Raw genomic sequence first — 57,671 nt, forward strand, 5'->3', positions numbered from 1 at the left:
AGCGCGAGCAGGGAAATCCCCGGATAGCGGCTTACGCCTTATCCGGGCTACCGTTTCCATACTCTGCTTACTATAAAAAAGCCGGCGCTCAGCGCCGGCTTTTCATTGACCGCTTGCGCAATCAGGCATTGGTCGCCGGTTTTTGCTCGACGGATTTACTGTTCTCCAGCATACGGCGCACCGGCACAATCAGCACGCACAACACCGCAGCGCAGATCAGCAGCGCCGTCGAGCAGCGGGCGAACAGATCCGGCAGCATATCCAGCTGATCGGCCTTCACGTGGCCGCCAATCAGCCCCGCCGCCAGGTTACCCAGCGCGCTGGCGCAGAACCACAGCCCCATCATCTGGCCGCGCATTCTTTCCGGCGCCAGTAGGGTCATAGTTGCCAGGCCTATCGGGCTCAGACACAGTTCGCCCAGCGTCAGCATCAGAATGCTGCCCACCAGCCACAGTGGCGATACGCCAGCGCCGCCGTTGCTCAGCACGTTCTGCGCCGCCAGCATCATCAGGCCGAAGCCCGCCGCCGCGCACAGAATCCCGATAACAAACTTGGTGATGCTGCTCGGGCGCACGTTTTTGCGCGCCATTGCCGGCCATGCCCAGCTAAATACCGGCGCCAGCAGGATGATAAACAGGGCGTTAATCGACTGGAACCACACCGCCGGGATTTCGAAATCGCCAATCATGCGGTTGGTGTAGTCGTTCGCAAACAGGTTAAAGGAGGTCGGTTTCTGTTCGAAGGCTGACCAGAAGAAGGCGGCGGAAACCAGCAGAATAAAGCAGACCAGCAGACGCGCGCGCTCTTTACGGTTAAGTCCCGCAAAAACGAACAGGTAGATGAAATAGAGCACCACCGACGCGGCAATCACGTACACCAGCATGCTGGCGACCGCCACCGGGTTAATGACTATCACCCCCTGAGCAATCAGCGTAATCACCACCGCCACGCCGACCGCCAGCGCCAGCAGCCAGGCGCCAACGCCGTTTTTCTTCGCGACGGGACTATTCCAGGTAGAGTCGAGACCCACTTCGCTGTCGTAGCGTTTCATTGCCGGGACCGCGAAAAGGCGGAAAATCACCAGCGCCACCAGCATACCGATACCACCGATGCCGAAGCCCCAGTGCCAGCCGTGGGATTTAATCAGCCAGCCGGAAATCAGCGGCGCGATGAACGACCCCATATTGATACCCATATAGAACAGCGAGAAACCGCCATCGCGACGGCTATCGCCTTTCTTATACAGCGTACCGACCATCACCGAGATGCAGGTTTTAAACAGGCCGGAACCAAGCACGATAAACATCAGCCCGATAAAAAACAGGTTGTTGCCCATAAACGCTGACAGCGCAATCGACAGATGGCCCAGCGCGATCAGAATCGAGCCGTACCATACCGCTTTCTGCTGGCCAAGCCAGTTGTCCGCCAACCAGCCGCCCGGCAGCGCCGCCAGGTACATGGCGCCCGCGAAGATGCCGACGATGGCCGACGCGTTCTCACGGGCTAAGCCCATACCGCCGTCATAGACGGTGGCCGCCATGAACAGGATTAATAACGGGCGAATGCCATAAAACGAGAATCGCTCCCACATTTCGGTGAAGAACAGCGATCCCAGAGGGTAAGGGTGACCAAAGAAGGTCCGGCTTTCATTTTTGTTAACAGAGGAATGCATAACTTCTCCCAATAAGGCGATCTTAGCGCTTTGTCATGCCGAAAAGCGTATTGACCATTTTTTCTACCTGCCTATCGTTCACACAGGCGTTAATTTTATTTAACCATTTGATAACCAGACGGTGGTTTTGTCTAGCCCCTGAGCGATATCTTTTAGATGAAAACTCGACCAGGCTCTCTTTTCCCAGATTTTATGTTGGCAATAAAGGGATAATGATTGACAGCGTTCTTTCGTACTACAGGAACCTCTTAATCCTTAATAAACATAATGTTAAGGGGATAGAAGTCAGAAAGTCCCGAGTATACGACATATTTCCGTCATATGGCTGAAATAACGCAATGATTAACCGGCCATTATTCATTTTAACTACATTGCAACACAATATATTTACATATAAACAACAAACCAGTGAATAATGTTGGATAAGATCAAAATACCAGCTATTGATATCATAATGAGAGGCTATTAGTGATCGGCGTCACAGATTAAGTCTAAGCCGGATATAGAATATGCCATACCTTCAGTCAATCATTTGAAAGGTGTATATCATGGAAAACAATAACAGGATGATGCCACACATAAGGCGGACAACGCATATTATGATGTTTGCTCACCGTAACAGCTTCGATTTTCATTTCTTTAATGCCCGGTAGTCTTCCGACTACGGGCGCTTCAGCATACAGGTCTTCCTGCATCTTTTGTTGTTAATACAGGCATTCGCCTGTAGCTAACCGCGCTCGCCCTAATAAATCCTGCTATTTACCAGCCACCGGACTGGTAGGGTTTATTGCATCTCAAAAGGTACTCTACTGATATTTATTATATCAGCGGCAGACTATTACCTTTTGTCCGGCGTAATCAATTTCTCATTCGAGAAATTGAGGGCCTGCTATTATCTGAAAATAAAGAGATAACAATGACTGATTTAAAAATTGCCGTTAGCCGTACATGTCCAAACTGTTTTTCTACCCAGCGTAATATTGTCAATACTAGCGAAACCAACTTTATTGATGTGGCCGCGGTAGTATTAACCCTGGAAGATATCGAATGCGGTAAACTCGATGAGTTAAAGGCCACCGGCTATAACATCCCGGTATTTATCGCTATTAATAAAGAAGAGGTTGTCCCGGCCGAGTATATGGCTTCGGTGCAGGGGGTATTTGAACACGACGAAACCCGCAACGACTTTTACGGCCGCCAGCTGGAAGCCGCTGCGCATAAATATGAAACCGAACTGCGTCCGCCGTTCTTTAGCGCGCTGGTCGATTACGTTAAACAGGGCAACAGCGCCTTTGACTGCCCGGGGCATCAGGGGGGGGAATTCTTCCGCCGTCATCCGGCCGGTAATCAGTTCGTCGAGTATTTCGGCGAGACGCTGTTCCGCTCCGACCTGTGCAACGCCGACGTCGCCATGGGCGACCTGCTGATCCACGAAGGGGCGCCATGCATTGCCCAGCAGCATGCGGCAAAAGTCTTTAACGCCGATAAAACCTACTTCGTGCTCAACGGCACCTCCTCTTCTAACAAAGTGGTGCTCAACGCGCTGCTGACGCCGGGCGACCTGGTGCTGTTCGACCGTAACAACCATAAATCCAACCACCACGGCGCGCTGCTGCAGGCCGGGGCGACACCGGTCTATCTGGAAACCGCGCGTAACCCGTACGGTTTTATCGGCGGTATCGACGCCCACTGCTTCGAAGAGCGCTACCTGCGCGAGCTGGTTGGGGAAGTGGCGCCGAATCGGAAACAGGATGCCCGCCCGTTCCGCCTGGCGGTGATCCAGTTAGGTACCTACGACGGCACCATTTATAACGCTCGTCAGGTGGTCGATAAAATTGGTCATCTGTGCGATTACATCCTGTTTGACTCCGCGTGGGTCGGCTATGAACAGTTCATTCCGATGATGGCTGATTGTTCGCCGCTGTTGCTGGAGCTTAACGAAAACGATCCGGGCATTCTGGTGACCCAGTCGGTGCACAAACAGCAGGCCGGTTTCTCCCAAACCTCGCAAATCCATAAAAAAGACAGCCATATCAAAGGGCAACAGCGCTATGTTCCGCATAAACGTCTGAATAACGCCTTTATGATGCACGCCTCCACCAGCCCGTTCTATCCGCTGTTTGCCGCGCTGGATATCAACGCCAAAATGCATGAAGGCGAGAGCGGCCGCAACATGTGGATGGACTGCGTTATGAACGGCATCAAGGCGCGTAAGCTGATCCTTGAAAGCTGTAAGCACATCCGTCCATTTGTGCCAAAAATGGTCGATGGTAAACCGTGGCAGTCATATGAAACCGCGCAAATCGCCGTTGACCTGCGCTTCTTCGAGTTTGGCCCAGGCGAACGCTGGCACGCCTTTGACGGTTATGCCGAGCATCAGTACTTCGTCGATCCGTGCAAACTTCTGCTGACCACGCCGGGGATCAATACCGCCAGCGGCGAATATGACGCCTTCGGCGTACCGGCCACCATTCTCGCCAACTTCCTGCGTGAAAACGGCGTGGTACCGGAAAAATGCGACCTTAACTCCATTCTGTTCCTGCTGACCCCGGCGGAAGATATGGCCAAACTGCAGCAGCTGGTCGCCCTGCTGGCGCGCTTCGATAAGCTGCTCGACGCCGATGCGCCGCTGCAGGAGGTTCTGCCGTCTATCTACAGCCAGCACAAAGAGCGTTATGCCGGTTATACCCTGCGCCAGCTGTGTCAGGAAATGCATGATCTGTATGCCCGTCACAACGTCAAACAGCTGCAAAAAGAGATGTTCCGTAAAGATCACTTCCCGCGCGTAGTGATGAACCCGCAAGAGGCTAACTACGCCTATCTGCGCGGCCAGGTCGATCTGGTGCCGCTGCCGCAAGCCGAAGGCCGCGTGGCCGCTGAAGGCGCCCTGCCTTACCCGCCGGGAGTGCTGTGTGTAGTTCCGGGCGAAGTCTGGGGCGGCGCGGTGCTGCAGTACTTCACCGCACTGGAAGAAGGGATCAACCTGCTGCCGGGCTTCGCGCCGGAACTGCAGGGGGTTTATATCCAGGAGCACGATGGCCGTAAACAGGTCTGGTGCTATGTCATCGCGGAAAGCGAGAAACAAAGCGCGCTGCTGAAAGGGGAAACTGTATGAGCAAATCCAGTAACAAGATGGGAGTGGTACAGCTCACCATCTTAACCATGGTCAACATGATGGGCTCCGGCATCATCATGCTGCCCACCAAGCTGGCGGAGGTGGGGACTATCTCCATCATCTCCTGGCTGGTGACGGCGGTAGGATCGATGGCGCTGGCGTGGGCCTTCGCCAAATGCGGGATGTTTAGCCGTAAATCAGGCGGGATGGGCGGTTACGCCGAGTACGCGTTCGGCAAGTCTGGCAACTTTATGGCCAACTATACCTACGGCGTCTCGCTGCTGATCGCCAACGTCGCTATCGCTATCTCCGCGGTGGGTTACGGCACCGAGCTGTTCGGCGCCACCCTGTCGCCGGTGCAGATTGGCCTGGCGACTATCGGGGTGCTGTGGATCTGTACCGTAGCCAACTTCGGCGGCGCGCGTATTACCGGCCAGATCAGTAGCATCACCGTATGGGGGGTAATCATTCCGGTTGTCGGCCTGTGCATCATCGGCTGGTTCTGGTTTAGCCCGACGATGTACGTCGAGTCCTGGAACCCGCACCACGTACCGTTCTTCGGCGCCGTTGGTTCGTCAATCGCCATGACGCTGTGGGCCTTCCTCGGTCTGGAATCCGCTTGCGCCAACACCGATGTGGTCGAAAACCCGGAACGTAACGTGCCGATCGCCGTACTCGGCGGTACCCTCGGCGCGGCGGTTATCTATATCGTTTCGACCAACGTCATCGCCGGGATCGTGCCGAACATGGACCTGGCTAACTCCACGGCGCCGTTTGGCCTGGCGTTTGCCCAGATGTTCACGCCTGGCGTAGGGAAAGTGATTATGGGGCTGATGGTGATGTCCTGCTGCGGTTCGCTGCTCGGCTGGCAGTTCACCATCGCGCAGGTCTTTAAATCATCGTCTGACGAAGGTTACTTCCCGAAAATCTTCTCCCGCGTCTCGGCTTCCGGCGCGCCGATTCAGGGGATGCTGACCATCGTTATCCTGCAAACCGGCTTGTCGCTGATGACCATTAGCCCGTCGTTGAGCAACCAGTTCAACGTGCTGGTTAACCTGGCGGTGGTGACTAACATCATCCCGTACATTCTGTCGATGGCCGCGCTGGCGATTATCCAGAAAATGGCCAATGTGGAACCGGGCAAAGCGCGATCCACCAACGTGATTGCCTTTATCGGCGCGGTATACAGCTTCTATGCGCTGTACTCCTCCGGCGAAGAGGCGATGCTCTACGGCGCGATCGTGACCTTTATGGGCTGGACGCTGTACGGCCTGGTATCACCGCGTTTTGAGATGAAAAACAAACACAGCTAATGCTGAAGCCGGCGGCGCGTCTGTCGCCGCCGGCGCTATCCGTGGCCGCTATTTGATATAGGAATCCAGCACCTTCAGCACCACGTCCAAATCCTCTTCACGTTTCACTTCATCGCCTTCATGAACGATATGTTCCGTCAGATGGCCCTTGATCACTTCACGCATTAGCCCGTTTACCGCTCCGCGAATAGCGGCAATTTGCTGCAGCACGGCGGCGCATTCGTGCGGCTCATCCAGCATCTTTTTCAGCGCGCTCACCTGCCCCTCAATCTTGCTGGCTCTGGCCTGCAGCTTCTTTTTATCCCGAATCGTATGCGACACGTTAACCTCACTGGCGAACTCAATGCCTCAATTATAGGTTTGTAATCTACTGGGGGGTAGTATCTTATACTGGGGGGGAGTAGAATCCCGTTCACCAACGACAACCTACTCTCTTCTTATGAACGAATTCTTACCTTTACTTCAGCAGGGCAATGCCTGGTTTTTCATTCCCAGCGCCATTCTGTTAGGCGCGCTACATGGTCTGGAACCGGGCCATTCAAAGACCATGATGGCGGCGTTCATCATCGCCATTAAAGGCACGGTACGTCAGGCGGTGATGCTGGGCCTCGCCGCGACCCTTTCGCATACCGCCATCGTCTGGCTGATCGCCTTTGGCGGCATGTATTTTAGCCAGAAATTTACCGCCGAAGCGGCTGAACCCTGGCTACAGCTGGTTTCCGCGTTCATCATTCTCGGTACCGCAATATGGATGTTCTGGCGCACCTGGCGCGGTGAACGTAACTGGCTGCAGGCCATGCAGGATCGGGATGCGCATCATCATGATGATGAAACCCAGATCGTCGACACCGGCCACGGTCAAATCGCCCTTTCCATCTTCGAAGAAGGAGAACCGCCGCGCTGGCGCATACGCACGCTAAGTGGCAACCGATGGGCCGCTGGCGATGTCTCACTGGCGACACGGCGCAGCGGGAGCAGCTTCGCGCAGATGTTCTCTTTTGTTGATAAAGGCGATTATTTAGAATCCGCGCAGACCATCCCGGAACCGCATGACTTTAACGTACGCCTGACGCTCGGCCACCAGCGCCATACCCACGATTATGATCTGGCGTTTCATGAACATCATCATCATGAACTGGACGGCCTTGAGGAAGGAAGTCAGGCCTATCAGGACGCCCACGAGCGGGCCCATGCGAACGATATTCAACGTCGCTTCGACGGCCGGGAGGTCACCAACTGGCAGATCTTACTGTTCGGCCTGACCGGCGGATTGATCCCCTGCCCGGCGGCGATCACCGTACTGCTTATCTGCATCCAGCTCAAAGCCCTGACCTTAGGTGCGACGCTGGTCCTCTCTTTCAGCATCGGCCTGGCGCTGACGCTGGTAACCGTCGGCGTTGGCGCGGCGGTAAGCGTTCGCCAGGTGGCCAAACGCTGGAGTGGTTTTAACACGCTCGCCCGACGGGCCCCCTACTTTTCCAGCGTGCTAATCGGCGCGGTGGGGATCTATATGGCGATCCACGGCTATCTCGGCGTGAGAGGTTAATTTGAGATGAATTCAGCGCCGCGTGAGGTTGCGCGGCCTGACATTTCTGGGGAAGGATAGCAGCCCTTCAACATGCTACAGTTGGCGCTGGATGTATTTACTTCAGGAATGACTTGATGTCCGAGTTCCAGCGCCCACAGCTGACGTTGCCCAACGGAGCCGATAAACTGCTGCTCCACTCCTGCTGCGCTCCCTGCTCCGGGGAAGTGATGGAGGCGATTCAGGCCTCCGGTATCGACTACACCATTTTCTTCTATAACCCCAACATTCACCCGCAGAAAGAGTATGAAATCCGCAAGGAAGAGAATATTCGTTTTGCGCACAAACACGGTGTGCCGTTTATCGATGCCGATTATGACACCGATAACTGGTTCGCGCGGGCCAGGGGGATGGAATGGGAACCCGAGCGCGGCGTGCGCTGCACGATGTGCTTTGATATGCGCTTCGAACGCACCGCGCTCTATGCCTACGAGCACGGCTTTAGCGTTATCAGCAGTTCGCTGGGAATTTCACGCTGGAAGAACATGCAGCAAATCAACGACTGCGGCGAGCGCGCCGCCGGGCATTATCCAGGCATGGTCTACTGGGATTATAACTGGCGTAAACAGGGCGGATCCTCGCGGATGATCGATATCAGCAAGCGCGAGCGCTTTTACCAGCAGGAGTACTGCGGCTGCGTCTACTCGCTGCGCGATAGCAATCTGCACCGTAAATCCCAGGGCCGACCGCTAATTAAGATCGGCAAGCTCTATTATGGCGATGAAGGTGAATAGCTGAAGAAAAGGGGATGATGTGGATAAATAACGGGCCAGGAGGGCTCCTTTTAATGAGATCATTGTCTCCCTAATTTCGGGCCTGAAAACTCACCTGCGGCCTGAATGTTTCTCCCTTATATTCATAAACAATCGAATTACTGAATGAAAAAACGCGTCCACTATAGCTGATATTTATTACCTCTCCCTCTACGCTGACGTTTGCGCCACTACCAGCAGCAATAAGGAACGGAATCTGTTTCGCCAGCTCGGCCGCAGCATCACCTTCAATCTTACCGGTAAGGTAGTAACGATAAGAATCTGCTACTGTTGCCCCACCACCGCTAAAACCAGTGACATAAAGCCAGGTATGGCTATCCAATTGTTGTGATGTAATGACTTTATCCTCAGAACGCTGTTCACTTCCGGGAGTTGATGTCATGAAACCGATAACCATCATCAGGAGTATGGTCGTGAGCAGACCATGTAACCATTTAATAGCCGTTCTCAATCGCATATTTAATGCCCTCTCTTATCCAGTATTGATCAGTAGGATCATCACCATAAGGTGCATCTTTATACCATATTCCCCATTCAGGTCTGGAAGTTCCTGCGCGCTTTTGTGCCCATCCTGCACCAACCAAGAGGATTCCGGAAAGGATACCAGCTGCATACCCTGCTGCACCAAAGTTAAAATTGCCAAACTCTGCCCAATATGGGTCAAACTGTTTATAATCCCAAGGCCCTTTATTTCTAACTTTTTGATAGAACCAGTAATAAGTTTTAGGAAGTGCCAGTCCTCTTGACTGCCCATAATTCCGTGCATCCTTCATATTATTTCTCACAACTCCAATTCCTGGCCCAGCCACAGGTATTGATGCCATCCAGGGGGTTCCTTATTTCAATTCGCTAAAGAGATACGCACTTCATGTTCTCAATGAAGAAGATATCAAGCGAAGCCGTTATAAATTAATGATATGATTTAATAGATACTATAACAAAGAATAAATAAAACCCTTAGCATCAATGCTTATATTAGTAATATAAATCAAACCACTACATTGTTCATTTACTGAATCAACTAACATCTGTGTTGTGAGTGTTTATAGTAGCGTTATTTTCTCCTTATCATCAAAGGATTGAGTTTTAAAATGGTAACCAACACGTAGGTGATGAACAATCCCTTCCCTCTAAATATTTTCCTAAAAAATCCAAAAACAACTTAATAAACACGTTACATAAAGACTTAAAATATTCAGAATCACCTGAATTTAAATTTTATCAGGTGAGGTGAGTAGGTGCCTGACTAATACTTATTGGCGGAAAACACGACGTAGCAAGTAGAATGTGACTGTTTTATTAACTATTTACAATCAATAGTATTAAAATATCATTCGAGTTTATTGTAATTACTCGAATCACTAACACTTTTAAGCAATACGCCATAATCCGTCCTATTTCCGCTAAGGATTATGGCGTTTGCGCTGATTAAAGAACCATATTCACCGGCGGTACCGCGCTTTTATCGATCTGTTTACTTAAGGCCTCCAGCGCGGACTGATACGGGCATAACGTGCCCACGCTGGTCTGCTGGCAATCAGGCTGACGCCACTCCTGTTGCAGCATCGGGTGCTGACGATCCGGCATCTGCAGGCGTCGCAGGTCGTCCAGGCTTTGCGCCTGGAAATAGACGCGCAGATAACGTTCGCCATTTTTGCTGTTGCGCCAGCGCTCTATCACCAGACTGCTGCCCGGCGGAATATTGCCCCGGCTGTAACCGGGCAATTGCCAACTAAAATTCATCAGCGTGCGCACCATCGCGATATTGGTGTCATGAGCCACCAGCAGCAGCCAGCGTACGTTCGGCGTGGCGTCCGCTTTCACTCCGTCCAGCATCGCGTTGAGCAGCACCGAGCCGCGCTTTTGCGCGGTGTACAGCACGTCATTGCTGAGATCGTAGTTTTCCGTTAACAGCGGCAGAATGGCTGTGATCTGGCTGGCGCGGGTAATCTTCCCCCACGCCAATTGGCTTAAGGGCAGGTTTTCACTCCAGCCCAGACGCAGCGTTTCAACCATATTGGCCATCACGCTCAACCCGCTTATGGTGGTTTTACCGCTTTGGTTTTGCTCCACCTGCCAGGGCTTATCAAAAATGGGGCACGGTTTATCCTGTTGGCAAACCGCGGCTTTTAATAACTGGATCGTCGGCGCCAGCGCCTGCCGACGCTTAGCCAGATCGCCGGCTTTCGCCTTTACTGCCGCCAACTGGCGGACGGGGTCGGTTTGCGTCGCGCTAAACTTGTCGGTCTGGAACAGCGGATCGGCATCGCCGCTGACATAATGAATCGCCACGCCGCAGCCGGGGAATGCCCCATCTACCAGCGCCTGTGCGGTTGCCCGGGTACGCTGTAGCGGGCTGGCGCGAACATAAATATCTTCCGCGCTGGGACATTGCCCCTGCAGCAGGCCAAGCTGGCGATAATGCTGCCCTTCCGCACGCCCTTTATTGGCGACCGCAGCGTAGCCATGTCCGGTCAGCTCCCCATCGTGGGTGGTCCATTCGGTCCATGGACGCTGGGTCGCGGCTTCAATGGCTTCACGATTGCCGGGCGTTGGCGGACGAATGCCGTGGCGGCTTAACTCCACCACTTTTTCCAGTTGCCAGTTCGCCGCGGCGGCGGATTGCATCGCCAGCAGCGGCAGCGCACAGGCGATAAACAGGCGCAAAAGGCCCTGATGTCTTGCAGGCATCATAAAATCTTCCTTATCGATTAATCGGTTATGAGGAGAATGAAGTCTGCCGTTCGACGGCATGGCGTCGGGCGACGATGGCGGCGGTGGTAAAACAGAGTAACGCAGAACCCAATCCGGTGCCTATCCAGAACAACGCCAGCGTGCTGAAATCATAAAGCGTTTTCCCGTTTTCGAGGATCGCGGTTTTATCGATAATGATCCCGGTCAGAAATTCGCCCAACCCTGCCCCGGCATAGCTGGCAATACCAATGGTTCCCAGCGCTGCCCCCGCCGCTTTGCGTGAAGAGATATCGACGGCGATCAATCCTCCGAGGAAACAGGTTAACGCGCCGATGGTCGCGCCGAAGACGATCATCGCCAGGATGTCGGTGTAGTAATTATGCGGCGACCAGAGCATTAAGGCGAAACCCGCGGTGTTCAGCAGGCTGATAAATCCAGCCATGACGCTGCGATTGCGCGGGAAAAAGCGGTCAGAGAGCATGCCGGCGATGATGGTCCCGGCGATACCGGCGATCGCGTTAACGCCGATGATGCCAGAAGCCTCAAGGGTGGAATAGGCTTTATCCTGCTCCAGGAAGAAGATCCCCCACGAGTTCACCGCATAACGGTCGATATACATAAATGCCGATGCCAGCGCCAGCGTCCACAGCGCCGGGTTACGCAATGCCAGCAGTTGGTTTTTGAACACCGATCCCCGCGCTTCAGTCTCTTCCTGCGGTTCATCACGAATCACGTTAATAGAGGGAAAGCCGCTGCTCTGTGGCGAATCGCGCATAAACAGCAGCAACAGCACCACGCCAGCGGCGCCGAGCGCAGCCGTGGAGAGGTAGCCCATTTGCCAGCCAAAACCCGCGATCACTGCGGCGATCACCATGTAAGTCATGGCCTCGCCGATGTTATGCGCCGTCGACCAGATGGCGTAAAACGTTCCCCGCTCTTTAAAGCCGTACCAGCGTGCCAGCGAAACCGCACAAGGACCGACGCCCATCGACTGCGCCCAGCCGTTGATCCCCCAAAAGATAGCCAGCAGCATGGCATTGGTGGTCATGCCCATCAGCAGGTTCATCCCGGCGCTGAGCAATAGCCCAAGGCTCATGTAGCGCACCACGTTGGCATGATCGGCGATAAAACCGTTAACCAGTTTGCCGATGGCGTAGCTAAAGAATAGCGTCGAGCCAATCATTCCCAACTCCGTTGGGGTAATGCCTAATTCCACCAACGCGCTTTTCGCCACGGTGAACGATAAGCGGCAGACGTAGAACGTCACGTAGGCCAGGGTCATAGCAATAAACGTTTGCCAACGTACCCGGCGAAAACGTTTTTCATCAAACGCGGCGCCCGCTTGCGGCGGCGACGCCCGGAAAAAATGAATAATTCCAGACATAATAGTTTCTCCGACGGTCGGAGGCTTGACTGATTGATGTGCTTCGTCCGTGAGGGTCGTTATCGTTACTGTGTAGGGTACATAATCAGAAACAGCCCGAACCTGTAAGGGTTAATGTAATGGTTGAAGAATCATATTTTTGAGTTGGGGATACAGCGTTTGGCTGGCCAGCAGGAGGGGGTTACCATGACGAATCCCCTCTTGCGCCAGAAAGTCGTTGGCGACGCCCCCCGCTTCGCGCATCAACACCAGACCGGGTAAGGCATCCCACGGGTTCATGTGCGGTTCGTAGTAGCCAATCAGGCGCCCGGCGGCCGCCCATGCGCTCATCAACGCGCCGGAGCCATTGCGGATGAACATGCCGCCATCGCTGAGCAGCGCGTCAAGAAAAGGCAGGAATTGCGCCGGCGTCACCCGATGCGACGTTCCGACGCCCATCACCCCTTCTTTGACCGTTGCTGCGGGATGTGGGCGAATTGGCGTCTCATTGAGCCAGGCACCATGGCCCCGTAGCGCGTGGAACAGTTCACGATGGTTGGGATCGTAGACGACGCCAACCACCGGCTCGCCGTCAACGACGATCGCCAGCGACAAGCACCAGGTATGCAGCCCATTCAAAAAACAGCTGGTGCCATCAATGGGATCAACCACCCATAGCACCCTGGCGTCCGGCATCTGCGTACCGCTCTCTTCGCCAAGAAAACCATCCTCCGCAAACGCATCAGTAATGCGCTGCTTAACAAAGGCTTCTACGCGTTTATCGGCCACGCTCACCACGTCCTGAAGGTCATTGCCCTTATGCTCTACCGCCAGCGCCTCGCGCTGCTGATAGTATTCGAAAGCCAGCTCGGCACCCGCTTTCGCCAGCTCGCAGGCCAGGCGATAGCGGGTCTGTAGCGCAGAGGAATCCAGTGATGTCATCATTCACTCCTTTTGCACACGTGTGCAATTTTATTTAAAAAAGCCCCGAAGAGCGCAGTGAGTGTGGATGTATTTTAGCGATAATTCTGTGATCGATTCATCATAAAATGAATTTTTCATTTAGCGCTATTACGAATTATTAATTTCACAGCGACTTCGCGGTGACGTGAAGGTTGATTGAATTTGGCGATCCGGCTAACCAGCATCTCCACCGCGTGATAAGCCAACAGCGTGGTGTCCTGCTGGATAGTGGTAAGTTGATAAGGCTGCCACTCCGCCTGGGGAATATCGTCGAAGCCAATAATTGCCGGCAGGACGGCTGCTGGATTATCCGCTCGTAGCCCATCCATCGCCCCAATCGCCAGCATATCGGTGGCGCAAAACAGCGCCTGCAATCCTGGCCTTTCCGCGGCGAGCCGGCGAGCGGCCGCAAAACCGGACTGATAACCGCCCGTTTCGCAGAAATGCGGCGTAACAGCCAGCCCGCTGGCATGTTGAATAAACCCCTCGTAGCGCTGCCGGGTGCTGAAATTGTCACGATTTTCGCCAATAAAACCGACGTCCCGGCACTGGCCTGCGTGCAACAGCTCAGCGGCCAGTTTCCCGCCGAGCGCGTTATCGCTGCTGACGCGATCGCAGCCGGGAAGTTCAGCGTGACGGTTGATAAGCGTAACGGGGATTTTTCGTGCAAGATACTCCTCAGCCAGCTCCAGCGGCGGCGCGCCGGAAGTGATAATGACGCCTGCGACGTGGTAGCTGAGAAGATGTTTTAGCGAAGGAGCTAACTGCTGCGGATCATCGGCGTTCATCAACAATGGCATAAATCCATGCAGCGCCAGCTGGTGGATCAGCGGCGCCAGCAGCTTACTGCGAAAAGGGTTATCGAACCCTGAAGTGATGATGCCGATAAAGTTGCTGCTGCCGGTGTTCATCGTACGGGCGATGATATTGACCTGGTAGCCCAGAGCTTCCGCGGCGGCCTGCACTTTGGCGCGGGTTTTCGGCGACACCGAGGCCCCAGGCGTGAAAGCACGGGAGACGGCTGAACGGGAAACGCCGGCGAGTTTCGCCACGTCTTCTGCTTTAATCCATTTTTTATCATTCATCGCTTTGATTTTTCAGTGAAATCCATCAGGCATAGAGGTTTCGCTCAACACATTACCCTCGTCACGCTGAAGGCAATGTATCCCGAGACCACTCTGGCTTTCACTATACCCTGAATCGGGTTGGTAATGCCGACCAACCAGCGCAGATAATGACATTTTTTATTATCACGTTAACTGAACAGAAGTATAAACTTTTCGTGATATTGTTTATTTCGTTCGCGCACCAATTATAATTATTATCATGATACTTAATGAAGAAATTAAAAAGCGGTTAAAGAAAAAACGTAACCAACTAAATCACAATGATTTTATTATAAACAATAATTTCCAGAAGCAATATCTTTGCAGCACAAAAAGATATAAAGGCAGCATTCAGATATCAACACCCCCTATATTCTCACGATATTAAACGTGTTGCGTGCGATATATCTCGCGTGACGTGAAATAAAACTTAACGATGGAAACGTCTATGTCAAAACTGGATTTCCGATCCAAAAATACCTGGCGCGCGCTGGCGTCGATCGCGGTCATCGTCGGGGCAACGGCAGCGGCATTCGCCTGGACCTCTGGTTGGCTGGGCTCGCGAACCACCAGCCAGTCATTAGTCCCCGATCCAGACAAGCCGTTTCCTGCCGGGTTTCGCCGGGCGCACGGCAAAGGGATCTGTTTTAGCGGGACGTTCGAACCAGCCGCTCCAGCCGTTTCTTATTCCACCGCGCGGCTCTTTTCACAGTCGGAAACCCCCGTTGTCGGGCGATTCTCCATTGGCGCAGGTAATCCACACGCGGCTGATAACTCAACGAAAACCCTGAGCATGGCGCTGCTACTGAAAACGGACGATAAACAGCAGTGGCGCATGGCAATGAACAACGAGCCCTACTTCGCCACCCGAAACCCGGAGGGCTTTCTTGCCATGAAGAAGGCCACCGCCGTCGACCCGGCCACCGGTAAGCCCGATCCGCAGCGTCTCGCGGCATTTTTACAGGACTACCCGGAAGCCAGTAAATATTTACAGTGGGCGGCGCAAAAGCCAGCGCCAGGCGGCTTTGCCGGGGCGACATTTTATAGTATTAACGCATTCTATCTCGTGAACGCCGACAGCCAGCGCCAGCCCGTACGCTGGATGATGCGGCCACACGATCCATTTGTCTCTATCGCTGATGAACAGCGACAGAAAGCCGACCATAACTTCCTGTTCGAACAATTACAGCAGCGACTTTCTCAGCATCCTATTTACTGGGATTTGGTATTGCAACTCGCCCAAGCTGGCGACGCGGTGGATGACCCTTCGCAGCCATGGCCAAACGATCGCCAGCAGGTCGTCGCCGGTACGCTCAAAGTCACCCAACTCGTCGCCCAAGCCGAAGGCGCCTGCCGTGACGTTAACTTTGATCCTTCCATCGTGCCCGCTGGAGTAGAGGTCTCTAACGATCCCGTCTTAAATGCGCGCTCTGGCGCCTATTCACATTCCTGGAGCCGTCGCGAACGGGAAATTGGCTATGGCAAAGCAACCGAAGCCGTGCAAAAAACGGAGGTTAAATGAACTCTAATCACCACAAGCAAGCGCGCGCGCCGCAGCATTTCAACCCTCTGGCGAGATATCTGCATTGGCTGATGGCAATCATGATCCTGACCATGCTGTTCATCGGCGCCGCTATGATGACTTCATTACACCATCGCATTTGGTTGGTGGATGTACATCGGCCATTGGGGATCGCTATTTTGCTGCTGGCGCTCATTCGCCTGGCCAACCGGCTTTATAGCCGGCAGCCACCTCTTCCTGCGGAGCTCTCACGGTCGCAGGTACTAGCGGCAAAAGCGTCACACTGGGCGCTATACGCGCTGATGCTGGCAATGCCATTGCTTGGCTGGGCGCAACTGTCGGCAGCGGGCGTTCCAATTGTTATGTTTGAAGGGCTTAACCTTCCGGCCATTACCCCGACCAGCCCGGTGCTTTTTGCCTGGTTTCACGATGCCCATCGCCTGCTAGCTAAACTGCTCTTTGCGGTGGTGTTGCTACATCTCTCTGCGGCATTAGTGCACGCATGGATATTCCGCGACGGCGTGTTTGCCAGCATGGCGAAAAGTACCAGCCGGTCCAGTAAACCACCTGTAGAGCGGTGAAACTTAATAATTAGGTACGTTGAAGTAAAAATAAGGGGCTTTTGCCCCTTCTTTTTTGCATCCAAAAAAATCAGCAGCCACTCACTGTAGCGCTCGCCTATAAAAATTAGCCCTCCCGTTATTTATTACACAATCACCACTAACCTTGATGATTAAATAAAAAAGGGGACGGAGTGAATTACCTAATCACTGTTTAAAAAATATACCGAAATTAATATGTATTCGCTCACATCATTTTCAAAAAATGATGTAGATCATATTCCCACCCCTGCCCTGTGAAAAAATGCGTTTAATAACCAAGTAAGCATTTACTTAATACAGAGGGGATATATATGGGAAGCGTCAGCGCGGGTACTGCGCAAAAAATGGGGTTAACGGCACTAACCCTTGTGACCGCATCAAATATGATGGGTTCCGGTGTTTTTATGTTGCCGACCAATCTCGCCGGAGTGGGATATATTTCACTATGGGGATGGTTGTTTACTATTATTGGCGTAATTGCGTTGGCGTTGGTTTTCGCTAAAACCAGCCTCATTACCCCTCGCGCGGGAGGGATCGTGGCCTATGCCAGCGATGCGTTTGGCCCTTTCATCGGTTTTCAGACGACGATTTGCTACTGGATTAGCGCCTGGATTGGCAACGTCGCGCTCCTCGTCGCCGGGGTCGGCTATCTGAGCTACTTCTTCCCGGCGCTGCATAATCCGGTTTACGGTTGTATCACCGCTATCGCTATTCTGTGGGCATTTATTGCCTTAGGCAGCCTGGGGGCTAAAACGGCCGGGCGCGCGCAGTCCTTCACCGCCAGCTGCATGCTGGTCGTCGTACTGGGTGTGGGCATTGTCGGCTGGTTCTGGTTTGACCCGAAAATGTTCTCTGAAGTCTACAACGGGACGGGCAACAGCGACAGCTCAGCGATCGTCTCCGCGGCCTCCATTGCGCTGTGGGGTTTCTTAGGAGTGGAATCCGCCGTGGTTTCCAGCGGACAGGTGGAAAATCCTGAACGCACGGTACCTCGCGCAACCGTATATGGTCTGCTGATTGCCTCCGTATGTTACGTCGGTAGCTGTACCGTTATCATGGGCCTGGTTCCCCACGCCGAACTGGTCAAATCTGCCGCCCCATTCGCCGATGCGGCACGCTATATGTTTGGCGATATGGCCGGCAACATCGCCTCCGCGCTGAGTATTATCGCCTGTTTTGGCTCCATTTCCGGCTGGTTGATTCTACAGTCAGAAGGGCCGCGGGCCGGGGCGAAACAGGGGTTATTTCCGCAGATTTTCGCCGAGACCAATAAAAATGATGTCCCGATGAAAGGTCTGATTATTTCTGGCGTGCTGATGAGTCTGGTGCTGTTACTGACGGCTTCCCCCGATCTCGCCAAACAGTTCCAGGTGGTGATTCTGATGTCGGTATTTGCCTCCCTGCTGCCTTATATGTATGCCATTATCGCGCTACCTATCATCATGGTTTCTAAAAAGCTCAACCGTGGACGTGGTTTTATGTTTTATTGCGTCCTGACCGTCATCGGTATGATTTACAGTATATTCGCCCTGCTCGGTTCGGGTACCGATTCCATTTTCTGGGGCACGATTATGATGATGGTAACCATTCCTCTGTTTTCTTTTGTCGCGGCCGGACGTAATAAAAAAGGCCAGGATATTCTTTACCTTCAAAAATAATATTTTATTCACCAACATAAATATGGAGATTCATATGTCTTTATCTATTGCCGATCAAAATAAACTCGATGCATTTTGGTCATACTGTGTAAAAAATCGCTACTTTAATATTGGCTACCCTGAATCTGCTGATTTTGATTACACCATGCTGGAGCGTTTTCTGCGTTTCTCAATTAATAACTGTGGTGACTGGGGGGAGTACTGTAACTATTTACTCAACTCTTTCGACTTTGAAAAAGAAGTCATGGAGTATTTCTCCGGCATATTCAAAATCCCCTTTGCGGAAAGCTGGGGCTATGTCACCAACGGCGGCACAGAAAGTAATATGTTTGGTTGCTATCTGGGAAGAGAACTGTTCCCGGAAGGCACGCTCTACTATTCAAAAGATACTCACTATTCCGTCGCCAAAATCGTCAAACTGCTGCGTATCAAATCGCAACTGGTGGAATCTCAGCCAGACGGAGAAATGGATTATGACGATTTGATCAATAAAATCAGGACCTCAGGCGAACGCCATCCCATCATTTTCGCCAATATTGGCACAACGGTACGCGGCGCTGTTGATAATATCGCTGAGATACAGAAACGTATCGCTGCGCTGGGGATCCCACGTGAAGATTACTATCTGCACGCGGATGCCGCGCTAAGCGGCATGATCTTGCCTTTCGTGGAGGATCCACAACCGTTTACCTTCGCGGATGGTATCGATTCGATTGGCGTTTCCGGACACAAAATGATCGGCTCTCCGATTCCATGCGGCATTGTGGTAGCCAAGAAAGCCAACGTCGACCGTATCAGCGTAGAGATCGACTACATCTCCGCCCACGATAAAACGATTTCAGGGTCACGCAACGGTCATACCCCTTTGATGATGTGGGCCGCCGTTCGCAGCCATACCGATGCCGAATGGCATCGCCGCATTGGTCACAGCCTCAACATGGCGAAATACGCCGTGGATCGCTTTAAAGCAGCAGGTATTGACGCGCTGTGCCACAAAAACTCCATCACGGTGGTCTTTCCGAAGCCTTCTGAATGGGTATGGAAGAAACACTGCCTGGCAACGTCCGGCAACGTGGCCCATCTGATCACCACCGCTCACCACCTGGACAGTTCCCGGATTGATGCGCTGATCGATGACGTGATTGCCGACCTGGCGCAACGGGCGGCATAAGAGTGAGCAGCGGCAAACTGCCGCTGCCCGCTGGACAATCTGGTGGGTTGCAGCGCCAACCGGAACCCGCCAGACCTGCACAGTATATGGGAATTTCGCATCAGGAGTCATAAACGATGAGTGCAAAGTTAAAAGCCATACGTGGTATGCGCGACGTACTGCCCGCCGAAACGCCAATCTGGCAGTGGCTTGAAAATAAATTCCGTCGTCTGACCTACCGTTATGGTTACCAGGAGATCCGCTTACCCCTGCTGGAACCGGTCGCCTTATTCGAACGTGCTGTTGGCGAAGCCACAGATATCGTTGCCAAAGAAATGTACAACTTTACGGATAAAAGCGGCGAACAGATTACGCTGCGGCCCGAGGGGACCAGCGGCTGTATGCGTGCGGTACTGGAAAATAATCTGTGTTACAACAAAGCCCAGCGCCTGTGGTATCAAGGCCCGATGTTTCGCTATGAACGCCCGCAGAAGGGACGGCTGCGTCAGTTCACGCAGTTCGGTGCTGAAGCCTTCGGCATGGCCGGGCCGGACGTCGATGCTGAAATGATTTTTATGGTCCGTGATTTGTTCCAGGAGTTGGGTCTGACCCCGCATGTCAGGCTGGAAATTAATTCTCTGGGCACGCCGGACGAACGGCGGGCCCATAAAGCCGCCCTTGTTGACTGGTTTAATGCTCATCGTGAGCAACTGGATGAAGATAGCCTCAAACGGCTGGAAACCAACCCATTGCGCATCCTCGACAGCAAAAATCCGACCATGCAGCCCATGCTGGAACAGGCGCCGCGATTGCTGGATTACCTGTTCGAAGACTCCCGTCACCATTTTTCGCTGCTCTGCGAACTGCTCGATAAGGCCGACATCCCCTACACCATCAATCCGCGTCTGGTGCGCGGGCTGGATTACTACACCCGCACCGTGTTTGAGTGGGTGACTGACGAACTGGGCTCGCAGGGTACCGTCTGCGGTGGCGGCCGCTACGACGGCCTGGCGGAGTTATTCAATCCGAAGGCGTTGCCGGCCTGCGGTTTTGCCATCGGTATCGAGCGCCTGTTGTTACTCATTCAGACCGTCAGCCAGAAAGATAATCCGTTGTGGCATTTTCACCCTGACGTGGTCATTACCAGTGAATGTCAGGATGATGGCCTGCGGGCCCAGATGCTGGCGGAGCTACTGCGCCAGCGTATTGAAAAGTTAAGCGTGATGGTGGATTGCAGCGGCAACAAACTTAAACGCCAGCATCAGACCGCCCTGCAAAGTCAGTGTCGCGCGATAATCACGCTGAATACCGACAATGAGATACGGCTATGGGACCTCGCCAGCTCCCGTCAAATGACGCTCGAAGAGAAAGCGCTCATTGACTGGCTGCAACAGCACTGCCAGTAAACACGTCCAGATTGGGTACCGTGCGGCAGGACGGTACTCGTCCCGGCGTTAATCCCGCCTTCAGCATTTCACCCTGACACACAGCGAGATCCTTAAGCAGAGAACCGTGGACATGCCGAGAAAAAACAGATTATTTATTCCGGGGATGCCGCATCTGGCGCAGCTTCGCGGGCATAATGGCGAGGAGTTATTCCGCCACGAGGAGGATTACTCTGCCTTCGAACGGTGTATGCAAGACGCGGCGCAACGTTACGCCGTGTCTATTCATAGTTGGTCACTTGCCGTCCCACGTATCCTGCTGCTGGTCAGCGCTCCGGATAAACAGGCGCTGAGCCGTTTTATTCAGCATATCGGACGCAGCTATGTGCCTTATTACAATCGTCGTTACCAACGGCATGGCGCATTGTGGGACAGCCGCTACTTATGCAGTCCCCTGGAACCAGAAACCTATTTCCTGGCCGTGAAGCGCTTTATTGAATGTGACGAGGACGGGAGCCCGGGGTGCCATAGTCACGGTAATCTGCCTTCAGGTTTGATAGTCCCCCATCCTGTCTGGCTCAAGCTCGGTGAGAATGAGCAACAGAGACAGGCCCACTTCCAGGAATTCTGCCGACAACCGGTAAATCGGGCGCTGGTGACAAGGATTCGCCATGCACTGGCGCAAAATTGCCTGCTCGCCTCGCCAGCGTTGAGCCAGCAACTTGAAGCCCAGATGGAAAGGCCGCTGCGGGCACGACATTGCGGCCGCCCGCGTAAATATGAATCCTCCCCATCAGAACAGTGGACCTGGCTGGAACTTCAGGCTGAACAGTTTCTGCGCCAGCATGGCTATCAACAAATCAGGTTACCCTTACTTGAACATACATCGCTATTCGCCCCAGGCGGCCCGGTGATGGCCGACAAGGGAAAATTACGTGGCGATGGGACAACCGGATGTCTGCGCCTGATGGCCGATAACCCTCATACCGCAGTAATGAGCCGGATTTGGTATTCGGGCGCCATGTTCCGTCAACGCTCCCTGGATGGAGATATCCGGCAAAATCATCAAATTGGCGTCGAAGCCTTCGGCATGCCGGGCGTTGATATCGAACTTGAGCATCTGGTTATGCAGGCGGTTTTCTTCAGGCGTATTGGCCTCGGTGAAATGGCGGAACTGCATATTAATATGCTGGGTGACGAGGCCTCGCTGGCGGCTTTCCGCCGGGCGTTGCGCGATTACTACCAGCCCATCTCGCGTTTGCTGAACCCGGAGCAGCAGCACTGGCTGGAGAAACATCCGGAGTGGTTGATCCATCATGAGGATATCCTTCTTCAGCGTCTTGCTCCTGCGGCGCCCTGCCTGGCGGATTTTATTACCGTTGACTCCCGTCATCGATTCCAGCGACTTCAGCACGCCCTGACCCAAGCCGGTATTGCCTGGCAATACGATCCTGCGCTGTTTCCCGCCAATGACTATTGTCAGTTGGTCTTTGAATGGCGCAGCATTGCCATGGAGCGCGAGTTAATCATCAGCCGTGGCGGCCGATACGATGCCTGCGCCAGCCGTATTGCTGAAAAACCGGTTTCCGCCTGCGGTTTTGCATTCATGATGGAGCCGATTGTCACTCTGCTCGGTTATCGTCCCCAACCCGCCAGAGCGCATCCGCCGACCGACATTGTGATTATTGCAGGCCAGCCTCGCGTGGCTGCTAAGGCAGTGCTGCTCGGGCGTAGCCTGCGTCAGCAATTTCCCTATTTAAGCATCATCAACGACTGCTCTCCCCAACGAATCAGCACCCGCTATAAAAATTCCAGACGCCTGGGGGCGAGATTTATTCTTGAAATCGAAGGCGACGGAGAAACGGTTATCCTCTCTGATTCACGGGACCATCGTATTAAGATTTGCACGCTTGATAACATCACCGATCGGCTCGCGCAGGTCGTTCTGTCTCAGAGATGAACGCAGGCCGATAAGAGGATATGTTTATCTCACTCCATTATTTGATTAAAAGGACGTCGCGCATCCTGCAGCCATGGAATACGTCTATCATTCGGGTATAACAGACAAAAGCGTGTCGCCAGACGATGCGCCTCGGCCAGGTCTCGCTGCTGTAACGCCAGCAAGATCTGCGTGAAGGAGACATTCGGGTCCGGTTGAACACGCACATAGTCAGGCGCCCAGCGGCGAACGGCTGCCAGCCAACGCTCATCACGGGTATGTTGATATCGTTGTAGATACCCCATCTGGACATCAAACCGGTAGCGAGTGGCAAGCAGCCAGCCTCCCACAGGGAGAGATTCGGCCAGACGCCACTGTGTTGATTGTCGCTCCGCCAGCGTCAGCTGCTGTTGCGTATGCAGCGTGAGAAACAACAATGGAGTGATGAAAGCAACCGCGATCAATGCCACAGCGCGCAACAGCGACGCCAGGGTGAGCGGCAGCCGGGCCCCTTTTCGCCGGCAGTCTGCGCAACGAAGCAACAAAATCAGCAGTAGCCAATGTGGCGTTGACTGCCTGACGGGGTATTCCGTCAACATATGGATAACCACGGGTAGCGCCGCCACCAGGCAGGCGCGATGCCAGCGATTGCCGTACAGCCAGAGCCATAAACCACTCGCCATAAAACAAAGCGCCCCCAGCAGTCCAATCAGACCGCCCTCCACCAGCCACAGCGCCAGTTCGTTATGTGGATGCGAGATGCTGCTCAGCCCCAACGGCCCCGCGCGTTCAAGAAACACGGCGGCGAAACTGCCCACGCCCCATCCGGTCCACGGACGTTCGGCAAATAATGCCAGCGATGCTTTCAACACCGTCCAGCGCACCTGGGAGGTCGTCAGGTGATTAATCGTCACCACCGACAAGAAATGGCGAGCAAGCGCGCCCGCATTCATGCCTATCGCCAGCGGCAGCAGGAGTAACAGCAGCGTACGGCGCTGCGCAGGAAAAACCGCCAGCAGCAAGACCTCGCCTACCGCCACAGACAGGTAACCGGTTTGCGACTGAGACTCATGCAGTACAAATCCCATTATCACCAGAGCAATCCCGATGATAATTCGATATCCGCCACGTAGCCGTAAAAAAAGCAATGCTGACAGCAGCACGCCACACGCCGTGAAGCTGGCCATCAGATTAACCTGCTGAAAAATACCGTAGGGGCGTGTACCGCGCCGCCAGGCAAACTCCCAGTAATTCACCCCCGGCCAATGCCAGTATTGATAGGTAAACGCCAGACATTCGAGGACGCACGCGCCCCAGAGCAGAGCCAGCAGTACTGTCAGCGTGTTTGTCGTAAGCGGAATTTGCAACGTCGCCAAATAGACAAGCACGCCTCCCAGCAACGCCCCCGCGACCAGCAGCGCCTCGGACCGCCAAACCTCAGGCGTCAACAGACAAAGCAACGTCAGAATGAGCGCCCCCATCGTAAACCCCGCGGCGGGTATAGTTATCCGCCAGCGTTGACGAGGTACCAGCATCAATGCGCTAGCTGCCAGCACAACGGCATAAATCCAGGCCGTTATATTTAGCGGCAACGACAAACCGCTACCCCCGTTATTCGGCCAGTAGAGATGCATTGCCCCACCCCAGAAAAACAGACTGACAACCAGCAATAATTTCTGCGCCGGCAGCGGCGCAATACGATGCAATGCGTTCATCATGCTATTGGTAGTTCAGCGTCCAGGTCCCGCTGGCGCTGAAGGGGCCGTATTCGAGAGTCTGATTTTTTAACGCCGACGGTTCCGCCGCGACCCATGCCAAAAAGTTCAGCGTCATCGAGCCTTCAGTAATCTCTTTGACTGACGTGCTTTCATCAAGGCGGATTGCCGTACCATCCTCTTCGCTCATTCCGATGCCGATTCCGGAGGCGCCTTGTTCACTGCTATCCAGCGCCAGATGATCCGCCAGCTCCGCATCTTCACTTCCGCTGAAAGTGACCGAGATCCCGCGAAAAACCTCCGGGTTGCAGTCGCGTAACTCAATGCTGAATTTTTTCGGCTTACTGCGCCCCGAGAGATAGAGATCCTGCGTCGCAATTTGCCCGAAATCGACCTCGATTTTGTCGCCTCCTGGCGCAAGGCTGCAGGCCAGCGCCCGAATGGTGCCGTGAAAATACATATCGCCGCCGACCAGCTTAGTGTCGGCCTGCGCCAAGCCGCCAAGCAGTAGCGCGCTGGTGGCGATTAACAGCGTAAATCTCATGGCATCCCCCTACTGAAACTGCGCGACAACGGTGGCAGAGGCTTCAAACTCACCTTCTTTGACGCTTCCCACGCCCGGTTTGGCCACCGGCGCGGCGGTAAGATTCCAGTCGCCCTGATTCTGGTAAAAACCCTTCACGTTGTAGAACTGATTGGGCACGACGGTGCCGCCGCTCGCGTCTTTAATCACAATGCCGAGATCGTCGCGTTTTTGGCCGCCGCTTAGCGTGCCGAGGAGATGATCGTTAAATCCCGCCGTGCCTGACGCCGTGGTAGTTTGTACGCCAAGATTAATGTTCAACGCGCCCTGATCGAAGCTCCCCCCCTCGCAGACCACATGAATGGGGATCGACTTGCTGTAGTTGGTGCCGTTGAGCCGGGCGGCGGAGCCTGGCAGATCGCCAAATTCGATGCTGATTTTGTCTCCGCGATTAAAGATGCATTTGTCCGGCACCGTAATGAGCCCGGATTTAATGACCACACGGGAAATTGGCGTTGTCGGCGTAGGGCCAGCGCTGCCCAGACGTCCAGCAACCTCCACCAGCGACTGAGAAGTGATATTGATGCCGTTAATAATGGGTTTAGTGACAATAAACGTCACTTTCCCTTTAGAGCCACTTTCAATGTTAGTGGCTCGCTCGTAGCCTTTGCGCTTTTTGCAGTTATGGTCGTTGTAGCGATTCGAAAAGTTGGTGAACGGCGCCTGAACGTAGTCGTTATACCGCCCGGCGACCCATACCTTCACTTCCACATCCAGGTAATCATTCAGACGAAAACGGTTCGCTCCCTGATTAGAGGGCGGCATGGTGGTCGTGGTGGTGTAGTAAATCGGCTGGCGCGAGATGTCGGCCTGCTCACAATGAAAATCCACGACATACCAACTGCCTAAATTCCAGGTGAACGGATCCGTTCTGCCGCCCTCGTGGTTTTTGCTGACATCCAGTGAGTTCAGTTCAATATCGTACTGATGCGGCGATCCGCCCTGAGGTTCTCCCTCACCGAGAGTAAATGCCTGCCCGGCCAGCGGACAGCCAGCCAGGACGACCCACAGCAGCGCTTTGTGCAATACGCTCATAGATACTCCAGCTTAAGTCTGACCAGACCGTTAAATTCGCCAGCGGTCACCTCCTGCCCAAAAGATTCCAGCGCGGCAAGAAAGTGAATCGCGTTATCGCCCGGCTTGAGGATCCACATGCGTTGCGGTTGATTCAGGTGGATCAACTGGTTGCGTTCGGTCAGTAGCCGAATGCCCGCGCCGCGCACATCGCCGCGAATCCGCCCAAGATCGCTGTTTTCCGGCGCACTTTCGGCCATCAGTGTCATCGAAACGCCACGCTCCACCGTACTGTGCGACAGCTCAGGGAGCTCGCTGGTCTGCCCAGGAAAGTCCTTTAACGTGTGCCCGGAGCCTTTTAAGCAGCCATTCAGGTGCAGCGTCACCAATACCGGATCGCTGCGATCGCCGCTCTGGCGAAAGCGGCTGGCGGAAATATCGCCGAGATCTATGGTCTGATCGCGTGAAGCCATATCCAGCACGCACGGCGAAACGAATACCCGACCGTGAAAGCGGACGTTGCCATACTCGCCGGAAACGTTGCTCATATCATGGCGGCCGCTTGTGGCCTGAACCGAGCAGGCCATGCCTGCCATCAGCAGAGCGCAAAGCATCTTTTTCATTTACGAGTCCTTTACCGGGGCTGTTGCTCCATCGGCAATGCTTTACACACATTGCCTGTGCAGCTGAATTTCAATTCAGGGTGACCGCCAAAATCGTTCACGTACATCATGCTGAACTGGCTGACGCTGGCGTCCGAGACGTTGAAATCGAGAGAGGATTTTGGCGGGATCATAATCCCCGGGAAATCAGTCAGTCTGCCGCCGCCCTGGGCTTCAGGTTTGCGGCTTAAGCCGATTAAGGTGACGAAGTATGGCGTTGGGTTATCCACGGTCCAGCGCTGACCCTGCTTGTGAAAGATCAGTTGGTTTTGCCACACCGCCCCCGGCGTTTCCGGCACGATAGCTGTCGGCCGATAGAACAATTTGATCCGCGACTGCATCGCCAGCTGCAGCACGTTCGGCTTATCCGGTTTTGGCGGAATTTCACGCACGTTCAGGTAGAACAGACTCTCGCGATCCTGTGGCAACGCGTTAATTCCGCTGGTTTTCGTCACGCGGGCGATTCCCTTCTGCCCACCGTTAATCCGTTGCAGCGGCGGTAAGACCATTAATGGCGAGGTAATTTTTGTTCCGTGGGCGTCCTCTACCCACGACTGAGCCAGAAATGGAATGCTCGGGCTGGTGTTGGTTAAGTTCGCACTTACCGAGCGAGCATCACCGGTGATAATCATGCGTGTACGGTCGAGCGCAATACCCGCCCACGAAGCATTGATCTGGGCAATAAAAAACAGGCCACAGGCGACGGGTTTAAGCCAACGGCGCGCGAATTTAAAAGATTGATTATTCATGACAAAATTCATTCAGGTTATTGAAATTATTCACAAGGCAACAGCACGTTACCTTCCGGGTTGATTTGTTGTGGCACTTGTAAGTGACACTGCGCACGGCCAGCCCAGGCAACGGAAAGACGCTCGGACGGATTCACCCCCGCAATCCAGGCCATGCCGTTTTCCATCACCATGGCGACGCTGACGCCGTTGGCGTTAAACACTTCGGCGCCAAACGGCGGCACCGAGCCATCCTTCAGGCGCAGCAGCGCCATCATTTTTTGCCCCTGCGCGACGGCAAAGCGCTGGTAGCCAATGGCGCCTTCCGTCAGGGTGTTAGTCACGATCGCTTTGGTCGCGGAAATATCCTCGTCCATGACGTCCACATCGATACGGGTATCAAAGCTGTGATAACTGACGACGTCCGGTACAACGGCAATACCGAAACGGTTTGAGTGCGCCTGTTCGCCGTTAAGCGGCACATTGGCAACGCCATCGGTATCAACCATCACTCTGGCGGTATTCATTGACGCCTGACTGTTATGTAACGCCGCGCCGTGACGCGTCGCCGTAAAGCCGCCGCGTACCGTGCCGCCTACGGAGAAATAGCGTGATTGCTGCCAGCTGACGTTAGATTCCAGCTCCGCCATCATGCTGCGATGCTGGTAATAACCATCAAATGCCGTACGCCCTTCCCCGGAAACCCCTGCGCGCAAACGCCACGGATTATTACGATCGCGGTTATCGGAATACGAAACCATTTGGCTGGTCTGGTTACCGCTGTTCTGTAATTCATAATCCATGGAGCGGCCATCGCCCCATGGCACTGAAATTGAAAGCGAAAGACTGTCGTCCCGTTTGCCCTGATACTCAGAGCGATAAGCCGCGAGGTTGGCGCTGATCCCCTGGATTCCCGCGAAGGAAAAACTGTGTCCCATCGATAATCCGTAACGATCCTGGGAACCGCGATCCCAATAGTTCTGGTGGGTATAGGTGAGGTATAACGTGGTCGCTAAATGCGGATCGTCAGCAAAAAAGGTTTTGTTGCCGGTAACGGTGTACATCTCTTTTTCGTTGCCGGCGCTGTTGTTACTTTCATACTGCTCGTCGAGAAACTGCGAGAAGGTGCGAAAGGTTCGCTGTGAAAAGCGGTACCCGGCAAAGGTAATCGCGCTGTTGTACTCATCAAAGGTTTTGGCGTAGCTGAGCTTAAAGGACATGCCTTTTTGTTCAGCCTGATGCTTCACCCGACTCACGGATTGCGTCGCATCGGCCGACAGCGCTCCCAGCCAGCTTAAATCCCGTCCTATCCCCATCGACCAGGCATTGTAGCGCTCGCCGGTGAGCAACGCGCCGCCGTACAGTGACCATGCATTGCTCACCCCCCAGGAAAAATCGCCGCTATAAAACGCAGGGCCCTGAACGTCGTGGTTATAACGCGACGGCTTACCAACCGCGGCGTTGTAGCGAACATAGCCCGGACGCGTCAGATAAGGGATATCAGCCGTATTGACCTGGAAAGTTTGTACGCTGCCATCCTGCTCTTCGACGCGCACATCCAACGTACCGCGTACCGAACCGTGCAGATCCTGAATATTAAACGGCCCCGCAGGGACGGTGGTTTGATAGATAACACGCCCCTGCTGACTGACGGTGACCTTCGCATTACTGCGGGCGATACCGTGCACTTCAGGCGCGTAGCCCTGCAAATTTGGCGGCAGCATACGCTCATCGCTGGCGAGGTTGACCCCGGTGAAGCGCACCGAATCAAAAACCTGAGAATTCAAATAGATTTCGCCGACCGTCAGTTTTGCAGCCTGCATCGGTAACGGGCGATAAGCATAGATCTGATCCCAGTCGATACGCCCATGATTATCATCTGAAGCGTAATTGGCCTGATACTGGCCACGAAAACGCCATGCGCCGAGGTTAAAACCTGTCTGCCCATAGCCGGACAGAGAGCGATAGTGATCGCCACCCTGTTCGTAATGCGTGGCCTGCCCTGAAATGCTGTAGTCAAAAATCAGCCCGGCGACGCCGTTATCCCAGCGCTCAGGCGGCGTCCAGTCTGGGTCGGTATATTTCATCCATGCCTGAGGCACGGTAATGTCCAGTACGCCTGCGCTATTATTCAGCGCCACACCCGGCAGGTGGGAAATGTCATAGCAGGTTGCGCTAATGGCATGAATATGGGTCAGCGCCTCTTCTTTGAGCGCCAGTAACTCAAGTTGTTGCGGCGTCAGGCACACTATAGATTTATGTGAATTGGCCGGATCGGCGATATAACGGATTGTCTGCTGAGGAATCTCCTGGCTGTTAATTCGAACATCCAGCAGATATTCTCCGGGAGCCACAAAGTTGCCTTCGGAAAAACGCTGTAAATCGACATTATGCCTGTCGCTGGCATCCAGTACGTCGGTATTAAATTCAATAGCCTCATCCGCTTCAGCCCATGAAGCGGCGCAGACCAGTGCAATAAATAGCGCCAGACGTTTTTTATCTGTTTTCAGCGTGATCATTTTTGTTCGCAACCTTCAGATACCCGAAATGCAGTGCAGCTCAGAGATAATTCACAACAAAATGCGTGACCGCAGTAAATTCGCCAGATGTCATTCTTCCGTCGCGGGAGATCAAATAAGCCGTAAATTTGAGCGTATTTTTTCCTGGGTTAAGTACATAGTCCGGTGATGGTTCGCCCAAGTGAATTTGCTGTCCTTTGCTGTCGTATATTTCTATCGCTAAATTTTCAGTTTCCGATTGCACGCTTAGATAATCTGGATTGTCCCTATCGGGGGCACCGGAAAAAGTAATATTGGCGCGTTGAAACACATTACCGGGGTGTTGAGAATCCCCTAGTGAGCATCCCAGCAAATGAATGCTGAAATTATGCGCAGATACTTTTTCAGGTTTACCGGAAATATCTCTGGCTGAGAGATCATCGAATTCAACCAGTAGCGACCGGTCGCGCGGATCGACATAACAAGCAGCCTCAATAATATTTCCCCGCATACGCATTTTTCCGGGCGTACTGACAAGACGGAGAGTGTCAGCCGAAACCCATGCAGGCGATATGAAGATAAAAAGCAGTAAAATACGCCATCCAGGCATAACCGCATTTCCTTTCAGTTATTCGCAGGAAGGGTTAAGCAGGCGCGATAATGCGCCCGCTGCAGATCGTTACTGATAATCGATCTGGAAATTAACGGTAGATTCGAAATCACCCGGAGTTACCGCTGCAGATGCGTTGTTTGCCTGCAGGTAAGCGACGAAATCAATGTCGGTTTCGCCATCGGTAATGTTGACCTGAGAGGCAGCTTTACCCCACTCAACATCCTGGTTGCCGCTGTCAACCATACCGATGCCTGCGCCCTTGGCAGTACCAGAGGTGAAGGCGGCTAGCGCGTTGTTGTCTGCATCAATCGTTGCCGGGGTATAAGTCACGGTAGCGGTTTTTGCGACAGTCGTATCGCAACCCTGCAGAACAATTTTGGCATGTTTAACGCCAGCACGTTGGTTGTCTTTTAACTGAGAAGTTGGGATCTCGCCAAAATTCACCTGCACCGGGCTGGATTCTGGCGCCAGACCACATGCAGAATTAACGAGAGAGCCGGTGAAGTGGATTTTACCGTTAGTCGGTTCAACATTTTTTGCAGCGAAAGCAGAAGAGGCAGTAAAAGTCATTCCCGCCATCAGCGCACAGGCCACAGCCACGTTTTTCATTTTCATATTACTCTTAACCTTATATCTGTTTTTGGTTATTCCGACGATCTATTTCCGCAGACAATTCCTGTCCGGGAAAACCCGATCTCGCGGAGGCGGCAGCGCATATCCTTGCAAACAATCCATCTCAAACCGCACCGTATTTTGAAGTTCATTGGTATTCCATCAGAAATACCGTCCACAGTCGTTTACGCTGTTTCGGGGCTTATATTAAGTCGACGAAAAATTGACACAATGCCAAAATACGGAATCAATCAAACTCAGGAAATCGTGTTGCTTTCCCGCCTACAGATCGATCATTTACCTAAAAATTAGCCAAAAAGCACGCAACTAACAGTGTTAATGTCTATTATTTATAGTTTTTATAGAGTTTTTAACTATCAACTATTTTTTAATTTAGAACAGATAACTGGCAAAATATATTTATAAAATATTTTTAAAAATTGAAAGGGATACCAAAAGTGAGTGCTGACAATAAGATAGTGAAAGAAAGGAAGGAGAATGAATGATTACATAAAGAATATTAAAATATTGTTATGTAAATGATAATAAAGCGATCTATGGCACAACCTCTTTTTATAAATGAATTATGTTATGCTGTTGCTTCCCCCACTCGAATGCGAGATATCCTGCTTTAAAGGAGACATCAGTGATTTCTCATATACCAATAAACAAAATTAAATCCGTAATTATTGGTGATGGTTTAGTTTTCAGACCACTTAAAAATACCCTAAAAGACGTGGCATCTGGTGAAATAGCCACATTGAATAACGTGGCTACACAATTACTGCTCTATTTGTTGCAAAATGGTAAAGAGATATCCTCGCGCGATGAAATTCTGCTGAATGTTTTCCAGCATAATGGCGCCAGAGCGACGGATGCGAATCTTAACCAGCACATTTCATTTTTGCGCAAAGCCATTACGTCGACAGGTCATCCTGCAGAACTCATCGTTACCATTCCTCGTATTGGATTTCGGATGGGCGACGTCAATATCAATATTCAGCTACAGGAAGAAGCGCAAACGGCCGCCAGAGTTGCCTATGTTGCATCGACGCCGAGGAGAAAGAAACCAAACCGGTGGCCTGTCGCTATCACAGCGTTAATTACCAGCATCGCCGTGCTGGCAACAGCGTGGTTAACATGGATACCCAATCATATAGCCATGACGGACGCAGCTATCTTGCGAACCATCGACTACGAGCAATGCCGTGTACATATATTAGGAAATGCCCTCACAGACACGATAACCGAAAAGAAAGCGCTGGATATTTTCAAATCCGTGGGGATTAGCCCCAACTGCTCGCACCCTAAAGACCTGTATCTTAATACCTGGGCGAGCAACCATAACCTGGTTGAGTGGTCGTTTGCCGCTGAATGCGGCCTCAACCTCGGCTATTACCATTGCATCAGCCAGTATCGCCATCATGAGGAATGATATGAAGCAGGAAAGCGATCACTCTTTTTTACTCTGGTCAGTCGTAATAGTCATTATTGGGCTGGCAGCTATCGCCTATTTGATTATCACTGGGAATGCTAAAAAACAAGAAATCAGTTTTTCCTGCTCCTCGGAATTCACGTCGATCCTCGACATCCAGAATACCAAAAAGGAACTCCACGGAATCATGCTGATTACCAGCTACAACTCCGGGCACCTTTCATTATCAGTGCAAGGAAAGCTCAAAAGCGATGACGGCGAGTTTGCTGTAAACCGAAAATTGTTCTTTCGGTATGCTCGTCCGCTCGGTCATACTGCCGGCGTTTTCATGCTCACCCCCGAGGGACGCGAAAAATCCCCCGATGATAATGCAACAGATGCTGTCGATTACCTCTTCTTCGACGCTTACGAACATGCCGACAAGCTGTATATGTTAAAGCGGCTGAATGAGGAAACGGTTCTTATTGGCGATAACTTTTCACCCCGCTTCGCCTGCGTGATGAATCACTTCGCGGATTAATCACCTTCTGGATATGCGTCGGGTTAAGGATGACCTGATGTATTGTTCGCCCGGTAGCACGGATGTAGCCGATAAGATATGCCCCGTTGTAGCACGGACCATTTTGTAAGTTAAACCTTAATTTATACCTCAAAGAAAATATCCTGCCGCTTCCGTCTGAGCTGACTAATCCAGGTTTCGAAAAGGATAAATCCGACATTCATTGCCCCACTGGCCTGTCGATAAGAGTAACTCTTAGACCAATCAGCTATGCACATTCCAGCCTGAACTCAGGGGGAAAGTATGCTTAGTTTTCTTGATCATGAAATCACCTGCTTTGTGTTGAGGTAAGTATATTACCTTTAATCAGATGCCCAAACTCACTGTGCCATATATTCCTCAGTTTTCGCTACCCCCACCCAGGCTGGTGGGGGCGAAAATGAAACAATCAGTAGTCAGAGTTAACCAATACTTTTTCTTCTAACGCGCCGTTGCGAGGCATAGGCTGATTAGAGGAGTTCAGTGCACGCATCACGCGAATAGGTTCTGCGCCAGCTTCACGAGCATCCTTAATGTCGCCATCTGAATCTCCATAATATAACTTGATATTTCGGTCACGGATATATTGTACTTTTGCCCCTTTATCTTCTCCGGCAAAAATAACTTTATTAAGTTTTTCATGCGGGATGGAAAAGTCTCTCCCCAACAGTTCAGTCACCGTCTCTTTTCCGTTAGTGGGTTTTGGTCGACCGGTGACAAACCAAATACGATCTCCACGTTCCAGATGCAGTTTAATCAATTCAGATGCAGATTTTTTGGGGACGGAAAAACTATCCCAACCGTTACTAAGTCGATCCCAAAACTCACTTTTCTTCAGGAATTCATTACTTTTAGGTGACAATTCTCTCTGACCATGGATAAATGCAGGAGTAGAATAATAAATAGTATCATCAATATCAAAACCGACATCCATCGGCGGCTTATTCTTTAACTCTTTAACAATTTGTTCTATAGAAATGAAATGAATAGGATATTGCTCGGTAATCTGCTGCAATGTTGCGCCGATACCGGTATCGGATGACACCGGATTGGCACAAAAAGCTGGCACACTGAAAATAAGAGCGCTAACGAAAGCCGCTGAACGAATCATTTTATATTTATACATGGATATTTATCCTTAAACAGGTTAGCTATTAGAATAGATTAAATGCATAATCAATCTGGAATTCGATAGAATGATTAACTGCACGCTTTGGTCTACCATCGTCGGTTAGAATTGGTCGATTTTTTTTACTTTGGTAATTCCAGGAAGGGCCACCGGACAACTGGAAACTTAAATTCTTTTCCCACGATGGTTTCCACCTTGAGAACAAAATAGTCTCACCACGCTCAATTGTTTGGGAGTGGTATTTCATTCCCCATCCAATAGCGCTTTGTAACCCGATATTCACTTCTGGCGTTAAGTTATATTCCGTCGTCCATGTCACCGATTTTTCATTATTACCGACGTAGTCATTACCCCATGCATCCGCCATAGAATTGAATCTTCCGCGACTATTCTTTGCCATGTGTCGTTCAAAATACCCAAGGTGATCGTCTGAAGAATTGGCCCTGGTCCAGGATGCACCAAACTTATTTTTCCACTTATGCTGTTTCCATTCCAGGTAAAATGCAGCATGCCATGCATCATTATTGAATGGACGATAATCAGCACTCATCGCTTTGAAATCTTTGAGACCATGGTTCATATATAACATGGTAAGTACTCGGCCCTGATTCTTAGCTAAAGACTGAGGCTGCCAACCGACTTCCACGCCATGCCGCTGCATATAGTTATGACTTTCGCCATAAAAATAAAGCACACTATAATCCTTTTGTTTATAGCTGAGCTCTCCTGTAGCCAGGTAACTTATATTTTTCTTACGATCGGCAGTCTGGAAATGAACCTGCTCAGGAGAATCACGATCGCTGTATCGGTCAACCCATGCGCCGCGAAAAGCGAGTCGGCCAAACTCGCTATCCATCTTCCATCCTTGATAGGTACTTGGTATCGCACGACTCGAATTCGTCAACGCTCCCCATTTATTGATAATCTGCCAACCAGAATACAGTCTGAAATAACTATCTTCACCGTCAAGTTTCAATTTAGCATATAACTGGCCAAATTTATGAAATCCCTTCGCTTTCCCATTATCATTGTATAAGACGCTGCGCCCAGCGAAATCATCACTTGCGGCCAACTTAAAAACTTGATAATACGATGTGTCAAAACCAATAATATCGGCAATATAACCCGAACGGAAATCTAATGTTACCCCTTGCCCCCAGGCTGTTTGCACTGACCTTTCACCATAGTCAGAGGAGTTAAGGTTTTTGAATTGGTTTCTCAAGGAAATATCAGCGCTACTGTCTGTGATAAAGTTAGTTACACCATTTGGTGGTCTACTCCTCGATTCTTCAGCTGCATATATCGGTGACATTGATGCAGACATTAATAAAATCGTAGCCAGAGGTTTATTAAAAAAACAGCAATTTAACATATCAATAATCCCTTATATTGCTTCTTTATTATTAAAGCTGAGTAAGGGCCCAACATTTAAAAACGTTGAGGCATAATGATTACATACTATTAGATTATTACTTTGTGAATTTAGAAAAACAGGCCAACAATGGTCGCATTAAGGAAACTTACCAACGTAGCACCATATAATAATTTCAAGCCAAAACGAGCCGCGCTGTTACCCTGCTCATTATTCAGCGCCTTAATAGCACCTACGATGATGCCAATAGATGAGAAGTTAGCAAACGATACCAGGAATACCGAAAGTACAGCCATAGTACGTACTGAGAATTCAGCAGCCATACTTTTCAAGCTCAGCATCGCGACAAATTCATTACTTACAATTTTGGTGGCCATCAGACTCCCTGCATCCACCGTTTCATGCCATGGAACACCAACCAGGTAGGCCATAGGAGCAAACAAATATCCCAGAAGCGCCTGAAATGAGATGCCAAATATTGCGGTAAATATGGCGTTCATCATAGTGATTAACGCAATAAATCCAATCAACATTGCCCCAACAATGAGCGCAACCTTAAAACCATCTAAAATATACTCACTTAACATTTCAAAGAAACTTTGATGGCCTTCAGATACGGTAAGAATATCCTCTTGTGGTTCGACCTGATAAGGGTTAAGTAGCGATGCAATTATAAACCCGCCAAACAGGTTCAGCACCAGAGCGGTGACTACATAGCGCGGTTCTAACATCGCCATATAAGCACCAACTATGGCCATTGACACAGTCGACATTGCAGATGTGCACAGCGTATAAAGACGATGTTGAGGTAGAAGTCCCAGTTGTTGCTTAACTGAAATAAATACTTCTGATTGACCTAATACTGCAGAAGCAACCGCATTATACGACTCAAGCCGCCCCATGCCATTAATCTTACTGAGTCCCAATCCGATGTAACGGATAAGGAAGCCTAGTATCTTCAGATGTTGAAGAATACCAATAAGAGCGGACACAAAAACTATAGGCAAGAGGACGCTAATAAAGAAAGAGAGCTCGCCGTGGTTTTGCAAACCACCAAAGACAAAGTTAACCCCTTCACTCGCATAGGCCATTAAATGGGCAAACGCGCCAGCAATAACGGCTATCACCTGGTTACCCAGGCTTGTTTTCAACAACAAACCGGCAAACGTGAATTGACAGAATAACATCACGACCAATGGCCGATAGCGTATAGCCCCCCGGTTGTTACTGGCAAGGATTGCAAGAATGAAAATTACTAAAAAACTCATGATACCAATAAGATACTTCATCTTTTCCCCTAACAATCTTCATCCTTAGCTGACAAACCAAAGAATGCGTCAATAAGATTTATCTGAATCATCAGCGTAATCAATGTTAGAACTATAACAATGATGAACATCTTTAAAGTGACAAATGTCACAAGAACACAAAATTACCGGTCTTAAAAGTCACTATCATCACATTTTATGTTTGAATGATAACATCACAAAAGGTGAGGGGTCTTTCAATGTAAGCGCATCTGTTTTATTTTCATGGCTTTTTGAAGTTTTCAACGTTTCTGCCGACGGCAATGCTATTCCGGCATCTGATTAGGTAGGATTTTATGAGGCGACTTCCTGCTGTTTTCCAGCAGGGCCAGGCAGACCTGGTAGCAGCGATAATTTGATATTCAGTGAGTCGAACGTCAGGCTTAACAATACAAAAAAATAAAGCTGTAACTTGTTATTAACAAAAGGGAAATTGAGATTATGAGACTTGATTTTGGAGCGGGCGAAGGGAATCGAACCCTCGTATAGAGCTTGGGAAGCTCTCGTTCTACCATTGAACTACGCCCGCGAAGAGGTGCGAAAAGCATTATAGACCTTACGCACCCTGTGGCAAGCCCGAATTGGGCTAACTGCTGATAAAATAACCTTTTAGCACTTAGGCTTACTGCCTTGCGGCGGCAGATAACGTAGCGGGTCGATGGCCGTGGCGCGATAGCGAATCTGGAAATGCAGCCGTACGGAATCGGCGTCCGTACTGCCCATGGTTGCTATCTGCTGGCCAATCTTCACGCTCTGGCCGTTGTTAACCATCATCTTGTCGTTATGCGCATACGCGGTGATGTAATCCTCGTTATGCTTAATCATGATCAGGTTGCCGTAGCCGCGCAGCTGGTTGCCGACGTAGACCACCTTACCGGCGCCGGCGGCGTAAACCGGCTGGCCGCGGGTACCGGCGATATCGATACCTTTATTGCCGCCATCGCGGGTGGAGTACGGCATCACCACTTTACCGCTGGTCGGCCAGCGCCAACAGCGCTGCCCCACCGGTGGCCATGAGGACTGCGGCACCGCCGATGATGGCGTTACGGCGGCGGTACGGGTGCTGGAGGATTTTTTCCCGGCGGTGCTGCTTTTTGCTTTCGAACCGCCGTTAAGTTTCAGCTTCTGTCCGACTTCAATAGTGTATGGCGGAGAGATGTTATTCAGGCGCGCCAGATCGCGTACGCTGGTGCCGGTACTACGGGAGATCGCATACAGCGTATCGCCGCGTTTCACGGTATAAGTGGACCCAGAATCGGAAGTACTGGAACAGCCGGCTAAAGTCAGGCTAGCAAGCAGCATTATCGCGATATAAAAGCGTGTTTTCATCAGGCGTCCTGCACTCAACGGTTTCTCATCTCGGCATCATGGGCGAATATCATACCAGCCCGATGGACGATCCCCAATGTTCTGGGCTTTTTCTACTATTGTTCTCGCCCGACGAATACATGCAGGGCTTGTTTTGGTAATGCCTTTCTCCCATTTATGGGCTACCCTAGTGGCCTGAGTACATGACCCGGCGGGTTTGTGCCGGGTCATTTATTTATTTCAGGAGTCGTCATGGCCGGGGAACACGTCATTTTGCTGGATGAGCAAGATAAACCCACAGGTATGCTGGAGAAGTATGCCGCCCACACGCTCGATACCCCTTTGCATCTCGCGTTTTCCTGCTGGTTGTTCAATGAGCAAGGCCAGTTCCTGGTCACGCGCCGCTCGCTTAGCAAAAAAGCCTGGCCTGGCGTGTGGACTAACTCAGTGTGCGGACATCCGCAACAGGGCGAAACCTTCGAGCAGGCCGTCACCCGGCGCTGCCGCTTCGAACTGGGCGTCGAGATCGCTGATATTGCCCCCGTCCACCCGGCCTTTCGCTATCGGGCGGTTGCCCCGAATGGCATCGTCGAAAACGAAGTCTGCCCGGTGTATGCCGCTTGCGTGGTCAGCGAGCTGCAACCGAATGATGATGAAGTGATGGATTATCAGTGGGTTGAGCTGCCGGAAATGTTAAGCGCGCTGGCCGCTACCCCGTGGGCCTTTAGCCCGTGGATGGTGCTGGAAGCCAAAAACAAAAACGCGCGTCAGGCGTTGATAGACTTTGTCGCGCGTTTACGCGCGTAACCGCGAGTGACAAGCATTAACGACCCGGGCTACGCCAGCGACGAACCTTGACATCAAATATAAAAAAACCCGGCAAGCCGGGTTTTTTGCTTTTCGCGAAAAGCGATTATTTCTGCGGACGCATCGCCGGGAACAGAATAACGTCGCGGATGGTGTGGCTGTTAGTGAACAGCATCACCATACGGTCGATACCGATGCCCAGACCGGCGGTCGGCGGCAGGCCGTGTTCCAGCGCGGTGACGTAGTCTTCGTCGTAGAACATCGCTTCGTCGTCGCCGGCGGCTTTCGCATCAACCTGATCCTGGAAGCGCTGCGCCTGGTCTTCCGCATCGTTCAGCTCGCTAAAGCCGTTACCGATTTCGCGGCCGCCGATGAAGAATTCAAAGCGGTCGGTGATTTCCGGGTTCACGTCGTTACGACGGGCCAGCGGAGAGACTTCTGCCGGGTATTCGGTGATGAAGGTCGGCTGGATCAGATGCGCTTCCGCCACTTCTTCGAAGATCTCGGTCACGATACGGCCCAGACCCCAGCTCTTCTCAACTTTGATGCCGATAGACTCAGCGATCGCTTTCGCGGAATCGAAGTTATCCAGATCCGCCATCTCGGTTTCCGGGCGGTATTTCTTGATGGCTTCACGCATGGTCAGTTTTTCGAACGGTTTACCGAAATCGAAAGTCTGATCGCCATAAGGCACGGCCGTATTACCGAGAATGTCCTGCGCCAGGGTGCGGAACAGGGATTCGGTCAGCTCAATCAGATCTTTATAATCCGCATAGGCCATATAGAGTTCCATCATGGTGAACTCTGGGTTATGGCGAACGGAGATCCCTTCGTTACGGAAGTTACGGTTGATTTCGAAGACGCGTTCGAAGCCGCCAACCACCAGACGCTTGAGGTACAGTTCCGGCGCGATACGCAGGTACATGTCCAGATCCAGCGCGTTATGATGGGTGATGAACGGACGCGCGGAAGCGCCGCCTGGGATCACCTGCATCATCGGGGTTTCCACTTCCATAAAGCCGCGGCCAACCATGAACTGACGGATGCCAGCCAGGATCTGCGAACGTACTTTGAAAGTGTTACGAGATTCGTCGTTGGAGATCAGATCAAGGTAACGCTGACGGTAGCGCGCTTCCTGATCCTGCAGGCCGTGGAATTTGTCCGGCAGCGGGCGCAGGGCTTTGGTCAGCAGACGCAGCTCGGTGCAGTGGATGGACAGCTCGCCGGTTTTGGTTTTGAACAGCTTACCGCGGGCGGCGATGATGTCGCCGAGATCCCATTTTTTGAACTGATCGTTGTAGACGCCTTCCGCCAGGTCATCGCGCGCGACGTACAGCTGAATGCGGCCGCCGACGTCCTGCAGGGTAACGAAAGACGCTTTACCCATGATACGACGGGTCATCATGCGCCCAGCAACGGCCACTTCGACATTCAGCGCTTCCAGCTCTTCGTTTTCTTTGGCATCGAAGTCAGCGTGCAGTTGGTCAGAGGTATGGTCACGACGGAAATCGTTCGGGAATGCGACGCCCTGCTCACGCAGCGCAGCCAGCTTCTCACGACGGGTTTTCAGTTCATTATTAAGGTCAATTGCCGCGTCAGCGCCCTGTGCTTGTTGTTCAGACATGTTGGTTCCTCATAACCCTGCTTTCAAACTTGCTTCGATAAATTGGTCCAGGCTGCCATCGAGCACCGCCTGAGTGTTGCGGGTTTCCACCCCGGTGCGCAGATCTTTAATACGCGAGTCGTCCAGCACGTAAGAGCGGATCTGGCTGCCCCAGCCGATGTCGGATTTGTTATCTTCCATCACCTGCTTCTCGGCATTTTTCTTCTGCATTTCCAGCTCATAAAGCTTCGCTTTCATCTGCTTCATGGCCTGGTCTTTGTTCTTGTGCTGCGAACGGTCGTTCTGGCACTGCGTCACCAATCCGGTCGGGATATGGGTAATACGCACCGCGGATTCCGTACGGTTAACGTGCTGACCACCGGCGCCGGACGCGCGGTATACGTCAATGCGCAGGTCGGCTGGGTTAATTTCGATATCGATATCGTCATCAACTTCCGGGTAAACGAACGCCGAGCTAAAGGAGGTATGACGGCGGCCGCCGGAATCGAACGGGCTCTTACGCACCAGGCGGTGAACGCCGGTTTCAGTACGCAGCCAGCCGTAGGCGTAATCGCCAATGATTTTGATGGTCACGGATTTAATGCCCGCGACTTCACCTTCGGATTCTTCGATGATTTCGGTCTTAAAGCCGCGCGCTTCCGCCCAACGCAGGTACATGCGCATCAGCATGCTGGCCCAGTCCTGGGCTTCGGTGCCGCCGGAACCGGCCTGAATATCGAGATAGCAGTCGGCGCTGTCATATTCGCCGGAGAACATGCGGCGGAACTCAAGCTGCGCCAGCTTCTCTTCCAGCCCGTCCAGCTCGGCAACCGCTTCGTTGAAGGTCTCTTCGTCTTCGGCTTCTACCGCCAGCTCCAGCAGTCCGGCGACATCTTCCAGACCCTGGGTCATCTGATCCAGCGTTTCGACGATAGCTTCCAGAGAAGAACGTTCTTTGCCCAGCGCCTGTGCGCGCTCAGGTTCGTTCCAGACGTCCGGCTGTTCCAGCTCGGCGTTTACTTCTTCGAGACGCTCTTTCTTCGCATCGTAGTCAAAGATACCCCCTAAGAACGTCGGAGCGCTCCGTGAGGTCCTGAATGCGGTTTTTTACCGGATTTATTTCAAACATGGTCGGTTTCTTTTAATGGATTTGTCAAAATGCGGTGATAAGAGCGGAATTCTACCGGATTCGCGCCCTTATTAATACACTGTTGTCAATTTGGCCAGAGGTGATCGATGATCAGCTGCAGGCTGCGGTTGCCGCGGAACTCGTTGATGTCGAGCTTGTAGGCTAACTGTACTTCACGCACGCCATTATCCGGCCAAATGGAAGTATCGATGTTGAAGGCAATACCGTCCAGCAGCGGCCCGCCGTCAACCGGCTCGACCATCACTTTCAGGTGACGCTCGCCCACCAGCCGCTGCTGCAGCAGGCGGAAACGGCCATCAAACAACGGTTCCGGGAACATCTGCCCCCATGGCCCGGCATCGCGCAGCATCTGCGCCACTTCCATGCTCATTTCCGCCGCCGCCAGCGGGCCATCGGAAACCACCTCGCCCTGCAATAATGCGGGATCCAGCCACTCGGTCACCAGCTCGCCGAAACGCTGTTGAAACTCTTCAAAACGCGCCTCTTCCAGCGATAAACCCGCCGCCATCGCGTGGCCGCCAAACTTCAGGATTAACCCAGGATAAAGCGTATCAAGGCGCTCCAGCGCATCGCGCATGTGCAGCCCCTGAATGGAGCGGCCAGAACCTTTGAGCGTGCCGTCGCCGGTAGGCGCAAAAGCGATAACCGGGCGATGGAAGCGCTCCTTAATCCGTGATGCCAGAATGCCGACCACCCCCTGATGCCATTGCGGATGGTACATCGCCAGCCCGCCGGGCAGGGTGTCGCTGCTGCGTTCCAGCTGCTGGCACAGAGTCAGCGCTTCGGCCTGCATCCCCTGCTCAATCTCTTTACGCGTTTGATTGAGCGCATCGAGCTCATTGGCCAGCACCCGCGCTTCGCCAATGTTATCGCACAGCAGCAGCGCGACGCCGACGGACATATCATCCAGCCGACCCGCAGCGTTCAGGCGCGGCCCGAGGGCGAAACCGAGATCGCTGGCGGCAAGCTTTTGCGGATCGCGGTTGGAAATTTCCAGCAGCGCTTTAATGCCTGGCCGACATTTTCCGGCGCGAATGCGGCTTAACCCCTGCCAGGTCAGGATGCGGTTGTTGGCATCTAACGGCACCACGTCCGCAACGGTGCCCAGCGCCACTAAATCCAGCAGCTCGGCAAGGTTTGGCGCGGCGATACCGCGGGCCTCGAACCAGCCGTTATCTCGCAGGAAGGTGCGCAGCGCCAGCATCAGATAAAACGCCACCCCGACCCCGGCCAGTGATTTTGACGGGAAGTCGCAATCGCGCAGGTTAGGGTTAACGATGGCCTCCGCCGCCGGCAGCGTATCGCCCGGCAGGTGGTGATCGGTCACCAGCACCGGGATACCGAGCGTATGGGCGTGATCGACGCCGGCATGTGATGAAATGCCGTTATCGACGGTCATGATCATCTGCGCGCCGCGCGCGTGCGCCTGCTCGACCACTTCCGGGCTTAAACCATAGCCGTCTTCAAAACGGTTCGGCACCAGATAGGAGACGTTACCGTAGCCCAGCGCGCGCAAGGCGAGCACGCTAAGCGCGGTACTGGTGGCGCCATCGGCGTCAAAATCGCCGACCACCACAATATGTAACCCTTTCTGGAAAGCGTCATGCAGCATTTCAACGGCTTTTTCAACGCCGGTGAGTTGCGTCCATGGCAGCATGCCTTTGACGCCGCGTTCCAGCTCCTGCGCGCTGCGCACGCCGCGGCTGGCATATAGCCGCTGCAGTAACGGCGGCAGGTCGGCGGGGAGGTCGACGCCATCAACCGCCTCGCGGCGGCGTAGTTGTATCTGTTGTTTCACGCGAATCAGTTACCGCTAGTCTGTTTTTGATGCTCGTCGAGGAAAGCTTTAAGCTCTTTCGGCCCCTGATAGCCTGGCAGCACCATGCCGTTGCTGAGAACCATCGCCGGGGTGCCGTTGACGCCCATTTGCACCCCGAGGGTATAATGTTTGGCGATATCTACGCTGCAGCTCGCCGGCTGCACGCCTTTACCATTCATGGCGTCATCCAGCGCTTTATTACGATCCTTCGCACACCAGATCGCTTTCATATCCTGCTCGGCCTGGCTTTGCAGCCCCTGGCGCGGGAAGGCCAGATAGCGCACGGTGATCCCCAGCGCGTTATAGTCGCTCATCTGCTCGTGCAGTTTATGGCAGTAGCCGCAAGTGATGTCGGTAAAGACGGTAATGACATGCTGCTCCTTCGGCGCTTTATAGACAATCATCTCTTTGGTTAAGGCGTTCAGCTTGTCGACCAGCAACTGGTTGGTGACGTTAACCGGCTGCGCGCCGCTGACGTCATACATCGGTCCCTGAATAATGTGTTTGCCATCGTCAGTGACGTACAGCACGCCGCTGTCGGTGAGCACCGTGCTCATCCCGGAAACCGGCGACGGTTGGATATCGGTGCTCTGCACACCCAGCTTCGCCAGCGACTGTTTGATCGCCGCGCTATCGGCATGCGCCGCGCCGGAGAGTGAAGCCGCCAGCAGGGTGAACATCAATAAACCTTTTTTCATACTCAGTCCTTTTATTCAGCACTCACGCCCGCGGGTGATGCTGTTGATGAAGTTGTCGTAAACGTTCGGTCGCCACGTGGGTGTAGATCTGCGTGGTGGAGAGATCGCTGTGTCCTAACAGCATCTGCACCACGCGTAAATCGGCGCCGTGATTGAGCAAATGCGTGGCGAATGCATGACGCAGCACGTGCGGGGAGAGCTTCGCGCTGTCGATCCCCGCCAGTACGGCATAGTGTTTAATGCGGTGCCAGAAGGTCTGGCGCGTCATCTGCTGCGCGCGCTGGCTGGGGAAAAGCACGTCCGAAGCCACACCGTTCAGCAGCCACGGGCGGCCGTATTCAAGGTAATTTTCAACCCATGACACCGCCTCTTCGCCCAGCGGCACCAGCCGCTCTTTGTTGCCTTTACCAATGACCCGCAGTACGCCCTGTCGCAGGCTGATATCGCTCATCGTCAGGCCAACCAGTTCGGAGACGCGCAGGCCGGTGGCATACAGCACTTCCAGCATCGCCTTATCGCGCAACTCCAGCGGCTGCTCCACCAGCGGCGCCTGCAGCAGACGCTCAACCTGCGCCTCGCTGAGATCTTTCGGCAGCCGCTGCGGCAGCTTCGGCGAAGCCAGCAGCGCGCTGGGATCGTCCGGGCGGATTTTCTCCCGGTACAAATGCTGGAAGAAGCGGCGCACGGCGCTAAGCAGCCGTGCGGTACTGGTCGCTTTGTAGCCGCCGGTTTGCCGCTCGGCAAGCAGCGCCTGTAGATCGTCGCTGCCGACGCTCGTCAGCGACAGCCCGCGATGATGCAGCCACTCCACGAGCATCGTCAAATCGCGGCGATAGGCGCTGAGCGTGTTCTCCGCCAGATTACGCTCCAGCCAAAGGGCATCGAGAAACTGTTCAATTTGTGCCAGATCCTGTTTCACATCGGCCTCTTTGTTCGTTATACGCCCTCATTATGCCTTAAGAGGCCGCCTTTCTGGTACACTGGGCGCAATTCACGGCAAGAATTGAGACGTTTACGCGATGAATATAGGTCTTTTTTACGGCTCCAGTACCTGCTACACCGAAATGGCCGCGGAAAAAATCCGCGATATCATCGGCCCCGAGCTGGTGACGCTGCATAATCTGAAAGATGACTCCCCCGCGCTGATGAGCCAGTACGACGTGCTGATTCTCGGCATCCCGACCTGGGATTTCGGCGAAATTCAGGAAGACTGGGAAGCGGTCTGGGAACAGCTCGACGCCTTAGATCTGAATGGCAAAATCGTCGCGCTGTACGGCATGGGCGATCAGCTTGGTTACGGCGAATGGTTCCTTGACGCGCTGGGGATGCTGCACGATAAGCTGGCGACCAAAGGCGTGAAGTTTGTCGGCTACTGGCCAACCGAGGGCTATGAGTTCACCAGCCCGAAACCAGTTATCGCCGATGGCCAATTGTTTGTCGGCCTGGCGTTGGATGAAACCAATCAATACGACCTGAGCGATGAGCGCATCCAGAACTGGTGCGAGCAGATCCTCGGCGAAATGGCGGAGCACTTCGCCTGATCCTGAGTTAGTCGTGCGCCGGTTTTTGCAGCACCAGCCGGCGCAAATCCCGCCATTCCCCCGCATCCATGCTATCCGCCGCCACCCACAAATGCTGGCTACGGCCGCTTTCCGCATGCTTCAGGCGCAGCAGCATACCGCTGCTGATAACCCATGGCGTCCCGACGATATCCCATTCCGTTTTTTGCCACCGTAAACGGGAATCGATCAACAGCTTAATTTCTCCCTGGCAGGCGTGGATCCGCCGCTGGCTGCGCACGCAGTCAAACACCACCAGCGATAGCAACAGGAGCCAAATCGGGGTGTAGCTTAACGGCCAGGGCATGAGCAGCACTATCGCCGCCACCACCCCGTGCAGCAGCAGCGAGAACCACTGCGAACGCCAGGAAATACGTAAATCAGATTGCCACAGGACCACGTTCCCGATTCCGAGTCTGGATTAAATTAATCATCCGTTGAAGTTGCGCATCTGCCGGCTTGCCGTGATTCATCAGCCAGTTAAACAGATCCGGATCATCGTTCTCCAGCAAACGGATGAACAGGCGCTTGTCGTCATCGCTGAGCGTGTCGTACTCATACTCGAAAAACGGCATGATGGAGATATCGAGTTCGCGCATACCGCGGCGGCATGCCCAGTGGATGCGAGCTTTGTTGTTAATGTCCATGTTGTCCTTCCAGCATCAAGATATAGCTTAGTTTAACCCTTTTTAGGCACTTACTTTACAGTAATATCGCCTTGTGCGAGCAGCATTCCATAAAAGCCCAAAATACGGTTGGCTATTCACCGCATCCTGAGGGCACAAATGGCTTGCCGAAAGCGCTTGCATTGCACCATAGCTCTTTTACCATTAGTCATTCACTCTGCGTTAAGCTATTCAGGATATGACTATGGCTTTTACACCTTTTCCTCCGCGTCAGCCCTCTTCTTCCGCTCGTCTGCCGTTAACGCTGATGACGCTGGATGATTGGGCGCTGGCGACGATTACCGGTCCGGATGGCGAGAAGTATCTGCAGGGGCAGATCACCGCCGATGTCAGCCATTTAACCGCCGATCAGCATCTGCTTGCCGCGCACTGTGATGCCAAAGGCAAAATGTGGAGCAACCTGCGCGTCTTCCACCGCGACGGCGGTTTCGCGTGGATTGAGCGCCGCAGCCTGCGCGAAGCGCAGCTGACCGAACTGAAAAAATATGCCGTCTTCTCCAAAGTCACCATCGCCGCAAACGACGATCTGGTCCTGCTGGGCGTTGCCGGTTTCCAGGCGCGCGCCGCGCTGGCTCCATTGTTCGCTGCGCTGCCGGACGCTGGTAAACCGGTGGTCACCGAAGGCGTGACCAGCCTGCTGTGGTTTGAACACCCTGCCGAACGCTTCCTGCTGGTGACCGATGCCGACACCGCCAACCGGGTGACAGACGCGCTGCGCGGCGAAGCGCAGCTTAACAACAGCCAGCAGTGGCTGGCGCTGAACATCGAGGCCGGTCTGCCGGTTATCGACAGCGTAAACAGCGCGCAGTTCATTCCGCAGGCGACCAACCTGCAGGCGTTGGGCGGTATCAGCTTCAAGAAAGGCTGCTACACCGGCCAGGAAATGGTCGCCCGGGCGAAATTCCGCGGCGCCAATAAACGCGCGCTGTGGACGCTGGCGGGCACCGCCAGCAGGGTGCCGGAAGCCGGGGAAGATCTGGAGCTGAAAATGGGCGACAACTGGCGCCGCACTGGTACTGTGCTGGCAGCCGTACAGTTGGATGACGGAAGCCTGATGGTCCAGGTGGTGATGAATAACGATATGGAACCGGACAGCGTGTTCCGCGTGCGTGATGATGCCGGCAGCCTGAGCATCAAGCCATTGCCGTATTCGCTGGAAGAAGATTAAGGAACAGTTCCCGGCTTACGGCGCTTGCGCCTCAGCCGGGCTACCAGACCGCAGAATATCGTAGCCACGGTAAGCACAGCGCCACCGTGGACGTTTGATCAGGACTGGCCGACGTAAAGATAAATCGCCAGGAAGTGACACACGCTGCCGCCGAGCACGAAGCCGTGCCAGATAGCGTGGTTATAAGGAATACGTTTGCAGACGTAGAAGATGACCCCCAGCGAGTACACCACCCCGCCAACCGCCAGCAGCGTTACCCCGCCTACCGCCAGCTTCACCGCCAGTTGATAGACCACGATAAGCGACAGCCAGCCCATCGTCAGATAGGTCACCAGCGACAAAATTTTAAAGCGGTGCGCGATAGTCAGCTTAAACAGGATCCCCAGTAGCGCCAGGCTCCAGATGACAATCATCAACCCCTTTGCCAGCGGCGAATTCAATCCCACCAGCAAAAATGGCGTGTAGGTTCCGGCAATCAGCAAGTAGATGGCGCAGTGGTCGAATTTCTTGAGCCACTGTTTCGCCCGCTGATGCGGGATAGCGTGATAGAGCGTGGAAGCGAGGAACAGCATAATCATACTGCCGCCGTACAGGCTGTAGCTGGTGATCGCCGTCGCGCTGGCGTTCGTGTCTACCGCCTGCACCAACAGCAACACGAGGCCGACAATACCGAACACCAGTCCGATCCCGTGACTGATGCTGTTGGCAACTTCCTCTGCCAGAGAATATCCCTGAGTGATTAATGGTTTGCGAACCATATTTTGACTCCGTGAAAACAAGAACGCTTTCATTGCCCACTTAGGTTAACTGAGAATGATTCCAGTGAACACCTGTTAGCTAAAATAAAACGATGTATATTTGTAAATACATTAAAATCATAGTGTTACAACAATATTTCAACTAACAGTTGTGCTGGTTTTATTTAAAGACGTTTGAATTCAATAACATAAAACCGATCTTCCGCAGGATAGATTTCACTGATGACCTGCCGCAGTTGTTCGAGGGTCATATTCTCCTGTTGAGCATGCTGTTCAGTTAGTGTGTCGAGGGTCACCGTTGAGGTCGCGGTAACGGCGATAGTGCAGAAGTAGCCGTCATCTTCATAGCGTCCGACGCGCAGCACATCACCGGCCTTAAAGTGCGACTCCGCCGCATCGCGAATGGTGATCGTTTTGCGCCCGGCGAGGATGTCGTCCTGAAAACGCTGAAAAAAGGTAATGTCATTAGCCTGCATGATATAATTCCGTCCTGGTCTTTATGAATTGTGAGTTCGCCACTGTGAGTATGTTCTCCCACGCCGCTGTCGCTAGTCTCAATAATCTTGAGATGATGGTCTACCACTACGTCATTAAGAATCGTGACAAAGTGATGTACATGACTATTCGCGAACTGGCCGAGGCCGCCGGGGTCTCCACCACTACCGTGTTGCGCTTCTGCCGCAAACTGCAGTGCGAGGGCTACTCTGAATTTCGCGTACGCTTTAAATTATATCTTGAGCAGAATGAGCCTCAACAGGCAAATATCGGCGCCAGCGAAATAATGAGCTTTTTTAAAAGCGTCAATAATGACGAGTTCGATCAATTGCTCGAACAGGCCGTCGATATTATTCTCTCCTCCGAGCGTATTATTTTCGTCGGCGCCGGCACCTCCGGCGCGCTGGCGAAATATGGCGCGCGCTTCTTTTCCAACGTCGGGAAATTCAGCAACCATATTGACGATCCTTATTTCCCGGTCACCAATGATATGGCCCGCAACGCGCTGGCGATTGTGCTTTCCGTCTCCGGTGAAACCGAAGAGATCCTGCGCTTTGCCAGCCAGTTCAGCCTGCATCACTGTAAGGTGATGTCGATTACCAGCCATGAACATTCGCGGCTGGCAAAACTGGCTGATTTCAATCTCTCCTGGCACGTGCCGCAAACGCGCATCGGCGGCGTTTACGATATTACAACACAGATTCCGGTGATATATATTCTCGAATCACTGGGGCGTAAATTAGCGCGCAAAATCGGCTTAAAGTAACAGCCTGTTTTTTCGATGTAACATATTACCTTTAGCGGGATTTGTTATATCGTGACATTCAATTTCGCTTTGCTAGACTCAATCGCAATAGTTATTCATAGAGATTAGCAAAGATGAAAAAATTGACTCTTCCCAAAGACTTTTTATGGGGCGGCGCGGTCGCCGCGCATCAGGTTGAAGGTGGCTGGAATAAAGGCGGCAAAGGCCCCAGCATCTGCGATGTTTTGACCGGCGGGGCGCACGGCGTGCCGCGCGAAATCACCCAACAGGTCGAAGCGGGTAAGTATTACCCTAACCATGAAGCGGTTGATTTTTACGGCCACTACAAAGAAGACATCAAATTGTTCGCCGAGATGGGTTTCAAATGCTTCCGCACCTCCATTGCCTGGACCCGCATCTTCCCGCAGGGCGACGAAACTCAGCCAAATGAAGAAGGGCTGAAATTCTACGATGACATGTTTGATCAACTGCTGAAGTACAACATCGAGCCAGTGATCACCCTTTCCCACTTTGAAATGCCGCTGCATCTGGTACAGCAGTACGGCGGTTGGACCAACCGCAAAGTGGTCGATTTCTTTGTGCGCTTCGCCGAAGTTGTCTTTGAGCGCTATAAGCACAAAGTGAAATACTGGATGACCTTTAACGAGATCAATAACCAGCGTAACTGGCGCGCGCCGCTGTTCGGCTACTGCTGTTCCGGCGTGGTCTATACCGAGCATGAAAACCCGGAAGAGACCATGTACCAGGTGCTGCATCACCAGTTCGTCGCCAGCGCGCTGGCGGTGAAAGCGGCGCGTCGTATCAACCCGGAAATGCAGGTCGGCTGCATGCTGGCGATGGTCGCCCTCTACCCTTACTCCTGCAAACCGGAAGATGTCATGTTTGCCCAGGAGTCGATGCGCGAACGCTATGTCTTTACCGATGTCCAACTGCGCGGCTACTACCCGAGCTACGTGTTGAATGAATGGGAACGCCGCGGCTTCAACATCAAGATGGAAGACGGCGACGCGCAGATCCTGCGTGAAGGCACCTGCGCCTATCTCGGCTTCAGCTACTACATGACCAACGCGGTGAAAGCCGAAGGCGGCACCGGCGATGCCATTTCCGGCTTCGAAGGCAGCGTGCCGAACCCGCACGTGAAAGCCTCCGACTGGGGCTGGCAGATTGACCCGGTTGGCCTGCGTTACGCCCTGTGCGAACTGTATGAGCGCTACCAGAAGCCGCTGTTTATCGTGGAAAACGGCTTTGGCGCCTACGACAAAGTAGAAGCCGACGGCAGCATCAATGATGACTACCGCATCGATTATCTCCGCGCCCACGTCGAAGAGATGATTAAAGCGGTGACTTATGACGGCGTTGATCTGATGGGTTATACCCCATGGGGCTGCATCGACTGCGTCTCCTTCACCACTGGCCAGTACAGCAAACGCTACGGCTTCATCTACGTTAATAAACACGACGACGGCACCGGCGATATGTCCCGCTCGCGCAAGAAGAGCTTTAACTGGTACAAAGAAGTCATTGCCAGCAACGGCGAGAATCTGTAATTAACCGCCCTCTCCCGGCCGGGAGGGGGCAAATCACTTATCCGCCAGACACTTCTTTACAGCTTTACCATTGCTAAAACGCGTTCGCCCGATAAGATAGGCCTCGTGAATATTTGAGGCGACCATGATTAAGCGACAACGCAAAGCCATTCTTCTTGTACTTCTTGCCTGCCTGGTGGTGCTGATCTGCACCGCCCAGAGAATGGCGGGGATGCATGCGTTGGTGATGAACGTCACGGCCGCCAGCCAATCCGCCCAACCTGGCCCGGATAATGCCGAGGCGCCGGTCTCCCCCTGCGAACTCAGCGCCAAGTCGCTGATGGCCGTTCCGCCGATGCTGTTTGAAGGGGCGCTATTAGCGATCGCTCTGCTGCTGGCGGTGCTGGCGGCCATCCCGCCGCGCATTGAGCGAATCTGGCCTCCCCGCGTCATTTCTCCTCCCCGATTGCGGGTGCATCTACGATTATGCGTCTTCCGTGAGTGATTAATTCTCCTGACAGCTCAGGTTAATTTATTACTTACGGAGAAAATTTATGTTTATGGTATTCAGGCGACTGCTGGTCTGCCTGCTTTGGCTATGGCTGCCCGTCAGCCAGGCCGCCGATAGCGGCTGGCTGCGCGTCGCCGACAATCAACACGCCAGCGTGCGCCTGCGGGCGCAAAGCGAAAGCAATGGCGACACCCGCCTGCTTTTAGACGTAGCGCTGGAAAAGGGCTGGAAAACCTACTGGCGTTCGCCGGGCGAAGGCGGCATCGCGCCAGCTATCGCCTGGCACACGCCGCTGGAGGTTAACTGGCGCTGGCCGACGCCGCAACGCTTTGACGTCGCGGGCATTTCCACTCAGGGGTATCACGGCGACGTCAGCTTCCCGATGACCCTGCGCGGGAAAATACCGCCGACGCTCAGCGGCGTACTGACGCTCTCTACCTGCAGCAATGTCTGCATTCTCACTGACTACCCCTTTTCGCTGGATATGACGGCTCCGGCGGGGGAGCAATTTAATTACGATTTCACCCGCGCGATGGGCACGCTGCCCCTGCGCGACGGTCTCACCTCGGCGCTTAGCGCCAGCTACGTCAGCGGTAAGCTGAAGGTAACCGCCCGCCGCGATGCCGGCTGGCAGCAGCCAGCGCTGTTTATCGACAGCATGGAGGATGTCGATTTCGGCAAGCCGAGCTTTACCAGCCACGGCGATACGTTGACTGCCACCGTACCGGTCACCGATAGCTGGGGCGAAGCGGCGCCGGATCTGAGCGGCAAAACGCTGTCGCTGGTGCTGGCCGATAGCGGCCAGGCGCAGGAAAGCCATATCGCCATCGCCGCCGGCAGTGCCGCGCCGGGGCTGGCGTTAGGCTGGGTGCTGCTGATGGCGCTGGCCGGCGGGCTTATCCTCAACGTCATGCCTTGCGTGCTGCCGGTGTTGGCGATGAAACTCGGCTCATTGGTGCAAACCGAACGTCGTGAACGCGGCGCGGTGCGGCGGCAGTTCCTCGCCTCGGTATGCGGAATCGTCGTCTCCTTCCTGGCGCTGGCGCTGATGATGACCGCGCTACGCTTAGGTAATCAGGCGCTCGGCTGGGGGATCCAGTTCCAGAACCCGTGGTTTATCGGCGCGATGGCGCTGGTGATGGTGCTGTTCAGCGCCAGTTTATTGGGACTATTCGAAATCCGTCTCTCCTCCAGCGCCAGTACCTTCCTCGCCACCCGCGGCGGCAACGGCTTGATGGGCCATTTTTGGCAGGGCGCCTTCGCCACCCTGCTGGCGACGCCCTGTACCGCACCATTCCTCGGTACCGCCGTTTCGGTAGCGCTGGTGGCGCCGCTGCCGCTGCTGTGGGGGATTTTCTTCGCCATGGGGATCGGTATGAGCCTGCCGTGGCTGCTTATCGTCGCCTGGCCGGGTCTGGCGCAACGACTTCCACGTCCAGGCCGCTGGATGAATCATCTGCGCGTGGTGTTGGGGCTAATGATGCTTGGTTCAGCGCTATGGCTGGTTAGCCTGCTGACGATCCACATCGGCCGTACGCCGGTGCTTACCCTGCTGGTGATTCTGGCCATCTTCCTGCTCCTGGCCACCGCCTGGCGCTACCGTTGGCGTACGGCGCTGCGCGCGGGCGCTCTGGCCATCGTGGTGGCGGGCGCCGTCGCCTTTGTCGCACAACAGGACGGCCAGGGCCCGCGCCGAGACCGGGTTAACTGGCAGCCGCTCAGCGAGCAGGCTATCGCTAACGCCCTTGCGGAGCATAAACGGGTATTTATTGATGTCACCGCCGACTGGTGCGTGACCTGTAAAGCCAATAAATACAACGTGCTGCTGCGCGACGACATCCAGCAGGCGCTATCAGCGCCAGATGTGATCGCCTTACGCGGCGACTGGAGCCGCCCCTCCCCTGACATTAGTCAGTTTTTAACCGCACGCGGCAGCGCCGCGGTGCCGTTTAACCAGATTTACGGACCGGGATTGCCGCAGGGACAAATTCTGCCTGCGCTGTTAGACCGCGAACAACTTCTCGCCACCCTGTCCGCCGCTAAAGGAAAATAACATGAGAGCTATCACCGCCTTATTACTGCTGTGCGTATCGGCCTTCAGCTTCGCCGCGCCGGCGGAAAAACCACAATCGAACGGTAATGACCAGTTAGCCCAGCTGCTGTTTAACGATCCGAACAGCCCGCGTTCCGGCGCGAAAGAGCCAAAACTCACAATCGTCTCGTTTACCGATTACAACTGTCCTTACTGCAAACAGTTTGATCCGATGCTGGAAAAAATCGTCCACGATAATCCGGATATTCAGCTCATCGTTAAGCTGCTGCCGTTTAAAGGGCAGAGTTCGGTGAATGCCGCTAAAGCCGCGCTCTCCACCTGGCGTCAGCAGCCCGATAAATTCTGGGCGCTGCATCAGCGGCTGATGGCGAAAAAAGGCTATCACGATGACGCCAGCATCGCCGCCGCGCAGAAGAAAACCGCCACCGATAGCGTGAATATTGATGACAAGACCATGGATTCGCTGAAGATGAACCTGATTTTGTCGCAGGTGCTGAATATTCAGGGCACCCCGGCGACCATCATCGGCGATCAGATGGTGGCTGGCGCGATCCCTGCTGATGAGCTGGAGGGGCTGGTGAAAGAACAGCTGGCGAAAGCCCGTGGCCAGTAAAATCAGGCGCTGGCTACGCGAGCTGGCGGTGTGGCTGCTGATTGGCGCGGCGGTGAGCCTGGCGGTGGATTATTTTCGCCAGCCCGCGCTGCCGCAAAACTTCAGCGCCACATCGCTGCAGACACTCGACGGCAGGACGCTGGATCTGAACGCTATGAGTCAGCAAAAGCCGCTGCTGCTGTACGTCTGGGCGACCTGGTGCGGAGTCTGTCGCTATACCACGCCGTCGGTGGCATCACTTGCCGCCGACGGCGGCAATGTGCTGACGGTAGCCCTGCGTTCCGGCGATAACGCCGCGCTGGAGAAGTGGCTGACCAGGAAGAAAATGGCGCTGCCGACGGTAAATGATCCGAGCGGCCAGCTGGCGCGGCAGTGGGATATCCAGGTAACGCCAACGCTGGTGGTCATTTCTCAAGGCGAGGTGAAGTCGGTTACCACCGGCTGGACCAGCAGTTGGGGAATGCGCCTGAGGCTGTGGCTGGCCTCCTGGTAGACCGTCAGGTTCCCCGCTCGCGTTGTTGGGTAGCCCGGATAAGGCGTAACCGCCATCCGGGAAGGTTTCCCCGGCTCGCGCTGCGCTCAGCCGGGCTACGGGTACGCATCGTTGGGTAGCCCGGATAAGGCGTAGCCGCTATCCGGGAAGGTTACCCGGCAAGCGCAGCGCCGCCGGGCAATAGACATCTACGGGTTATTTCCCGCCCGCCAGTTCGAGGAAGCTACCCGTCACATACGACGCTTTGTCGCTCAGCAGCCAGGCAATGGCCTGAGCGACCTCTTCCGGCTGGCCGCCGCGCTGCATCGGTAGCGAATTTTTTACCCGATCCACGCGTCCCGGTTCGCCGCCGGAAGCATGCATCTCGGTATAAATCAGCCCCGGACGCACGCCGTTGACTCGAATCCCTTGCGCCGCCACTTCCAGCGCCAGCCCGGTCGTCAGGGTATCTACCGCCCCTTTCGACGCGGCATAGTCAACGTACTCTCCCGGCGCGCCAAGGCGCGAGGCCGCCGACGAAACGTTAACTATCGCCCCGCCCTTGCCGCCATGGCGATGCGACATCCGTTTTACCGCCTCGCGACAGCAGAGGAAGTAGCCGGTGACGTTGGTGGCCAGCACGCGGTTAATACGCTCGGCGCTCAGGCTCTCCACCGTACATTGGGTAAACAGGATCCCGGCGTTGTTGACCAACGCCGTCAGCGGTTCGCCCATACGGTCAATCGCCTCAAACATCGCCATCACCTGCGCTTCATCGCTGATATCCGCCCGCAGCGCCGTGGCTTTGCCGCCAGATTCAACTATGGTATTGACCACTTCGGTGGCGGCTTTAATGTTGTGATGGTAATTGACCGCGACGGTATACCCTTCCTGCGCCAACAGCAGCGCCGTCGCCCGGCCTATGCCGCGGCTCGCGCCGCTAATCAGAGCTATCGCCATACCTTCCCTCCAAAAAATAAAGGCGCCGCAGCGCCTTTAAAAGTTTAGCTAATTCGCCACTTACTGGTATTCGCTCATCGGTACGCAGGAGCAGAACAGGTTACGGTCGCCGTATACGTCATCCAGGCGTTTCACCGTTGGCCAGTACTTGTTATGCAACCCAGCCGGGAATACCGCCAGCTCACGGCTGTACGGATGGTTCCACTCGCTCACCAGCTCGCCCTGGGTGTGCGGCGCGTTCACCAGCGGGTTATCTTCCAGCGGCCATTCACCGGCTTTAACGCGATCGATTTCCGCGCGAATCGCCAGCATGGCGTCAATAAAGCGGTCCAGTTCTACCTTGCTTTCCGATTCCGTCGGCTCAACCATCAACGTCCCGGCGACCGGGAAGGACATGGTCGGCGCATGGAAACCAAAGTCGATCAGGCGTTTAGCAATATCCAGCTCGCTAATGCCGGTCTCTTCTTTCAGCGGACGAATATCGAGAATACATTCGTGCGCCACGCGACCGTCGCGGCCGGTATAGAGCACCGGGTAAGCATCTTTCAGCCGGGTAGCGATATAGTTGGCGTTGAGAATCGCGTTCTGGCTCGCCTGCTTCAGGCCTTCCGCGCCCATCATGCGGATATACATCCAGCTGATCGGCAGAATGGAAGCGCTGCCGAAAGGCGCGGCGGAAACCGCGCCCTGACGGGTCAGCATGCCTTCAATCTGTACCACGCTGTGGCCCGGTACAAACGGCGCCAGGTGCGCTTTCACGCCGATAGGGCCCATACCCGGACCGCCACCGCCGTGCGGAATGCAGAAGGTTTTATGCAGGTTGAGGTGCGAAACGTCAGCGCCGATAAAGCCCGGAGAAGTGATCCCGACCTGGGCGTTCATGTTGGCGCCGTCGAGATAAACCTGGCCGCCGAACTGATGCACTATCTCGCACACTTCACGGATGGTCTCTTCATACACGCCGTGGGTCGACGGATAGGTGACCATGATGCAGGAGAGATTCGCCCCTGCCTGCTCTGCTTTTTCACGCAGATCGGCAAGATCGATGTTGCCGTTTTTATCGCAGGCAACGACCACTACCTGCATACCCGCCATCTGCGCGGAAGCCGGGTTAGTGCCGTGCGCAGAGCTTGGGATCAGGCAGATATCGCGATGGCCTTCGTTGCGGCTCTCGTGATAGTGGCGAATCGCCAGCAGGCCAGCATACTCGCCCTGCGCGCCGGAGTTCGGCTGCATACAGACGGCGTCATAGCCGGTCAGTTTCACCAGCCAGTCTGAAAGCTGAGCGATCATCTGATGATAACCTTCCGCCTGCTCGACCGGGCAGAACGGGTGCAGCTCGGCAAATTCCGGCCAGGTGATCGGGATCATCTCCGCCGCGGCGTTCAGTTTCATGGTGCAGGAGCCCAGCGGGATCATCGCCTGGTTCAGCGCCAGATCTTTACGCTCCAGCGCGTGCATATAGCGCATCATCTCGGTTTCGCTATGGTAGCGGTTAAACACCGGATGGGTGAGGATCGCATCGTCGCGCAGCATCGCCGCCGGGATCGAACGGCTATCCAGCGCCACGTCTTTATCCAGGGTATCGATATCCAGACCGTGATCGTCGCCAACGATGGCGCGGAACAGGTTCAGCACATCTTCGCGGGTGGTCGCTTCATCGAGCGTAATGC

The 57,671-nt window shown here is 53.7% G+C and carries 54 protein-coding genes, 1 tRNA gene and 1 pseudogene (1 of these 56 running past the window's edge); 23 read left to right on the forward strand and 33 right to left on the reverse strand.

Features of this window, described 5'->3' with window-relative positions; genetic code table 11:
* Positions 1-121: 121 nt before the first annotated feature.
* Positions 122-1,672, reverse strand: coding sequence for a peptide MFS transporter (locus ABLU80_RS14940; RefSeq protein ID WP_015369856.1), 1,551 nt, complete (start codon positions 1,670-1,672; stop codon positions 122-124).
* 548 nt (positions 1,673-2,220) lie between these two features.
* Between ABLU80_RS14940 and speFL the strand changes: the two genes are divergently transcribed.
* The 3 genes from speFL (at position 2,221) to potE (ending at position 6,100) form a co-directional block, all read left to right on the forward strand.
* A complete protein-coding gene (gene speFL, locus ABLU80_RS14945; protein WP_006819052.1) occupies positions 2,221-2,325 on the forward strand; it encodes a leader peptide SpeFL in 105 nt (34 codons plus the stop codon).
* A gap of 263 nt (positions 2,326-2,588) precedes the next feature.
* On the forward strand, positions 2,589-4,787 hold the full coding sequence (gene speF / locus ABLU80_RS14950; RefSeq protein WP_015369855.1) for an ornithine decarboxylase SpeF: 2,199 nt from the start codon (positions 2,589-2,591) through the stop codon (positions 4,785-4,787).
* Positions 4,784-6,100 carry a putrescine-ornithine antiporter gene (potE, locus tag ABLU80_RS14955; protein ID WP_348850134.1) on the forward strand — a complete coding sequence of 439 codons (1,317 nt, stop codon included), beginning with the start codon at positions 4,784-4,786 and terminating at the stop codon, positions 6,098-6,100. The genes speF and potE overlap by 4 nt, the downstream gene beginning before the upstream one ends.
* Before the next feature lie 48 nt (positions 6,101-6,148).
* Here potE and rcnR read toward each other — a convergent pair whose 3' ends face one another.
* Positions 6,149-6,421, reverse strand: a complete 273-nt coding sequence (gene rcnR, locus ABLU80_RS14960; protein ID WP_015369853.1) for a Ni(II)/Co(II)-binding transcriptional repressor RcnR — start codon at positions 6,419-6,421, stop codon at positions 6,149-6,151.
* A 118-nt stretch (positions 6,422-6,539) separates the two neighbouring features.
* Here rcnR and ABLU80_RS14965 point away from each other — a divergent pair, with 118 nt between their 5' ends.
* Both ABLU80_RS14965 and ABLU80_RS14970 read left to right on the forward strand, forming a co-directional pair.
* Positions 6,540-7,646: a nickel/cobalt efflux protein RcnA gene (locus ABLU80_RS14965; RefSeq protein ID WP_015369852.1), complete on the forward strand. Its 1,107-nt coding sequence runs from the start codon at positions 6,540-6,542 to the stop codon at positions 7,644-7,646.
* 116 nt (positions 7,647-7,762) lie between these two features.
* Complete coding sequence (locus ABLU80_RS14970; RefSeq protein ID WP_020078001.1) at positions 7,763-8,419, forward strand: epoxyqueuosine reductase QueH; 657 nt, start codon at positions 7,763-7,765, stop codon at positions 8,417-8,419.
* Positions 8,420-8,489: 70 nt separating this feature from the next.
* Here ABLU80_RS14970 and ABLU80_RS14975 read toward each other — a convergent pair whose 3' ends face one another.
* The 6 genes from ABLU80_RS14975 to ABLU80_RS15000 form a co-directional block, all read right to left on the reverse strand.
* On the reverse strand, positions 8,490-8,915 hold the full coding sequence (locus tag ABLU80_RS14975) for a hypothetical protein (protein WP_045363552.1): 426 nt from the start codon (positions 8,913-8,915) through the stop codon (positions 8,490-8,492).
* Entirely contained in the window at positions 8,893-9,282 is a 390-nt protein-coding gene (locus ABLU80_RS14980) for a polymorphic toxin type 44 domain-containing protein (protein ID WP_072001140.1), read from the reverse strand. The genes ABLU80_RS14975 and ABLU80_RS14980 overlap by 23 nt, the downstream gene beginning before the upstream one ends.
* Positions 9,283-9,886: 604 nt before the next feature.
* Complete coding sequence (locus ABLU80_RS14985; RefSeq protein WP_348850135.1) at positions 9,887-11,152, reverse strand: histidine-type phosphatase; 1,266 nt, start codon at positions 11,150-11,152, stop codon at positions 9,887-9,889.
* 25 nt (positions 11,153-11,177) lie between these two features.
* On the reverse strand, positions 11,178-12,536 hold the full coding sequence (locus tag ABLU80_RS14990; RefSeq protein ID WP_015703372.1) for an MFS transporter: 1,359 nt from the start codon (positions 12,534-12,536) through the stop codon (positions 11,178-11,180).
* A 111-nt stretch (positions 12,537-12,647) separates the two neighbouring features.
* On the reverse strand, positions 12,648-13,457 hold the full coding sequence (locus ABLU80_RS14995) for an inositol monophosphatase (protein ID WP_045363561.1): 810 nt from the start codon (positions 13,455-13,457) through the stop codon (positions 12,648-12,650).
* A gap of 116 nt (positions 13,458-13,573) precedes the next feature.
* Entirely contained in the window at positions 13,574-14,530 is a 957-nt protein-coding gene (locus ABLU80_RS15000; protein ID WP_163282125.1) for a LacI family DNA-binding transcriptional regulator, read from the reverse strand.
* A 502-nt stretch (positions 14,531-15,032) separates the two neighbouring features.
* Here ABLU80_RS15000 and ABLU80_RS15005 point away from each other — a divergent pair.
* From ABLU80_RS15005 to ABLU80_RS15030, 6 genes are all read left to right on the forward strand, one after another.
* Positions 15,033-16,106, forward strand: coding sequence for a catalase family peroxidase (locus ABLU80_RS15005; protein ID WP_348850136.1), 1,074 nt, complete (start codon positions 15,033-15,035; stop codon positions 16,104-16,106).
* Positions 16,103-16,687, forward strand: a complete 585-nt coding sequence (locus ABLU80_RS15010; RefSeq protein WP_348850137.1) for a cytochrome b/b6 domain-containing protein — start codon at positions 16,103-16,105, stop codon at positions 16,685-16,687. Before ABLU80_RS15005 ends, ABLU80_RS15010 begins: the two co-directional genes overlap by 4 nt.
* A gap of 332 nt (positions 16,688-17,019) precedes the next feature.
* Positions 17,020-18,366, forward strand: coding sequence for a histidine-histamine antiporter (gene hdcC / locus ABLU80_RS15015; RefSeq protein ID WP_015703377.1), 1,347 nt, complete (start codon positions 17,020-17,022; stop codon positions 18,364-18,366).
* Positions 18,367-18,400: 34 nt separating this feature from the next.
* The gene (locus ABLU80_RS15020; protein ID WP_015369839.1) at positions 18,401-19,537 is read left to right on the forward strand and encodes a histidine decarboxylase; all 1,137 of its coding nucleotides are present in this window, start codon (positions 18,401-18,403) and stop codon (positions 19,535-19,537) included.
* Positions 19,538-19,653: 116 nt separating this feature from the next.
* Positions 19,654-20,922: a histidine--tRNA ligase gene (hisS, locus tag ABLU80_RS15025; protein ID WP_348850138.1), complete on the forward strand. Its 1,269-nt coding sequence runs from the start codon at positions 19,654-19,656 to the stop codon at positions 20,920-20,922.
* Positions 20,923-21,067: 145 nt separating this feature from the next.
* Positions 21,068-22,861 carry an ATP phosphoribosyltransferase regulatory subunit gene (locus ABLU80_RS15030; protein ID WP_348850139.1) on the forward strand — a complete coding sequence of 598 codons (1,794 nt, stop codon included), beginning with the start codon at positions 21,068-21,070 and terminating at the stop codon, positions 22,859-22,861.
* 29 nt (positions 22,862-22,890) lie between these two features.
* Here ABLU80_RS15030 and ABLU80_RS15035 read toward each other — a convergent pair whose 3' ends face one another.
* The 8 genes from ABLU80_RS15035 to ABLU80_RS15070 all read right to left on the reverse strand — a co-directional run bounded on the left by ABLU80_RS15035 (position 22,891) and on the right by ABLU80_RS15070 (position 31,268).
* Positions 22,891-24,558: an O-antigen ligase family protein gene (locus ABLU80_RS15035; RefSeq protein WP_063445942.1), complete on the reverse strand. Its 1,668-nt coding sequence runs from the start codon at positions 24,556-24,558 to the stop codon at positions 22,891-22,893.
* 1 nt (position 24,559) lies between these two features.
* Positions 24,560-25,099, reverse strand: a complete 540-nt coding sequence (locus ABLU80_RS15040; RefSeq protein WP_015369835.1) for a fimbrial protein — start codon at positions 25,097-25,099, stop codon at positions 24,560-24,562.
* 9 nt (positions 25,100-25,108) lie between these two features.
* Positions 25,109-26,173, reverse strand: a complete 1,065-nt coding sequence (locus ABLU80_RS15045) for a fimbrial protein (protein WP_015369834.1) — start codon at positions 26,171-26,173, stop codon at positions 25,109-25,111.
* On the reverse strand, positions 26,170-26,775 hold the full coding sequence (locus ABLU80_RS15050) for a fimbrial protein (protein WP_015703381.1): 606 nt from the start codon (positions 26,773-26,775) through the stop codon (positions 26,170-26,172). Before ABLU80_RS15050 ends, ABLU80_RS15045 begins: the two co-directional genes overlap by 4 nt.
* 11 nt (positions 26,776-26,786) lie before the next feature.
* Entirely contained in the window at positions 26,787-27,563 is a 777-nt protein-coding gene (locus tag ABLU80_RS15055; protein ID WP_032706354.1) for a molecular chaperone, read from the reverse strand.
* Between the two features lie 26 nt (positions 27,564-27,589).
* Positions 27,590-30,061 carry a fimbria/pilus outer membrane usher protein gene (locus tag ABLU80_RS15060; protein WP_348850140.1) on the reverse strand — a complete coding sequence of 824 codons (2,472 nt, stop codon included), beginning with the start codon at positions 30,059-30,061 and terminating at the stop codon, positions 27,590-27,592.
* A 40-nt stretch (positions 30,062-30,101) separates the two neighbouring features.
* The gene (locus tag ABLU80_RS15065) at positions 30,102-30,650 is read right to left on the reverse strand and encodes a fimbrial protein (protein ID WP_032712484.1); all 549 of its coding nucleotides are present in this window, start codon (positions 30,648-30,650) and stop codon (positions 30,102-30,104) included.
* 69 nt (positions 30,651-30,719) lie between these two features.
* Positions 30,720-31,268, reverse strand: coding sequence for a fimbrial protein (locus tag ABLU80_RS15070; RefSeq protein WP_015369827.1), 549 nt, complete (start codon positions 31,266-31,268; stop codon positions 30,720-30,722).
* Between the two features lie 643 nt (positions 31,269-31,911).
* Here ABLU80_RS15070 and ABLU80_RS15075 point away from each other — a divergent pair.
* Together ABLU80_RS15075 and ABLU80_RS15080 are read left to right on the forward strand one after the other, a co-directional pair.
* Positions 31,912-32,700: a winged helix-turn-helix domain-containing protein gene (locus ABLU80_RS15075; RefSeq protein WP_015369826.1), complete on the forward strand. Its 789-nt coding sequence runs from the start codon at positions 31,912-31,914 to the stop codon at positions 32,698-32,700.
* A 1-nt stretch (position 32,701) separates the two neighbouring features.
* Positions 32,702-33,220, forward strand: coding sequence for a hypothetical protein (locus ABLU80_RS15080; RefSeq protein ID WP_049035053.1), 519 nt, complete (start codon positions 32,702-32,704; stop codon positions 33,218-33,220).
* 137 nt (positions 33,221-33,357) lie between these two features.
* Here ABLU80_RS15080 and ABLU80_RS15085 read toward each other — a convergent pair.
* The 3 genes and pseudogenes from ABLU80_RS15085 to ABLU80_RS15095 form a co-directional block, all read right to left on the reverse strand.
* Positions 33,358-33,523, reverse strand: a pseudogene (locus ABLU80_RS15085) (transposase); the annotation flags it as partial.
* A 124-nt stretch (positions 33,524-33,647) separates the two neighbouring features.
* Positions 33,648-34,349 carry an acid phosphatase AphA gene (aphA, locus tag ABLU80_RS15090; protein WP_162866820.1) on the reverse strand — a complete coding sequence of 234 codons (702 nt, stop codon included), beginning with the start codon at positions 34,347-34,349 and terminating at the stop codon, positions 33,648-33,650.
* 43 nt (positions 34,350-34,392) lie between these two features.
* On the reverse strand, positions 34,393-35,691 hold the full coding sequence (locus tag ABLU80_RS15095) for an OprD family outer membrane porin (RefSeq protein WP_227498488.1): 1,299 nt from the start codon (positions 35,689-35,691) through the stop codon (positions 34,393-34,395).
* On the opposite strand from ABLU80_RS15095, the gene ABLU80_RS15100 reads away from it, so the two are divergent.
* On the forward strand, positions 35,573-35,815 hold the full coding sequence (locus ABLU80_RS15100) for a hypothetical protein (protein WP_015703388.1): 243 nt from the start codon (positions 35,573-35,575) through the stop codon (positions 35,813-35,815). The two genes, ABLU80_RS15095 and ABLU80_RS15100, sit on opposite strands and share 119 nt — an antisense overlap.
* Before the next feature lie 34 nt (positions 35,816-35,849).
* Here the strand turns inward: ABLU80_RS15100 and ABLU80_RS15105 are convergent, their stop codons facing one another.
* The 3 genes from ABLU80_RS15105 to actS form a co-directional block, all read right to left on the reverse strand.
* Positions 35,850-37,028, reverse strand: coding sequence for a nucleoside transporter C-terminal domain-containing protein (locus ABLU80_RS15105; protein WP_015703389.1), 1,179 nt, complete (start codon positions 37,026-37,028; stop codon positions 35,850-35,852).
* Between the two features lie 473 nt (positions 37,029-37,501).
* A tRNA-Gly gene (locus ABLU80_RS15110) sits at positions 37,502-37,575 on the reverse strand.
* A gap of 80 nt (positions 37,576-37,655) precedes the next feature.
* A complete protein-coding gene (gene actS, locus ABLU80_RS15115) occupies positions 37,656-38,375 on the reverse strand; it encodes an amidase activator ActS (RefSeq protein ID WP_015369803.1) in 720 nt (239 codons plus the stop codon).
* A 231-nt stretch (positions 38,376-38,606) separates the two neighbouring features.
* Here actS and idi point away from each other — a divergent pair, with 231 nt between their 5' ends.
* Complete coding sequence (gene idi / locus ABLU80_RS15120) at positions 38,607-39,161, forward strand: isopentenyl-diphosphate Delta-isomerase (protein ID WP_045359427.1); 555 nt, start codon at positions 38,607-38,609, stop codon at positions 39,159-39,161.
* Between the two features lie 106 nt (positions 39,162-39,267).
* On the opposite strand, the gene lysS is transcribed toward idi, so the two are convergent.
* From lysS to xerD, 5 genes are all read right to left on the reverse strand, one after another.
* Complete coding sequence (gene lysS, locus ABLU80_RS15125) at positions 39,268-40,785, reverse strand: lysine--tRNA ligase (protein ID WP_015369798.1); 1,518 nt, start codon at positions 40,783-40,785, stop codon at positions 39,268-39,270.
* A 9-nt stretch (positions 40,786-40,794) separates the two neighbouring features.
* Positions 40,795-41,893 (reverse strand): peptide chain release factor 2 gene (gene prfB / locus ABLU80_RS15130; RefSeq protein WP_096335406.1). Its coding sequence is split into 2 segments (ribosomal slippage): positions 40,795-41,817 and positions 41,819-41,893, totalling 1,098 coding nucleotides; the frame shifts between segments, so codons are not numbered across the junction.
* An 85-nt stretch (positions 41,894-41,978) separates the two neighbouring features.
* Positions 41,979-43,712: a single-stranded-DNA-specific exonuclease RecJ gene (gene recJ, locus ABLU80_RS15135; RefSeq protein ID WP_032715785.1), complete on the reverse strand. Its 1,734-nt coding sequence runs from the start codon at positions 43,710-43,712 to the stop codon at positions 41,979-41,981.
* A 5-nt stretch (positions 43,713-43,717) separates the two neighbouring features.
* Positions 43,718-44,431 (reverse strand): bifunctional protein-disulfide isomerase/oxidoreductase DsbC, encoded by a 714-nt coding sequence (dsbC, locus tag ABLU80_RS15140; RefSeq protein ID WP_348850142.1) that lies wholly within the window; start codon positions 44,429-44,431, stop codon positions 43,718-43,720.
* 22 nt (positions 44,432-44,453) lie between these two features.
* On the reverse strand, positions 44,454-45,350 hold the full coding sequence (gene xerD, locus ABLU80_RS15145; protein WP_047080361.1) for a site-specific tyrosine recombinase XerD: 897 nt from the start codon (positions 45,348-45,350) through the stop codon (positions 44,454-44,456).
* A 100-nt stretch (positions 45,351-45,450) separates the two neighbouring features.
* Between xerD and fldB the strand changes: the two genes are divergently transcribed.
* Complete coding sequence (gene fldB, locus ABLU80_RS15150; RefSeq protein WP_015369793.1) at positions 45,451-45,972, forward strand: flavodoxin FldB; 522 nt, start codon at positions 45,451-45,453, stop codon at positions 45,970-45,972.
* Between the two features lie 7 nt (positions 45,973-45,979).
* On the opposite strand, the gene ABLU80_RS15155 is transcribed toward fldB, so the two are convergent.
* Positions 45,980-46,390 carry a protein YgfX gene (locus ABLU80_RS15155; RefSeq protein ID WP_020077981.1) on the reverse strand — a complete coding sequence of 137 codons (411 nt, stop codon included), beginning with the start codon at positions 46,388-46,390 and terminating at the stop codon, positions 45,980-45,982.
* Complete coding sequence (gene sdhE / locus ABLU80_RS15160) at positions 46,371-46,637, reverse strand: FAD assembly factor SdhE (RefSeq protein ID WP_015369791.1); 267 nt, start codon at positions 46,635-46,637, stop codon at positions 46,371-46,373. Before sdhE ends, ABLU80_RS15155 begins: the two co-directional genes overlap by 20 nt.
* A 223-nt stretch (positions 46,638-46,860) precedes the next feature.
* Between sdhE and ygfZ the strand changes: the two genes are divergently transcribed.
* The gene (gene ygfZ / locus ABLU80_RS15165) at positions 46,861-47,844 is read left to right on the forward strand and encodes a tRNA-modifying protein YgfZ (RefSeq protein WP_015369790.1); all 984 of its coding nucleotides are present in this window, start codon (positions 46,861-46,863) and stop codon (positions 47,842-47,844) included.
* Between the two features lie 98 nt (positions 47,845-47,942).
* Here ygfZ and ABLU80_RS15170 read toward each other — a convergent pair whose 3' ends face one another.
* Both ABLU80_RS15170 and yqfB read right to left on the reverse strand, forming a co-directional pair.
* The gene (locus ABLU80_RS15170; protein WP_008806429.1) at positions 47,943-48,602 is read right to left on the reverse strand and encodes a hemolysin III family protein; all 660 of its coding nucleotides are present in this window, start codon (positions 48,600-48,602) and stop codon (positions 47,943-47,945) included.
* Between the two features lie 164 nt (positions 48,603-48,766).
* Entirely contained in the window at positions 48,767-49,078 is a 312-nt protein-coding gene (gene yqfB / locus ABLU80_RS15175; RefSeq protein WP_015703422.1) for a N(4)-acetylcytidine aminohydrolase, read from the reverse strand.
* 50 nt (positions 49,079-49,128) lie between these two features.
* Here yqfB and ABLU80_RS15180 point away from each other — a divergent pair, with 50 nt between their 5' ends.
* From ABLU80_RS15180 to ABLU80_RS15205, 6 genes are all read left to right on the forward strand, one after another.
* The gene (locus ABLU80_RS15180) at positions 49,129-49,863 is read left to right on the forward strand and encodes a MurR/RpiR family transcriptional regulator (protein WP_015703423.1); all 735 of its coding nucleotides are present in this window, start codon (positions 49,129-49,131) and stop codon (positions 49,861-49,863) included.
* Positions 49,864-49,976: 113 nt separating this feature from the next.
* A complete protein-coding gene (bglA, locus tag ABLU80_RS15185; RefSeq protein ID WP_058675870.1) occupies positions 49,977-51,410 on the forward strand; it encodes a 6-phospho-beta-glucosidase BglA in 1,434 nt (477 codons plus the stop codon).
* A gap of 124 nt (positions 51,411-51,534) precedes the next feature.
* Complete coding sequence (locus ABLU80_RS15190; RefSeq protein WP_015369786.1) at positions 51,535-51,894, forward strand: copper resistance protein; 360 nt, start codon at positions 51,535-51,537, stop codon at positions 51,892-51,894.
* A gap of 49 nt (positions 51,895-51,943) precedes the next feature.
* Entirely contained in the window at positions 51,944-53,953 is a 2,010-nt protein-coding gene (locus ABLU80_RS15195) for a protein-disulfide reductase DsbD domain-containing protein (protein ID WP_348850143.1), read from the forward strand.
* A gap of 1 nt (position 53,954) precedes the next feature.
* On the forward strand, positions 53,955-54,566 hold the full coding sequence (locus ABLU80_RS15200; RefSeq protein ID WP_348850144.1) for a DsbA family protein: 612 nt from the start codon (positions 53,955-53,957) through the stop codon (positions 54,564-54,566).
* Positions 54,556-55,059, forward strand: a complete 504-nt coding sequence (locus ABLU80_RS15205) for a protein disulfide oxidoreductase (protein ID WP_045359416.1) — start codon at positions 54,556-54,558, stop codon at positions 55,057-55,059. The genes ABLU80_RS15200 and ABLU80_RS15205 overlap by 11 nt, the downstream gene beginning before the upstream one ends.
* Before the next feature lie 195 nt (positions 55,060-55,254).
* Here the strand turns inward: ABLU80_RS15205 and ABLU80_RS15210 are convergent, their stop codons facing one another.
* Positions 55,255-55,998 carry an SDR family oxidoreductase gene (locus ABLU80_RS15210; RefSeq protein ID WP_020077975.1) on the reverse strand — a complete coding sequence of 248 codons (744 nt, stop codon included), beginning with the start codon at positions 55,996-55,998 and terminating at the stop codon, positions 55,255-55,257.
* 60 nt (positions 55,999-56,058) lie between these two features.
* Positions 56,059-57,671: the 3' portion of an aminomethyl-transferring glycine dehydrogenase gene (gene gcvP, locus ABLU80_RS15215; protein WP_348850145.1), read on the reverse strand. Its footprint extends 1,261 nt past the window's final position; the window shows 1,613 of its 2,874 coding nt (coding positions 1,262-2,874); the start codon falls outside the window, past its right edge; the stop codon is at positions 56,059-56,061.

Origin of the sequence: Klebsiella sp. CN_Kp104 (assembly GCF_040064515.1) — a bacterium.
In the GTDB taxonomy this organism is placed as follows: domain Bacteria; phylum Pseudomonadota; class Gammaproteobacteria; order Enterobacterales; family Enterobacteriaceae; genus Klebsiella; species Klebsiella aerogenes.

What these genes read in the sequence shown, in the direction of transcription:
- ABLU80_RS15050 (WP_015703381.1), bottom strand. Translation starts at nt 26,775, where the DNA reads ATGAAAAAGATGCTTTGCGCTCTGCTGATGGCAGGCATGGCCTGCTCG.
- ABLU80_RS14980 (WP_072001140.1), bottom strand. Translation starts at nt 9,282, where the DNA reads ATGGCATCAATACCTGTGGCTGGGCCAGGAATTGGAGTTGTGAGAAAT.
- ABLU80_RS15200 (WP_348850144.1), top strand. Translation starts at nt 53,955, where the DNA reads ATGAGAGCTATCACCGCCTTATTACTGCTGTGCGTATCGGCCTTCAGC.
- yqfB (WP_015703422.1), bottom strand. Translation starts at nt 49,078, where the DNA reads ATGCAGGCTAATGACATTACCTTTTTTCAGCGTTTTCAGGACGACATC.
- ABLU80_RS14965 (WP_015369852.1), top strand. Translation starts at nt 6,540, where the DNA reads ATGAACGAATTCTTACCTTTACTTCAGCAGGGCAATGCCTGGTTTTTC.
- ABLU80_RS14940 (WP_015369856.1), bottom strand. Translation starts at nt 1,672, where the DNA reads ATGCATTCCTCTGTTAACAAAAATGAAAGCCGGACCTTCTTTGGTCAC.
- sdhE (WP_015369791.1), bottom strand. Translation starts at nt 46,637, where the DNA reads ATGGACATTAACAACAAAGCTCGCATCCACTGGGCATGCCGCCGCGGT.
- ABLU80_RS15010 (WP_348850137.1), top strand. Translation starts at nt 16,103, where the DNA reads ATGAACTCTAATCACCACAAGCAAGCGCGCGCGCCGCAGCATTTCAAC.
- ABLU80_RS15005 (WP_348850136.1), top strand. Translation starts at nt 15,033, where the DNA reads ATGTCAAAACTGGATTTCCGATCCAAAAATACCTGGCGCGCGCTGGCG.
- potE (WP_348850134.1), top strand. Translation starts at nt 4,784, where the DNA reads ATGAGCAAATCCAGTAACAAGATGGGAGTGGTACAGCTCACCATCTTA.
- actS (WP_015369803.1), bottom strand. Translation starts at nt 38,375, where the DNA reads ATGAAAACACGCTTTTATATCGCGATAATGCTGCTTGCTAGCCTGACT.
- aphA (WP_162866820.1), bottom strand. Translation starts at nt 34,349, where the DNA reads ATGATTCGTTCAGCGGCTTTCGTTAGCGCTCTTATTTTCAGTGTGCCA.
- ABLU80_RS15190 (WP_015369786.1), top strand. Translation starts at nt 51,535, where the DNA reads ATGATTAAGCGACAACGCAAAGCCATTCTTCTTGTACTTCTTGCCTGC.
- ABLU80_RS15060 (WP_348850140.1), bottom strand. Translation starts at nt 30,061, where the DNA reads ATGATCACGCTGAAAACAGATAAAAAACGTCTGGCGCTATTTATTGCA.
- dsbC (WP_348850142.1), bottom strand. Translation starts at nt 44,431, where the DNA reads ATGAAAAAAGGTTTATTGATGTTCACCCTGCTGGCGGCTTCACTCTCC.
- hdcC (WP_015703377.1), top strand. Translation starts at nt 17,020, where the DNA reads ATGGGAAGCGTCAGCGCGGGTACTGCGCAAAAAATGGGGTTAACGGCA.
- ABLU80_RS15105 (WP_015703389.1), bottom strand. Translation starts at nt 37,028, where the DNA reads ATGAAGTATCTTATTGGTATCATGAGTTTTTTAGTAATTTTCATTCTT.
- ABLU80_RS14985 (WP_348850135.1), bottom strand. Translation starts at nt 11,152, where the DNA reads ATGATGCCTGCAAGACATCAGGGCCTTTTGCGCCTGTTTATCGCCTGT.
- ABLU80_RS15095 (WP_227498488.1), bottom strand. Translation starts at nt 35,691, where the DNA reads ATGTCTGCATCAATGTCACCGATATATGCAGCTGAAGAATCGAGGAGT.
- fldB (WP_015369793.1), top strand. Translation starts at nt 45,451, where the DNA reads ATGAATATAGGTCTTTTTTACGGCTCCAGTACCTGCTACACCGAAATG.
- lysS (WP_015369798.1), bottom strand. Translation starts at nt 40,785, where the DNA reads ATGTCTGAACAACAAGCACAGGGCGCTGACGCGGCAATTGACCTTAAT.
- ABLU80_RS15040 (WP_015369835.1), bottom strand. Translation starts at nt 25,099, where the DNA reads ATGAGATTTACGCTGTTAATCGCCACCAGCGCGCTACTGCTTGGCGGC.
- ABLU80_RS15180 (WP_015703423.1), top strand. Translation starts at nt 49,129, where the DNA reads ATGTTCTCCCACGCCGCTGTCGCTAGTCTCAATAATCTTGAGATGATG.
- ABLU80_RS15020 (WP_015369839.1), top strand. Translation starts at nt 18,401, where the DNA reads ATGTCTTTATCTATTGCCGATCAAAATAAACTCGATGCATTTTGGTCA.
- speF (WP_015369855.1), top strand. Translation starts at nt 2,589, where the DNA reads ATGACTGATTTAAAAATTGCCGTTAGCCGTACATGTCCAAACTGTTTT.
- ABLU80_RS14970 (WP_020078001.1), top strand. Translation starts at nt 7,763, where the DNA reads ATGTCCGAGTTCCAGCGCCCACAGCTGACGTTGCCCAACGGAGCCGAT.
- ABLU80_RS14975 (WP_045363552.1), bottom strand. Translation starts at nt 8,915, where the DNA reads ATGCGATTGAGAACGGCTATTAAATGGTTACATGGTCTGCTCACGACC.
- ABLU80_RS15210 (WP_020077975.1), bottom strand. Translation starts at nt 55,998, where the DNA reads ATGGCGATAGCTCTGATTAGCGGCGCGAGCCGCGGCATAGGCCGGGCG.
- bglA (WP_058675870.1), top strand. Translation starts at nt 49,977, where the DNA reads ATGAAAAAATTGACTCTTCCCAAAGACTTTTTATGGGGCGGCGCGGTC.
- speFL (WP_006819052.1), top strand. Translation starts at nt 2,221, where the DNA reads ATGGAAAACAATAACAGGATGATGCCACACATAAGGCGGACAACGCAT.
- ABLU80_RS15170 (WP_008806429.1), bottom strand. Translation starts at nt 48,602, where the DNA reads ATGGTTCGCAAACCATTAATCACTCAGGGATATTCTCTGGCAGAGGAA.
- ABLU80_RS15080 (WP_049035053.1), top strand. Translation starts at nt 32,702, where the DNA reads ATGAAGCAGGAAAGCGATCACTCTTTTTTACTCTGGTCAGTCGTAATA.
- ygfZ (WP_015369790.1), top strand. Translation starts at nt 46,861, where the DNA reads ATGGCTTTTACACCTTTTCCTCCGCGTCAGCCCTCTTCTTCCGCTCGT.
- idi (WP_045359427.1), top strand. Translation starts at nt 38,607, where the DNA reads ATGGCCGGGGAACACGTCATTTTGCTGGATGAGCAAGATAAACCCACA.
- ABLU80_RS15030 (WP_348850139.1), top strand. Translation starts at nt 21,068, where the DNA reads ATGCCGCATCTGGCGCAGCTTCGCGGGCATAATGGCGAGGAGTTATTC.
- ABLU80_RS15055 (WP_032706354.1), bottom strand. Translation starts at nt 27,563, where the DNA reads ATGAATAATCAATCTTTTAAATTCGCGCGCCGTTGGCTTAAACCCGTC.
- ABLU80_RS14990 (WP_015703372.1), bottom strand. Translation starts at nt 12,536, where the DNA reads ATGTCTGGAATTATTCATTTTTTCCGGGCGTCGCCGCCGCAAGCGGGC.
- ABLU80_RS14995 (WP_045363561.1), bottom strand. Translation starts at nt 13,457, where the DNA reads ATGACATCACTGGATTCCTCTGCGCTACAGACCCGCTATCGCCTGGCC.
- ABLU80_RS15045 (WP_015369834.1), bottom strand. Translation starts at nt 26,173, where the DNA reads ATGAGCGTATTGCACAAAGCGCTGCTGTGGGTCGTCCTGGCTGGCTGT.
- ABLU80_RS15195 (WP_348850143.1), top strand. Translation starts at nt 51,944, where the DNA reads ATGTTTATGGTATTCAGGCGACTGCTGGTCTGCCTGCTTTGGCTATGG.
- ABLU80_RS15035 (WP_063445942.1), bottom strand. Translation starts at nt 24,558, where the DNA reads ATGATGAACGCATTGCATCGTATTGCGCCGCTGCCGGCGCAGAAATTA.
- hisS (WP_348850138.1), top strand. Translation starts at nt 19,654, where the DNA reads ATGAGTGCAAAGTTAAAAGCCATACGTGGTATGCGCGACGTACTGCCC.
- ABLU80_RS15065 (WP_032712484.1), bottom strand. Translation starts at nt 30,650, where the DNA reads ATGCCTGGATGGCGTATTTTACTGCTTTTTATCTTCATATCGCCTGCA.
- ABLU80_RS15070 (WP_015369827.1), bottom strand. Translation starts at nt 31,268, where the DNA reads ATGAAAATGAAAAACGTGGCTGTGGCCTGTGCGCTGATGGCGGGAATG.